The organism is Burkholderia diffusa, assembly GCF_001718315.1.
GTDB lineage: Bacteria > Pseudomonadota > Gammaproteobacteria > Burkholderiales > Burkholderiaceae > Burkholderia > Burkholderia diffusa_B.
Genome location: NZ_CP013363.1, coordinates 1541166 through 1598836 on the forward strand (window position 1 = coordinate 1541166; position 57671 = coordinate 1598836).

Genomic DNA, 57671 nt, shown 5'->3' on the forward strand with positions numbered 1-57671 from the left:
TCACGGTGATCGTCGCGCGCCGCTTCACCCTCGGAGAACCCGATGTCGTCATTCGCACACCGTCCTGACACCGTGAAGCCCGGCGGGCCGATCTCCGACGCCGAGCGCCGGTTGCGCGTCGATCTCGCCGCCGCCTATCGCCTCGTCGCGCTGAACGGCTGGGACGACCTGATCTACACGCATCTGTCCGCGACGGTGCCGGGCGAACCCGGGCATTTCCTGATCAACCCGTTCGGCCTCACGTTCGACGAGGTTCGCGCATCGAATCTCGTGAAGATCGATCTGGCCGGCAACCGGATCGGCGACGGCGAGCACGCGGTCAACGTGACCGGCTTCGCGCTCCACGCGGCCGTGCATGCGGCGCGACCGGACGCCGTCTGCGTGATGCATCTGCACAATACGGCCGGCATCGCCGTGTCGATCCAGCGCGACGGGCTGCTGCCCGCGTCGCAGCACGCGCTGCGGTTTCACGGCGATCTCGCGTATCACGACTACGAGGCGCTTGCGTTCTCGCCTGCCGAAGGCGCGCGGCTGACCGCCAGCCTCGGCGCAAAATCCGCAATGCTGTTGCGCAACCACGGCACGCTGACAGTCGGCCGGACCGTTGCCGAGGCGTATGTATTGATGGATACGCTGATCAAGGCCTGCGATATCCAGATACGCGCGCAAGCAGGCGGCGGGCCGCTCGTGCTGCCGGAACCGGCCGTCGCCGAGCGCACCGCGGAGCAGTTGCGCGATGGCGGCGCGATCGAGGGCGAACTGGAATGGCCGGCGCTGCTGCGCCGCCTCGACCGGGTCGATCCGTCGTATCGCGACTGACCGCCCGCCCTCGCCACACTCCCGACGAATCGTTCACCCCCAAATCATCGGAGTATCCAGTCATGCCGACTTTCAATATCCAGTTGTTCGAAGGCCGCACGGTCGAGCAGAAGCGCGCGTTCGTCGAAGCGATCACGCGCGTCACGTGCGAGACGCTCGGTTGCGACCCGGGCTCGGTCGACATCATTCTCGCCGACGTGAAGAAGGAAAACTGGGCGACGGCCGGCAAGCTGTGGAGCGACGAGCGCTGACACCGGCAAGTTCGGCGCCGATGGAATCTGCCGGGCCGCGGCCCCGTGCGTCCGAATTGCGGTGACATGCCGCTGCCCTGACCTCCGATGCAACGCCGGCAACCGGCGTTGCATGCGCCCTCCCTTCCCCGCTCCGCGTTGTGCGCCCGCACATCGCTCCGTCACGCAACCAGCACCTCAATCGGCGCATAATGCCGAACACACGCAGCAGCCATTGGCCACCCGGGAGACCGCCATGGAAGCGAAGAACGAGGAAGTCGTCGCACACCTGCTCTCCGATGTCGTCGAATTCGCGCGCGGGCGCCTGCCCGAAGCCACGTTCCGGATCGTCGAACCGTTCCTGCGTCATTACTACGATTTCGTCGACGCCGATGATCTGCAGAATCGCAGCATCGCCGACCTCTACGGCGCCGCGATGGCGCACTGGCAGACCGCCCAGAAATTCGTGCCCGGCAGCGAGCGGCTGCGCGTCTACAACCCGATTCTCGAACAGCACGGCTGGCACTCGGACCACACGGTCATCGAGATCGTCAACGACGACATGCCGTTCCTGGTCGACTCGGTGACGATGGCCGTCAATCGCCTCGGGCTCGCGCTGCACTCCGCGCTGCACCCGGTGTTCCGCATCTGGCGCGGCGGCAACGGCGGCATCGAGCGCGTCGACGCCGGTGGCGCGACGCCCGGCGACGGCCACTCGCAACTCGCGTCGTTCATTCATTTCGAAGTCGACCGCTGCGGCGACGCCGCGCTGCTCGACACGCTGCGCAACGACATCGCGCGCGTGCTCGGCGACGTGCGCGCATCGGTCGAGGACTGGCCGAAGATCGTCGACATCGCGCGCGCGACGATCAAGGACATGAAGGCCCGCGAATCCACCGCGGAAGACATCGAGGCGCGCGCGTTCCTCGAGTGGATGGTCGCCGATCACTTCACGTTCCTGGGTCAGCGCGACTACGCGCTCGTGTCGGACGACGCGGGCTTCGGCTTGCGAGGCGTCGAAGGCTCCGGCTTCGGCCTGCTGCGCGAATCGCTGCGCGCGCCCGGCGCGCCCGACGTGACGCCGCTGCCGCCCGCCGCCGCCGAGATCATCACCGGCCCCTGGCCGATCTTCCTGACCAAGGCGAACTCGCGCGCGACCGTGCACCGGCCCGGCTATCTCGACTATGTCGGCGTCAAGCTCGTCGGCGCCGACGGCAAGGTGACCGGCGAACGCCGCTTCATCGGGCTGTATACGTCGACGTCCTATTTCGGTTCGTACACCGACATTCCGATCGTGCGCCGCAAATGCGCGAACATCGTGAAGCGTGCGGGCTTCCTGCCGAAGGGGCATCTCGGCAAGTCGCTGGTGACGGTGCTCGAAACGTATCCGCGCGACGAATTGTTCCAGGCCGACGAAGACCAGCTCTACGACATCGCGCTCGGCATCCTGCGCCTGCAGGAACACCAGCGCACGCGCCTGTTCGTGCGGCGCGACCGCTTCGACCGCTTCGTGTCGTGCCTCGCGTTCGTGCCGCGCGACAAGTACAACACCGACCTGCGCCGCCGCATCGCGAAGCTGCTCGTCGACGCGTACAACGGCGTGAACGTCGAGTTCACGCCGCTGCTGTCGGAATCGGCGATCGCGCGGATTCATTTCGTCGTCCATGCCGAACCCGGCACGATGCCCGACGTCGACACGCGCGAGCTCGAAACGCGGCTCGTGCAGGTCACGCGCCGCTGGCAGGACGATCTCGCGGACGCGCTGCTCGACGCGTTCGGAGAAGAACAGGGCAACCGCCTGCTGCAGCGCTATGCGGAGTCGTTCCCCGCCGGCTATCGCGACGACTATCCGGCGCGCACGGCCGTGCGCGACATCGAGTTGATCGAACGCGTGAAGGAGTCGGGCCAGCTCGCGATGAACCTGTACCGCCCGATCGAGGCCGAGGCGCGCGCGTTCCGCTTCAAGGTGTATCGCGCGGGCGACCCGATCGCGCTGTCGCGCAGCCTGCCGATGCTCGAGCATCTCGGCGTGCGCGTCGACGAGGAGCGGCCATACCGGATCCAGACGCAGGATGGCGCACATGCGTGGGTGCACGACTTCGGCCTGGAACTCGCGGACGATACCGAATTCGACATCGAGCGCGTGAAGGGCCTGTTCGAGGACGCGTTCGACCGCATCTGGAGCGGCCGGATCGAGAACGACGACTTCAACCGCCTCGTGTTGCGCGCGCATCTGAGCGCGCGCGAGGTCACGATCCTGCGCGCGTATGCGAAATACCTGCGGCAGGTCGGCTCGACGTTCAGCGACGCATACATCGAGCGCGCGCTGACCGGCAACCCGGCGATTGCGAGGCAACTCGTCGAACTGTTCCTGCTGCGCTTCGATCCGGCCACCGGCGGCACGCGCGACGTGCGGGTCGAACACCTGTTGAAGGCGATCGAGACGGCGCTCGACCAGGTGCCGAACCTCGACGAGGACCGGATCCTGCGCCAGTTCCTCGGCGTGATCAACGCGACCGTGCGCACCAACTATTTCCTGCACGATACGAACGGCGAATCGAAGCCGTATCTGTCGTTCAAGTTCAATCCGGCGAAAGTACCGGGCCTGCCCGAACCGAAGCCGATGTTCGAGATCTGGGTGTACTCGCCGCGCGTCGAGGGCGTGCACCTGCGCGGCGGGCGCGTCGCGCGCGGCGGGCTGCGCTGGTCCGACCGTCGCGAGGACTTCCGCACCGAAGTGCTCGGGCTGATGAAGGCGCAGATGGTGAAGAACGTCGTGATCGTGCCGGTCGGCTCGAAAGGCGGCTTCGTCGTGAAGAATCCGCCGCCGCCGAGCGATCGCGAAGCGTGGATGCGCGAGGGCGTCGCATGCTACCAGACGTTCCTGCGCGGCCTGCTCGACCTGACCGACAATCTCGCCGGCAACGCAATCGTGCCGCCGCCCGACGTGGTGCGGCACGACCCCGACGATCCGTATCTCGTCGTCGCCGCCGACAAGGGCACGGCCACCTTCTCCGATTACGCGAACGCGATCTCGCACGAATACGGCTTCTGGCTCGACGACGCGTTCGCCTCCGGCGGCTCGGTCGGCTACGACCACAAGAAGATGGCGATCACCGCGCGCGGCGCATGGGAATCGGTGAAACGGCACTTCCGCGAAATGGGCATCGACACGCAGACGACCGACTTCACGGTGGTCGGTGTCGGCGACATGTCGGGCGACGTGTTCGGCAACGGAATGCTGCTGTCGCCCCATATACGGCTCGTCGCGGCGTTCGATCACCGGCACGTGTTCCTCGACCCGAACCCCGATCCGGCGAAGAGCTTCGCGGAGCGCCAGCGGATGTTCGCGCTCGAACGCTCGAGCTGGGCCGACTACGACACGTCCGTGATCTCGGCGGGCGGCGGCGTCTATCCGCGTACCGCGAAGACGATCCCGCTGTCGCCGGCCGTGCAGGCCGCGCTCGGCATCGACGCGCATGCACTGCCGCCGACGGAGCTGATCCGCGCGATCCTGCAGGCGCCGGTCGATCTGCTGTACAACGGCGGCATCGGCACCTACGTGAAGGCGACGCATGAAACCCACCAGCAGGTCGGCGATCGCGCGAACGACGCGGTACGCGTGAACGGCGCGGACCTGCGCTGCAAGGTGGTCGGCGAAGGCGGCAACCTCGGCTTCACGCAGTTCGGCCGCATCGAGTTCGCACAACGCGGCGGGCGCATCAACACCGATGCGATCGACAACTCCGCCGGCGTCGATTGTTCGGATCACGAAGTCAACATCAAGATCCTGCTCGGGCTCGTCGTCGGCGACGGCGAGATGACCGAAAAGCAGCGTAACGCGCTGCTTGCGGAAATGACCGACGAAGTCGGGCTGCTCGTGCTGCGCGACAACTACTACCAGACGCAGGCGCTGTCGATCGCGGGCCGCTACGGCGTCGAGCTGCTCGACGCCGAGGCGCGCCTGATGCGCTGGCTCGAACGCGCGGGCCGCTTGAACCGCGTGATCGAATTCCTGCCGACCGACGACGAGATCGCCGAGCGCCAGGCCGCGAAGCACGGCCTCACGTCGCCGGAGCGCGCGGTGCTCCTCGCGTACAGCAAGATGTGGCTGTACGACGCGCTGCTCGAGTCCGACGTGCCCGAGGATCCGCTCGTCGCCGCGATGCTCGTCGACTATTTCCCGAAGCCGCTGCAACAGCGCTTCAGCGAACCGATGCATCGCCACCCGCTGCGCCGCGAGATCCTCGCGACGCACCTGACCAACGCGCTCGTCAATCGGGTCGGCTGCGCATTCGTGCACCGGCTGATGGAGGAAACCGACGCGAAACCGGGCGACATCGTGCGCGCCTGCATCATGGCGCGCGACGTGTTCGATCTCGATGCGGTATGGCGCGACATCGACGCGCTCGACAACCGCGTCGCCGACGACGTGCAGGCGCGCATGTTCGTCGACGTCGCGCGGCTGCTGGAGCGCGCGGCGCTGTGGTTCCTGCGGCAGCTGCAGTCGGGCACGGCGGCCGACGGCGTCGCCGGCTTGATCGCGCGCTGCCGCGACGCGGTGCAGCGCATCGCGCCGCAGCTGCCGTCGCTGCTGCCGGCCGACGATCTGGCGGCGCTGTCCGAGCGGCAGCGCGTGCTGGTCGAGGCCGGTGTCGACAGCGCGCTCGCGGTGCGCGTCGCGAGCGGCGACATCTCCGCCGCGCTGCTCGACATCGCCGAAGTGGCCGCGACCTGCGACCGCAGCCTGGAACTGGTCGCGGGCGTCTACTTCTCGCTCGGCACGCTGCTGAACTACGGGTGGATCGGCGAACGCGCGGCCACGCTGCCGACTCCGACGCACTGGGACATGCTCGCACGCGCGGCCGCGCTCGCGGAAGTCGCGCGGCTCAAGCGCACGCTAGCCACCAGCGCGCTCGCGGAATCCGCCGACTCGACGGCGCCCGAGACGATCGTCCATGCGTGGCGCGAACGCCGCGAAGCCGCGCTGCAGCGCTACGAGCACCTGCTCGCCGACCTGCGCGCATCGGGCGGCGCGAGTCTCGCGGTGCTGCTCGTGGTCGTGCGCGAGATGGCCGTGCTCGAACGGGCGTGACGATTGCCGCCAGGTCGCGCCGGGATCACACCGTCGCGACGAGCAGCTCTTCGGCGTTGTCCGGCGGGCGCAGTCCGTCTGTGCGATCGGCGAAGTAGCGACGCGCAAGCTCCGCCGCCGACACGTGCCCGGCCCGCGCGAAGCCTGCCTGCGTCGCGAGCGCGCAAATCTCCGCCGGCGTGAAGAAGCTGATGAACGGCGTGCCGCTCTCGCGCGCGCCTTTCGCCGCCATTTCGAGCCCCGGACGCACGTCCGGACCCGCAAGCTCGAGCGGCAGCAGGAACGTCATCGCGAACGTCGAACCCGGCGCGAGCGACGCGACTTCGCGCAAGGCCGCCGCGTTCGCGTCGCGCGTCAGGTACATGCTGACGCCGGTGGACACGACGACCGCCGGCTTGCCCGGATCGAAGCCCGCGCGCACGAGCGCGTCGCGCCACGACTGCTTCGCCTCGAAATCGACCGGCACGAACCGCAGCCAGTCCGGCACGCCAAAACCCAGCTCGGTCAGCCGGCGGCGCTTCCACGCCTGCGGCGCGGGCTGATCGACTTCGAAAACGGTCAGGCGCGACGCCATCTCGGGCCGGCGCTGCACGAAGCTGTCGAGGCCCGCGCCAAGGATCACGTACTGGCTCACGCCGCGCGCGGCTTGCTCGACCACCAGATCCTCGATGAAGCGCGCCCGCGCGACGATCGATGCGCGAAACGGTCGCGTGAACCGCGGATCCATGTCGCCGCGCTGCTGCCAGCCCGATGCCGGCGCGAGCAGGCGCAGGCCGACTTCGTCGGCGAGCACATGCGGCGGTGCATCGAATTCGACGTGCAGCGCGCGCCACAGCGCGACGCGCGCGGCGGTGCTGTCGGGGCCGTCCTGGCGGAGATCGGTCATGATCGCGTCCTCACGCGTGCGGCTTGCCGGGTGCCTGCAGGCGCCACACGCGGCCGTCGGGATCGCGCACGGTCATGTCGCGCGTGCCCCAGTGCGTGTCCTCGAACGGCGTGACGACGTCGACGATCGGCTGCGGCCGGACCGCCTGCTCGTCGGGCACCTTCAGCACGACCTGCATGTCCGGCGTCTCGCTGGCCGGCACTTCGGCGATGAACAGGAACGGGCCGTCGCCATTTCTCAACTGGCCCGAGTTGTGATCGGTCTCGAACTCCAGCGTAAAACCCAGCGCCTGGAAGAACTTCGCGGACTTGCCCCAGTTGTGCGTCGTCAGGTACACGGCTTCGATTCGCTCGGATGACATGTCACTCCTCCTTGGTGGACGACCCGGCCCCCGGCTGCGGAGCGGCCAGATATGCGCGCAATGCATCAGCCACCAGCGCGGACAGCGATTGCTCCGTTTCGATGGCGCGATGCTTGACCTGCCGGATCAGGCTCAGCGGCAGGTACACGTTGAATTGCTTCACTTCTTCGTCGGTCATGGGGCTAGTATGCTAGCAATCTAGCAAATGTCAATCGGAACTCCGTAACCTGTGGCGCGGCGGACGTCGGCACCTGGCCACGCCGCCGCCCCCCCCACCGCTCACCGCCCGCTTATTTCGGGTTCACGCGCGCTGCCACTCGCGCGAACAGCGCGTCGATATCGAAGCCGGTCATATCGATGCCGATCGTGTCGCGCAGGCACGCGCCCCATGCGGCCGCGTCGTCGAAGGTGACGGTGCGCCCCGCGCCCGCCGCGTCGCGCAACGTCAGCACGGTGTTGAACAGCGCCGCGCGGCCGTCCGGCAGCACGCGGCAGGCAATCAGGTCGTTCACGAAGATCGAATCGGGATAGGTCGACGTGAACCAGTTCGCGGCGTCGTAATCGATCCACTCGGCCGGCTTCAGCGAGAAGCGGTAGGTCGTCTGCCAGCCGTCGGGGATCTCGAACTGCATGTCGAACTCGCCGTCGACCGGCGCACCCACGACGCGAAACGCGCCGTGCGGCGTCAGTTGCCGCTCGCCCGGCACGAAGCGCAGCGGCGCGGTCAGCGTCGCGCTGCCGAAGCCGATGTCCGCGAGCCAAGCCGCGCCGTCGAGATCGATGCGCAGCAGCATGTGCGTCTGCGCGGTGACGATCTCGGGCGGACGCATCCAGCGCACGCGTGCGATCAGCGGCGTCACGCGAAAACCGATCGTCGTGAGCGCCGTGTAGAAGAGCTTGTTGAGTTCGAAGCAGTAGCCGCCGCGACGGCGCCCGATCACCTTGTCGACGATCGCGGGCAGGTCGAGCGCGACGCGCGCGCCGGTCAGCGGATTGAGGTTTTCGAACGGAATCGCCTGCGGGTGCAGCAGATGCAGCCGGCGCAGCACGTCGAGCGTCGGCTCGGCGGGGCCGTCGTAGCCGATGCGGGCGAAGTAGCGCGAGAGGTCGAACGAGTCAGTCATGAACCGGCACCGGGAACGAAGGAACGTGCAACGATAGCATCGAGCGAAATCCCCATGGTGCGCGGGGCCATCCCGGATCGCCGCGCGCCGCCGGCGCCGCGGCGCGCGGAGGCGCCAACGTTACGGCAGCAGCTTCAGCGCGGACGACGCAACCGACGGCACCGAAATCCCCTGGCTCGTCGCGAACTGCACGGCCTGGCTGAGCGTCGACGCAAGCGACTGCAACTGGCCCGGCGCGCTTTGCGCGATATACGACGCAGCCTGCATGTTCTGCGGATTCAGGCCCGACTGCAGCAACGATGCGGCGCTGGTCGAACCGAGACTGCCGAGCCCCGACTGCAGCTGCGAATACTGCGTGAGGCCCTGGCCGAGCGACGCGAGGCCGTTGCTGAACGCCTGCTTGTCGATCGGGCCGTGGGTCGCGCCGCCGCTCGCGAACGCCTGGCCGAGCGCCTGCGACACCGACTGCTGCGCGCCGCCCATCTGCGACAGCGCGGCCGGCGTCAACGCGTTGCCGCCACCGAGCAGGCTGGCGGCCTGCTGCGCCTGCCCGGCCGCGCCGGTGAGCCCCATCGCCGACGCGAGCGAGGACTGGCCGGCCAGCACCTGCTGGTTCGCGCCGACGTACGCCTGCATCAGCTGCGCGACGCCGCCTTGCGCGGGTGCGGCCTGTTGCTGCCCGCCGCCGAGCAGCGCCGAGCCGATCGACTGCAGGTCGAGCTGCGCATGCGCGGAGCCGTTCGCGCCCAGCAGGATGCCGAATGCGATGCCTGCCGATGCCAGGTGCTTGCCCGTCGCGCGAATATGCTTCATCTGTTTGCCTCGTGCCCGAATGATTGAGGCCGATATTGTCGAAGCGCGTCGCGTGCCGCCGCAACGACTGAAACACATCGAAACGAAATCGCGCGCCGCGGCCGCTTGCAATTCCGTGGCCGTCCCGACTCGGCGCGCGCATTCGTCCGCGTATGCCTCGCGATGTCGGGCACGCGCACGGATTCGTTCCTGCTCCGCATCAATATCGCTTGTTCCGGGCATCCGGGATCGACGCCGCGGCACGCATCACGCAGCCATCCACGCCGGCAGACGCTGACCGACCCAGTCGGCCGCCTGCTCGTAGCCGCGCGCGAGCTGCAGCACCGCGAGATCCGCACGCGGCCGGCCGATCAACTGCATGCCCATCGGCAATCCGGCGTCGTTGAACCCGACCGGCACGCTGATCACCGGACAGCCGGCCAGCGTCCACGGCACGACCGTTTCCATCCAGCGGTGGTAGGTATCCATCGCGCGGCCCGCGATTTCCTTCGGCCAGCGCTGGTCGACGTCGAACGGGAACACCTGCGCGGTCGGTGCCGCGATGAAGTCGTAACGGTCGAAGAAGCTCAGCACGGCCTGGTGCCACGCGGTGCGCTCGATGCTCGCGTCGAACACGTCGGCGCCCTGCATCGCGAGCAGCCCTTCGACTTCGTAGATCGCCTCGGGCTTGAGCAGCGCGCGCCGTGCGGGGTCGCGATAGTGCGCGAGCAGCCCGCCGCCGGACAGCAGATGCCGATGCGCGAGCCACAGGCGCCAGATCCGCTCGGGCGCGAACGCCGGCAGCGCCGCATCGACGTCGCAGCCGATCTCGCGCAGCGTCGCGAGGCCTTTTTCGCACTGCGCGAGCACACCCGGCTCGGTCGCGAGGTAGCCGTTCCAGTCGCCGACCCACGCGATGCGCTCGCCGCGCAGGTCCTTGTCGAGCGGTTTCGCGAAGACAGCGGGATCCTCCGCGAGCGACAGCGGATCGTTCGGGTCATAGCCGGCCTGGATCGCAAGCAAGCGCGCGACGTCGCCGACGGTGCGGCCCATCGGCCCTTCGATGCCGAGCTGCTGCATGAACACGTCGACGCCCGGCCAGCGCGGCACGCGCCCCTGCGACGGACGGAACCCGTAGATGTTGCAGAACGCGGCCGGATTGCGCAGCGAGCCGCCGAAATCGCTGCCGTCCGCGACCGGCAGCATGCGCGACGCGAGCGCCGCGGCCGTGCCGCCGCTGCTGCCGCCCGCGCTCTTCGTCAGGTCGTATGGATTGCGCGTCGCGCCGTGGACTTCGTTGAACGTATGCGAGCCGAGGCCGAACTCCGGCGTGTTGGTCTTGCCGATGAAAATCGCGCCCGCCGCACGCATTCGGCCGACGCCGACCGAATCGGCCTGCGGCACGTTATCGCGGAAGATCGGCGAGCCGTAGGTCGTGCGCAGCCCTTTGGTCATCGCCAGATCCTTCGGCGCCTGCGGCATCCCGTGCAGCCAGCCGTGATACTCGCCGCGTGCCAGCGCGGCATCCTTTTCCGCGGCTTCGGCGAGCAGCGTCGCGCGATCGCGCAGCGATACCAGCGCGTTCACGGCGCCGTTCACGCGCTCGATGTGATCGAGATACGCCCGCATCGTTTCGACGCAGGAAACCTCCCTGCCGCGGATCGCCGACGCGAGTTCGCCGGCCGACAGGCCCACGATCGGATCGACGGTGATGGATGCGGGGGCGAGAAGCTGCGGGGCGCCGTGCGGCATGCGAGGTCTCCTGGAATCGGAATGGAATGGCGGGCCGCGTCGTGGCGGCGATCTGTCCCCGAACGGCCGGGGCGCGCCGGGAGGAGGCCACACGGCGGTCGACGCTCTACTCTACGCGACGCCGGATGGCCGACCTCCGATATTTTCCGCCGCGATTCATTGAGGATTCGACTAAATCGGCGTGGTACGCCGCTCGCCGGCCGACGTCGGGCTGCCGCCCGACCGATCGGTGTAAACGTTTATGCGCATAAACTTAAATTTCTTATATTTCTAATAGGCACAACACGACGCGACAGACGTTGACGACATTTTTACGCGACCGCCCGATATCTTTAGGTCGCGCGATCCGGCGGCGCACTACGCTGGGAACATCTCGACTACGGGGCATCTTCCATGCTCAAGCTGCTGGTTCCGGTCGGTCATTCGCCCCGCTCGCTGCAGGCGGTCCGCCACGCTACCTTCCTGTATCGCGAACGCTGCGCATCGGAGATCGTACTGATCAACGTCCAGCCGCCGCTCGAAGCGACGCGGCTCGAGGCGTTTCACCCGCTGTCGCGACTGCGCTCGATCGAGGACAAGTTCGCATGCGCCGATCTGGCGGCGGCCGAGCGGGTTCTGCGGGAAGCCGACGTTCGATACAGCGTCGTGAAGAAGGTCGGGCCGGTGGCCGACACGATCGCGGCCGTTGCGGCCGAGACGGGTTGCGACGAAATCGTCGTCGTCGCACGGCGGCACGATCCGTTTCATCAGATGCTGTCGATTTTCCGCGACAGCGTGATGGCACGGCTCGTGCGAATTTCCAATGTGCCGGTGACGGCAGTCAGATAGACGGCACGGCGCGAGCGCTTACTTGATGACCTTGCGCCAAAACACGAGATACGCCGCAGCGGACGATGCAACCAGCAAAATGGCCCACATCGGCGCCAGACTGATCAGCACGGAAGATACGTTCAGCATTTGGATTCCTCACTAATTCGATAGCGATGCCCGGCGTCGGACGGTTGCGTTCGAAACCATTGCGCTCGTTGCTTGCCGCGCATCGCGTTCCGTTGAAACATGCATTCATGCTATCGCTTTGACTGCCGGCCCGACCGTCTCGCCCTGCGCGTAACCTGATATTCGTCAAACTCACGTCGATCGTGCGCCGGGGGTGGCCGGCCAATGCCGCTTTTCCCATGCGCGCTGTAAAAAAGAACGCGATCGCCCCGCTCGTCGCCATTTCCGCAGACGTTTACCGGGGGAAGCCCCAAGTGCCTGGCGAAACCTGTCCGCGTTACGCTTCAGCGACGGAGGAGACGATCCATGAGACGAGTCGTACACATCGCATTTTTCGCGCTGCTGGCCTATCTGATCGGCGACCGCGCGTTGCTGCACGCGCAAGGCCGCGATGCCAGCCCGGCGGCCTGCTCGCAGGGCGCCCGGCAGGTGAAACATGACGCGCTCGGCAAGGGCTTCGGCAGCGCGGCCGCCGACAGCCAGAGTGAAGCGTTCATGTCTGCGTGCCTGGTGAGCGGGCGCGGCAATCAGGACGTGGCGATGGCAGCCCGTTGACGTCGAACAGGCGTCGCACCAACGAGCGGTAGCGGTTCCCCGTCGGGCATGCCGCAGCGATAGCGGCTGGCTTGCGTCGAGCGCCAGATCCGTCGATTTCCCCCGGCCCGATCCGGCCCACTCGCGCGCACTGCGCGCCCCTCTTCCCGTATCCTGCGTTCCCGCGCATCGGCCAATCCGGCTTTCCGTTGCATCATGTCGCGCCGGGCATCCGGGACGCGGCCAAGGCCGCCCCCTGCACCGGCCGGGTACGCTACTTGCGGGTCGATTGCCCCCTCCCCACGGGTCGCGATCATGAACGACAACGAGTCCCTCGATTCCGCGCAGCATCGTCCGCGCCCCGCAACGTGGCTGCGCCGCCTCGGGCCGGGACTCGTCACCGGCGCCGCCGACGACGATCCGTCCGGCATCGGCACGTACTCGCAGGCCGGTGCGCAATTCGGCTTCGAGCTGCTGTGGGCGCTCTTGCTGACCTATCCGCTGATGACGGCCATCCAGCTGGTCAGCGCGCGCATCGGCCGCGTGACGGGCAAGGGCCTCGCGTCGAACATGCGCACGCACTATCCGCGCTGGCTGCTCTATGTCACGGTCGTGCTGCTGATCGTCGCGAACGTGATCAACATCGCGGCCGACCTTTCGGCGATGGGTGCAGCGGTCAACCTGCTCCTGCACGGGCCGCAAGAGGGCTATGTCGTTTGCCTCGGCGCCGTGTCGGCCGTGCTGCAGATCTTCGTGCCGTACGACCGCTATGCGCGGCTGCTCAAATGGACCGCGCTGATCCTGCTCGCGTACGTCGCGGTGGCGCTCATCGTGCCCGTCCCGTGGGGCGAGGTCGGCCGTGCGATCGTGCGGCCGCGCATCCAGTGGTCCGCCGCTTACCTGACCACGGTCATCGCCGTGCTCGGCACCACGATCAGCCCGTATCTGTTCTTCTGGCAGGCGTCGCAGGAAGTCGAGGAACTGCGCGCGGTACCGAACCAGCGCTCGCTGCGGCGCGCGCCGCACCAGGCACCCGCGCAGCTGCAGCGGATCAGCTTCGATACCTGGGTCGGGATGGGCGTATCGAACATCATCGGGTTCTTCATCACGCTGACCGCAGCGGCCACGCTCCACCTCCACCACATCGACGTGAAGACGTCGGCGGATGCCGCGCGGGCGCTGGAGCCGATCGGCGGCCACTTCGCGTACGTGCTGTTCGCGCTCGGGATCATCGGCACCGGCCTGCTGGCGCTGCCGGTGCTTGCGGGGTCGGCTGCCTATGCGGCTGCGGGCACCTTCCGCTGGCGCAACAGTCTCGCGCTGAAGCTTGGCGTCGCGCCGGAATTCTATGCGGTCATCGCGCTGGCGATCATCGGCGGCGTCGCGATCACGTTCATGCATTTCGACCCGATCCGCGCGCTGTACTGGAGCGCGGTCATCAACGGCGTAACCGCCGTGCCGATCATGGTCGTGATGATGCTGATGGCCGGCAGCCGGCGCATCATGGGCAAGTTCGCGATCACCGGCCCGCTGGCATGGGGTGGATGGCTCGCGACGTTCGCGATGGCGATCGCGGCGATGGGCGTGTTCGTGCCGGGTTAAGGAACGTGCGTGGCTGGCGCGCCGCACCGCCGTACCGGCGCGGCGCGGCGCCGGATACGCCCGCGTCGCCCGGCCGGCGTGCGCATCGGGTGCGTGTCACGCAGGTCGCAAGGAGAATGAATCGTGGCAAGAAAGGCATCGAAATCCTCACGGCTGCCTTCCAGCGACCAACGTGCGCAAATCCTCGCGCGCCTGCGCAGCCGCAAGATGGCGCGCTCGATACACACCTATACGCGTGGCAGCGCAGACCGCTTCTACGCGTGGCTGGCGGACCATCGCTGCGGAACGCTACCCGACGGTCCCGCGGTATGGATCGGCGGCGACTGCCACCTCGGCAATCTGGGGCCGGTCGCGGCGAAGACCGGCGAAGTCGCCGTGCAGATTCGCGACCTCGACCAGAGCGTGATCGGCAATCCCGTTCACGACGTGCTGCGGCTCGGCTTCTCGCTCGCGACCGCGGCTCGCAGCTCGGATCTGCCCGGTGTCATCACGTGGCGGATGATCGAGGCGCTCATCGACGGATACGAGCGCGCGTTCGACTGCCGCCGCCGCGACACGACCGAGCGCATGCAGCGCCCGACCGCCGTGCAAATCGCGATGAAAGCGGCCCTGCATCGATCATGGCGCAAACTCGAGCGGCAGACGATCCGCAACATCACGCCGCACATTCCACTGGGAAAGCGCTTCTGGCCGCTGTCGGAACAGGAGCGAAACGCCATCCACACCCTGTTCGAATCCGCACCGGTTTCCCCGGTCAACGCGGCGCTCAGCCGCGAGACATACAGCGACGCCAGGATGAAGGTCCTCGATGCCGCCTACTGGGTGAAGGGCTGCAGCTCGCTCGGGCGGCGCCGCTTCGCGGTGATGCTCGACATCGACGGCGCGTGCGCCGACGGACATCCGCCGTATCTGATCGACATCAAGGAAGCCACGACCGCCAAGGCGCCCAAGCATCCCGGCGTGCGCATGCCGCGCGACCCCGCTCAACGGGTGCTCGAAGGCGCCCGTCACGTGTCGCCGATGCTCGGAAGCCGGATGTGCGCGGCGCGGCTCGACGGGCGCTCCGTCGTCATGCGCGAATTGATGCCGCAGGACCTGAAACTGGAAGCTGAACGACTGTCGGAAGCCGATGCGGTCGAAGTCGCGCGGTATCTTGCACGCGTGATCGGCCGCGCGCATGCAGCGCAGATGGACGACGCGACGCAACGTGCATGGCGTACCGAGCTGCATCGTCAACGCCCGAAAACCGTCGACGCACCTTCATGGCTGTGGCGCAGCATCATCGAACTGATGGCCGCGCATGAGCAGGCGTATCTCGAACATTGCCGCCGCCATGTGCTCGCCGAGACGGCCCATTGAGCCCTCCTGCCGTGCTCGGCCGTCGCGACGGGCTCACCGGCGATGCACGGCGAGCGCCGCTCACGATCTCCGTTGCGCCGGGCGGATCACCAGCTCGTTGAAACCGGTGTCCGCATCGGGTTCACGGGAGAACCGATGTGCGGGCAACAGCGCGAGCAGGATCTCGGCGGTCGTTCGCACCACGCAACCGCTCGCGACGTGTCCGCCCGACACGCGCCCGTGTGCGTCGGACACCGACATATGCAGATGCGCGCCGTCCGGCGAGACAGAACCGGCCAGCGTCAGGATCTCGAGGTCGCCGCGCAGTTCGGTCGGCGCATCGACGCCGGCAAAGCGCAACTGCGCGACGTTCAGGCTGCCGATGCCCTGGATCACGAATGCCGCGTGCGCGTCGAGCCGACGCAACGCCCGCTCGATCGACGCGCGCAGATCGTCGCCGGGGGAAAGACGCAAAGGATGGGCTTGCATGATCGATAACCTGCTGGTGGGGCCGGGGTATCGACAAAGAGTACTTTCGACCCGACCATCCGGCAAGCCGCCCGCCGGAAGGAACGCCGCGCGTGCGTCGCCGCCACGCGCGGCACATGCATCACACGGTGAATCGCTCGCTCGCGAATTGCGCATCCGGCACGCCGGCCGCAACGGCAACTTCCCGTGCGCCCTCGACGAGCGGTGGCGGCCCGCATACATATACATCGGGCAGCACTTCGGCCTGTGCAAGCGCCGCTCGCAACGCATCGACCGGCGTCCCGCGGAACCCGGCCCATTCGGCGTCCGGTCGCCATACGCACAATTCGACGAGCAGTTGCGGCAACTCGGCCCGCAACCGCTCCAGCTCCTCGAGCATGAACAGTTCGCGTTCCTCATTGACACCGAAGAACAGCCGCGCGTCGCCCATCTCCTGATACTCGGCCATGCGCCTCAGCATCGACAGGATCGGCGCGAGCCCGGTGCCGCCCGCGACGAACCAGCGCGGCCGAAGGCTGTCGGCGAACAGGCCGAACCCGCCCATCGGCACGCGCACGGTCAGCGGATCGCCGTGCCGCGCGCGCTCGCGCAGATACGTCGAGAACCAGCCGCCCGGCCGCAGCCGGATCAGGAATTCCAGCCGGCCGTCCCAGTTGCTCGTGTTCGAGAGCGAATATGGGCGGCGCAAACCGCTGCCCGGCACCTCCAGTTCCGCGAACTGGCCGGCTTCGAATTCCGCTGCCGCGCCGAATGCATCGTCGGGCTCGATCCGCAGCGCGACGCGCATCGTGTCGCGCGCGATCGTGTCGAGCGCCTCGATCCGCGCGGTACGCACGGGCACCGGCTGCAGCAGAACCTTGGAATGATCGTACGGCGCGGCGACACGCAGGTCGCCGCGCGGCGTCGTCCGGCACAGCAACACCGCGCCGCGCTGGCCGGCCGGCAGTGCGTCGGCGCTGTGCTCCAGCATGTCGTACGGGCCGTCGACGACGGTCGCCTGGCATGCACCACAGCTGCCGCGCCGGCATTGCGACGGCAGCGTGATGTCTGCCTGCGACGCCGCCGCGAGCAGATCCTGGCCGGGCTCGCAGTCGAAGCCGAACGGCGTGCCGTCGCGCGTCGTGATCTCGATCCGGTAGCTCATCGAACGATCCCGATCATGCGGCCTTGCGCGCGAGCGCTTCGGCCAGGTCCGTTCCCGCGTCTCCGATCGGACGGATCCCGAACTGATCGACCAGCACCGCGAGCACGCCCGGCGTGATGAACGCCGGCAGAGACGGCCCGAGACGGATATTGCGAATCCCGAGCGAGAGCAGCGTCAGCAGGACGGCAGCCGCCTTCTGCTCGAACCATGAGATCACGAGCGACAACGGCAGGTCGTTCACGCCGCATTCGAACGCATCGGCGAGCGCGGTCGCGATCCGGATCGCTGAATAGCTGTCGTTGCACTGCCCGATGTCGAGCAGGCGCGGAATGCCGCCGATGTCGCCGAACGCGTGCCGGTTGAACCGGTACTTGTTGCAGCCGAGCGTCATCACGACCGTATCGTCGGGCGCCTGTTCCGCGAACTCGGTGTAGTAGTTGCGGCCCGGCGCTGCACCGTCGCAGCCGCCGATCAGGAAGAAGTGACGGATCTGCCCTGCCTTCACCGCGTCGATCACCTTGTCCGCGACGCCCAGCACCGCATGCCGGCCAAACCCGACCGTGATCGTCTCCTCCGGCGCGGTGGCAACAAACCCGGGCAGTGCCTGCGCAGCCCGAATCAGCATCGAGAAATCGTGATGCTCGAGATGGCGCACGCCCGGCCAGCCGACCGGCCCGGTGGTGAAGATCCGCTGCCGGTATTGCGGCAACGGCTCGATGATGCAGTTGGACGTCATCAGGATCGGCCCGGGGAAATGCGCGAAGTCGCTCTGCTGGTCCTGCCACGCGCCGCCATAGTTGCCGGCCAGATGCGGGAATGCCTTCAGCGTCGGATACGCGTGAGCCGGCAGCATTTCGCCGTGCGTATAGACCTGGATGCCGGTGCCCGCCGTCTGTTCGAGCAGTGCGTGCAGATCGCCCAGATCGTGGCCCGATACGAGGATCGCCTTGCCGGCCACCGGCGACACGCGCACGGCGCCCGGCTGTTGCGCACCGAAGCGGCCGGTGTTCGCGCTGTCGAGCAATTCCATCACCGTCAGGTTCAGCCGGCCGAGATCGAGCGCCTGCGCGAGCAACGCGTTGACGTCGTCGGGATCGCCGGCGAGAAACGCGAGTGCCGCCTCGATGCCCTCGTAAACATCGTCGCGTTCGTAGCCGAGCACCTTCGCATGATGCGCATACGCGCACACGCCCTTCAGCCCGTACAGCACCAGCGCACGCAGCCCGACGATATCGGCGCCCACCGTGTCGAGGCCCGCCTCGATGCCGACGGTCTTCGCCTGCTTCAGCAAGCCGGCCAGATCGTCCGCCGGCTGCCATGCGGCAGGCCCCGTCAGCACCGGCACGGCCGTACCCGTGGCCCGTGCATGTGCTTCGCACGCAGCCTTCACGCGATCGCGCGTTTGCGCCGCTTCACGCAGCAGCGCGACGAAACGCGCCGAATGAAAGTTCACGTTGGTCAGCGTGGTGAACATCGCGTACAGCACGAACCGGTCGGCATCGCGATCAGGCTCGCCCATCTTGCGCGCGATCGCGCCGTACTGTGCGATGCCCTTCACCGCATGAATCAGCAGGTCCTGCAGGTCGGCCGTCGTCTCGTCCTTGCCGCAGTTGCCCTTCGCCGATGCACAGCCGGGCCGTGCGCCGGTCCGGTCGGTCTGTTCGCATTGATAGCAAAACACGGTGTTCTCCTTTCTCGATCATGGGGGCGCGGGTCGGCGCGAACGGCGGCGGGAAGCATGTTGCTGGCCGCCGGGCGTCTCGCCCGCTTCAAGATGCGTCTTTTATGCATCTTTTTTATGATGTTTCGGCACACCGTCGGCTACCGTGATGCAGATCAAGAAATCGCGCGCCCGCGGTGGGACAACTTGTCGCTACGATTGCCCGCCCGCCGGCGCGTCGGCTGCCTTGTCGTTTTCGTCGTCCGCGCAGTCGAAGCCCCAGTCGCCGTATCGATACCAGTCGTCGCCGAGCAGTTCGCACGGGTGCTGGGTCCGGCTGGAGCCGTTGCCGCACCGCATCGCATGCGTGTGGCAGTAGTTGTCGCATCCCCAACAGATCCGCTCGGGATGTGCGGGATGCAGCGGAAATTTCCTGGCCATCGTTCGTCGTCCTCCCGGTATCGTTGCGTCCGCTACCGTTCGACTCTAAGTCCACCGCGAAACGATGCCGATGCGACATTCGTTCGCACCGGACGCACCGCGCTACCCGCGACGATCGTTCGCGAGCGGCGAACACGATCGCCGAAAACAAAAAAGCCCGGACGATGTCCGGGCTTTCCACGTCAGCCATTGTTGCCAGCCGCGCTTACGCCTCCAGGGCCTCGAGCACCTTCCCCTTCGTCTCGATCCCGACCAGATGAACCGTCACGGCGGCGATCAGCGGCACGACGCCGATCAGGTAGAACGCCGGCGCGAGGTTGCCGCCGATGATCGCGTGCGGCACGATCATCGGCGCCGCGAACGACGCGATCTTCAGCCACGCGCTGCCGAGCCCGCAGCCCGACGCACGGATGCTCGTCGGATACTGCTCCGGCGTATAGACGTACGCGGTGATGAAGCCCGATGCCATCAGCCCCAGCGACAGCGAGCAGAAGGTCGCGACGACATACACCGACGCCGCATGATAGAAGCCCGCGAGTGCCAGCGACAGCGCGCAAAGCACGAACGACCACACGATCACGGGCTTGCGGCCGAGCTTGTCGACCAGCAGCGCGGACGCGAGCGAACCGAGCACACCCATCACCGAGCCGATCACCGCGAGATTCAGAGCGAGCTGCAGCGGCGCGTGATAGAAGTTCTTGTAGATCGTCGGCAGCCATGTCGACAGACCGTACTGGATGAACCCGCAGGTCGCCCACAGCGTCGCCACCGCGAGCGTGCGTTTGCGATACGCGGCGCTGAACAGGTCGCTCATCCGGCGCTTCGGGTGCTGACGGACCATCTCGTCGTACGCGGCCACCTGCGTGACCGGCGGCAGTTCGCCGCGCACCGACGATTCGAACACGCCGACCGCGCGCCCCGCTTCCGCGAGGCGTCCGCGCGATGCGAGCCAGCGCGGCGACTCGGGCACGAGATGCGTGAGCACCAGCGCGAGGATCAGCGGCAGCCCGCCGACGAAGTACATGATCTCCCAGCCGAACCGCGGCACGAGCCATGCGCCCAGCGCCATCGACACCAGCAAACCGATCGGAAACACGATTTCGTACAACAGCACGAAGCGGCCACGACCGTGCGCCCGCGTGATTTCGTTGATGTACGTGGCCGCGACCGGCAGTTCGCCGCCGAGACCGAGCCCCTGCAAGATCCGCAGCAGCACGAACACCTCGAACGTCGGCGCGAAGCCGCACGCGATGCTCGTGATGCCGATCACGGCAGAACTCCACGCGATCGCTTTCACACGACCATGCTTCTCCGCGAGCGCGGGAAACAGGAACGCGCCGATCAGCTGGCCGATCGCGCCGGACGCGATCAGCATGCCGATCTGCGTCGGCGACAACCCCCACTTGTGAATCAGCAGCGGCAGCGTCGCCGCGATCGTGATCACGTCGAAGCCGTCGAAGAACGTGGCGGTGCCGATCAGCACGCGCGCGCGGATCTGCATCGCGTTGGCCGGAAGCCGCTCGAGCCGCGCGATGATCGCGCCGGGCGTGGAGGCGGCAGCTTCCATCGTGGCTCTGCCGGCCACGACGTTGTCGAAAGTGCTCATGCGGGGTGTCTCCTGGATCGTTCGCCGGTCAGGCAAGCGCTTTGGTCGTGTCCGCCAGGGCTTCCGTATCCACTGCCCGGCCCTGGTTCATCCACTTGCGCGCGAGCTTGAGCTCGCGTGCGTTGTTGATGGCGACGACACCTCTCACATGTCCATCGCCTACGAAAAACAGCGTCGCGCGGCGCGCGGCGAGATCGCCGCGCACGACGAGCTGCGCATCGGCCGGCAGATCGCCGAGGATCTGCAGGTTCACGTCGTACTGATCGGACCAGAACCACGGAATCTCCGCGTACGGCGCGCGCACGCCGAGCACGGCTTTCGCGGCCGCGATCGCCTGGTTCTGCGCGTTCGCCCACGATTCGAGCCGCACGCGCCGTTTCAGCCAGCCGTTGTGATGGTTCGCGACGTCGCCACACGCGAAGATCGCCGGGTCGCTGGTCGCGCCGAATTCGTCGACCACGATGCCGTCGTCGATCGCCAGGCCCGCGTCGCTCGCCAACGTCGCATTCAGCGCGAGGCCGATGCCGGCCACCGCGAAATCCGCGTCGATCGTCGTACCGTCGGCGAGCGTCGCGCGCACCTTCGACGTATCGTCCGGCTGTGCGTCGAGCGACGCGAGCGCCGCGCCAAGGCGCACGTCGACACCGTTCGCGCGATGCAGGTCGAGCAGGAAGTCCGACACGACCTGCGGCACCGAACGCCCGCACAGACGCGGCGCGCCTTCGACGACGACTGCGTCAACGCCGAGCTTGCGCGCGGTCGCTGCGACTTCAAGACCGATCCAGCCGCCGCCGATCACGATCACGCGCCGGCTCGCACGCAGCTTCTCGCCGAGCGCGGCCGCTTCGTCGAGCGTGCGCAGGTAGTGCAGGTTCGATGTCCTGACGATTGTGTCTGGCAAGCGGCGCGAAGTGCCGCCGGTCGCGATCACGAGACGGTCGTATTCGATCTCGCGGCCGCTTTCGGTCTTCACCACGCGGCGCGCGCGGTCGATCGACGACGCGCGTTCCGGCTGCCATGCCTCGACGTTCAGCGCGTCGAATTCGTCGGGACGCACGACGCGCACCGTTTCGATGTCGGCGTCGCCGGCCAGCACGGCTTTCGACAGCGGCGGACGCTCGTACGGCAGATGCGGCTCGTCGGCAATCATCACGAGGCGGCCCGCGAACCCTTCCGCCCGCAGCGTCTTCAGCACCCAGCCGGCAGCCTGCCCGCCGCCGATCACGACAACGGTGCCCGGCGCGGCGGGCGCCTGCGTGTTCCCTTCGATCATGATTTACGCTCCGTCATGAACTTGCCTTCCGGCGCCTTCGCGTTCTTCTGCCGGCGCGTGTTGCCGTCGAGGCCGCCGTCGACGGCCCATTCGGCGAACACGGTCGGGCCCGGTTCGAATTCGCGCGGCTGCCATTCGGGCGTCAGCACATCCTCGTCCGCGTAGTACTCGATCAACGCACCGGCCGGATTCTGGAAGTACCAGAAGTACGCGGAGGACACCGGATGACGCCCCGGGCCGAGTTGCGTTTCCCAGCCGCAGCGGTCGATGTGCATGCCGCCGCCGAACACTTCATGGATGTCGCGCACGGTGAACGCGACGTGGTTCAGGCCGCGCTTTCCGTTCGGCAACGCGAGCAGGAACAGGTCGTGGTGTCCGCCATGCGGCGCGCAACGCATGAACGCGCCACGGCCCGGATACCGATCCGACGTCTCGAAGCCGAGCAACTCGTGGTAGAACGCTTCTTGCGCATCGAGGCAGTTCGTGAAGAACACCACGTGGCCCACTTCGACCGGCTCGGCGCGCGCATAGATCGGGCTCGGCTGGTCGATGCGCGCCGTGTGGCCCCACGCGTTCGACGGCGAGCCAGTGATGTCGAGCGCGCGCTTGCGCGTCACCTCGATGCGGATCGCCATCCCGTTCGGGTCGATGCAGCCGACCGCATCGTCCTGCGCGTAATAGCCGGGCTGGCCGGCCAGTTTCGTGCGCAGCGCATCGACTTCCTGCCGCGTCGCGACGCCCCACGTGACTTCGCGCAGCGTCGGGCCAGCCTCGAACGCGGGCGGCAACGACGGATCGTCGGCCTTGACGATCAGCACGGTGCAGCCGTTCAGCGTTTCGAAGCACGCGCGCGTGTCGTCGTGCGCGACTTCCTTCAGCCCCCAGTCGGCGAAAAAGCGCCGGCACGTCGCGAGGTCGTCGACACCGTACGTGATCTGCTCGATACCCAAGATACTCATTGCGTCATTCCCCTTCGCTCAGTTCGCCCACGGCAGCGGCGCGTCGTTCAAGCCCCAGTAGAGGCTCTTCTGCTGCATGTATTCGCGGATGCCGAGACGCCCCTTCTCGCGGCCCATCCCGCTCTCCTTCCAGCCCGAGAACGGCGTGGAGATCGAAAACAGCTTGTACGTGTTGATCCAGACGGTGCCCGTCTCGAGTGCGCGCGCGATGCGCCATGCGCGCTTGTAGTCGCGCGTCCAGATGCCGGCGGCAAGGCCGAACACGCTGTCGTTCGCCTGCGCGATCAGCGATGCTTCATCGTCGAACGGCATTGCGACCAGCACCGGCCCGAAGATCTCTTCCTGGCAGATGCGCGCGCTGTTCAGCAAGCCTTCGAGAATCGTCGGCTGGTAGAAGAAGCCATCGTCGCGCCCGTCGCCCGACGGCCGCTCGCCGCCGCACAGCAGGCGGCCGCCTTCCTCCAGCCCGAGCGCGACGTAGCGCTCCACCGATTCGCGATGCTTCGCGGTGATCAGCGGACCCATCTGCGTGTCGGGCCGCGTCGGATCGCCCACGCGCAGCTTGCGCGCGCCCGCCACCAGACGCTGCATGAATTCGTCGTACACCGAGCGCTGCACGAACAGGCGCGAACCTGCGATGCACGCCTCGCCCGACGAACTGAAGATGCCGTACAGCACGCCGTTGACCGCATGGTCGAGATCGGCGTCGTCGAACACGATCGTCGGCGACTTTCCGCCGAGTTCCAGCGACACGGGCATCAGCTTTTCCGCCGCGATGCGCGCGATGCCGCGGCCCACTTCCGTGCCGCCGGTAAACGACACCTTCTTCACGAGCGGGTGGCGCACGAGCACGTCGCCGATCACCGAGCCCTTGCCCGGCAGCACGCTCAGCACACCCTTCGGCACACCGGCCTCCTCGCAGATGCGCGCCAGCGCGAGCGACACGAGCGGCGTGACTTCGGCCGGCTTGAGCACCACCGCGTTACCGCCGGCGAGCGCCGGCGCGAGCTTCTGCGCATCGGATGCGATCGGCGAATTCCATGGCGTGATGGCCGCGATCACGCCGATCGGCTCGTACACGCTCATCGTCAGGTAGTCGCCGCGCGACGGCGTCAGTTCTTCGTCGAGTGTTTCCAGGCACGCCGCGAAATAGCGGAACGTGTTGGCGGCGCTCGCCACCAGCACGCGCGTCTCGCCGATCGGCTTTCCGTTGTCGCGGCGCTGCAGGTTCGCGAGCGCTTCGTGACGCTGCATGATCAAATCGGCGATCCGGTACAGCACGAGCGCGCGCTGGTGCGGCTTCAGGCCGGCCCAGTCGGCGCGGCGCCATGCGGCGTCGGCGGCCACGACGGCTTCCGCGGCGTCTTCCGCGTTCGCCGTCGATACTTCCATGTTCAGCGACTGGTCGGCCGGATAGATGCTCGCGTAAGGCGCGCCACGGCCGCGCCGCCACTCGCCGCCGATCAGGATGTCGCCGTTGGGTACGAGGCTCGTATCGAATGGAGTCATGTCACAAGTCCCACAAATCTGTCTCTGCGCAGCCGCCCGCGCCGTGGCGCCGGCGGCCGTTCAATGGCCCGAAAGGCTGCGTCGCCCGCTCAGATCACACAGCGGGCCGCGCGGTTGCGCAGCGCGCGAATCGCGCTGTACGCGGTCAACGCGGAGGTCTTCGGGTTGTCGGGCAACGGCTTGCCGCTCATCTCGAGCGACATCTCGCCGAACGCGCCGCGCGCGGTAATGCGATGCACGTTGCGCGCAACGGCCGGATCGGCAATCAGCCGCACGCGCGTCGCGTCGAGGCCGAGGCCCGCGAGCGCGACCGTCGCCGCGACGTTCGCGTTCTTCGGATACAACCGTGCGGCGTCGCGCGCCGTGCCTTCGAAGATCACCTTCTCTTCCGTCATCGAACGCAGGTCGCACAGTTCCTCGGCGGGCGTGCCGAGCCAGCCGAGCGGCGGCTTGCGGCCGACGTACAACACTTCGTCGAGGCCGCCCTGCTTCGCCGACGCCAACGCGTCGATTCCGCCGATCGCGCCGGACAGCAGCGTCAGCGTCGCATCGCCTTCGTCGGCTGCCTGTGACAGCGCGTCGAGCAGCGCGAGGTCGGACAGCGCGCCGATCGATGCGACCGCGCAATCGGTGCCGGCCTTCAAGAGCGGCACGACGTGATCGACGAGCGCGCTGTGACCCGCGCATTCGAGCGCGAACTCGGGGCGGCGGGCCAGCGCGTCGACCGACGACACGACCTCCACCGCGCCGCCGAGCTCGCGCTGCACCGCGTCGCGCTGGTGCTCGGGCACGATCACGTGCGCGACGCGCAACGACGCATCGTGCTCGACCGCGCGATACACGGCCGCACCGATCGCGCCGAAGCCGATCATCGCGATGTCGACGGGCGCATGCCCGTGAGCGTGGGCGTTACGCATACTGCCGCTCCGACGGCGTTTCTTCCTTCTTCACCGGCGGGCCCGCGAATGCCGATGCGAACGAGCCGACCGACAGCATGTCGACCTCGACCATCACCGGCCCTTCCTTCGCCATCCCTTCGCGCACGATCGCCTCTGCCTGGTCGAGCGACGAGATCCGGTAGTGCGTGAGGCCGAAACTCGCGCAGAACTGCGCGAAATCCGGCTGGTGCAGTTGCACGAAGCAGCGGCGGCCGCCGTAGTGCGCATCCTGGATGTTGCGGATCACGCCGTAGCACTGGTCGTTCATCAGCACGATCATCACGTTCGCGTTTTCCTGCACGGCCGTCACGAGCTCGCCGACGTTGACCATCAGGCCGCCGTCGCCGACCAGGCAGACCGTCTTCGCCGCCGCGCCGGCCAGGGCCGCGCCGATGCCCATCTGGATGCCCTGGCCGATACCGCCGCCGAGCGCATGCACGCCCGCGCGCGGCTCGAAGATCTTCAGCAGCCGGTTGCCCCACGTGCTGTTCGAGATCGTCACGTCGCGCACCCAGTTGTAGTCGCGGCCCACTGCACCCTGCAGCGTGTCGACCAGCTTCTTGTACGGCCCGAGGCCTTCCGACACGCTGGCGACGGCCTGCTCGCGCGCCGCCGCGAGATCGGTCGCGAACCGCGGATCGACGGACAGGCGGCCTTCGAGAAGATCGGCCAGCTCGGCGAGCACGCGCTTCGAATCGCCGTGCACGAACAACTCGTTGCGGTAGCCGCGGTTGTCGGCGAGCGCGTCGGCATCGATGCGGAACAGCGGCTGCGGCAACGCAAGCTTGTACTTCAGCGTCTCGTTGCCGCGCAGGCGCGAGCCAACCACGACGAGCGCGTCGCAGGTCCTGTAGAACGCTTCGACGGATGCATGCACGTTGAATGCGCCGAGGGTCGCCGGATGATCTTCCGGCAACACGCCGCGGCCCTGCACGCTCGTCACGACGCCGAAGCCGAGCTTCACCAGGCGTTCGACTTCCGCACGCGCGTGGCGCGCACCGCCGCCGATCCACAACAACGGACGGCGCTTGGCCGCCAGCGCGTCGGCGAGCTTCGCGACGCGCGCTTCGTCGTGCTCGCGCACCGCGACGTGCGCCGGTGCGAGATCTTCCGGCCATTCGATTTCGGCGGCCTGGATGTCGATCGGAATCTCGACCGACACGGGGCCGGTCGGTGCGGTCTGCGCGACGCGCACCGCTTCGCGGATCGTCGGCAGCACCGTCTCGACCGTGCGCACGCGGAATGCGGCCTTCGAGATCGCATTGAGCATCGTGAGCTGGTCCGGCGCTTCGTGGATGTAGGCAAGATCCTGATCGAGATACGGCGTCTCGATCTGCCCCGTGATGTGCAGCAGCGCCGTGCCGGCCGTCAGCGCCTCGACCATCGCGCCCGCCGCGTTGCCCGCCGCCGTGCCCGTGCTCGTGAACGCGACGCCGAGGCCGCCCGATACGCGGGCGAGGCCATCGGCCATGTTCACCGCGCCTGCTTCACCGCGCGCGCCGACATACCGGATGTTGCCGCGCGAGTTGATCGCGTCGAGGATCGGCATGTTGTGGATCGAGATGACACCGAATGCGGTTTTGACGTCGCACTGCTCGAGAAAGGCGGCAATCAGCTCGCCAACCGTGGTTTTTTTAGACATGGCGTGCAAAGCCTCCAGAAACGTCGATATGGCTGCCCGTCGTGTAGGACGACAGATGCGTTGCGAGATAAAAGAGCGCCCAGGCTGCCTCGTCAGGCTTGCCGAAGCGGTTCAGCGGAATGTTCTTCTTGCGGGCGAGCGCGCCCGTCCAGTCTTCCCAGCTTTCGCCGGCCTGCGCCTGCGCTTCGTAGCGGCGGCGCCACTGACCCGACTCGACGATGCCGATCAGGATCGAGTTCACACGGATGCGCTGCGGCGCGAGTTCGGTCGCGAGCGACTTCACGAGGCTCAGCACGCCAGCGCGCGCCGACGACGTCGCGACCATGTGCGGCTCCGGCTGCAGCGCGAGCAGCGAGTTCACGCAGGTGATCGTCGGCGCCTGCGCGTCGCGCAGCAGCGGCAGGAACGCGCGCGTCGGGCGGATGATGCTGAAATACTTCAGTTCGAGCTCTTCGCGCCATGCGTCGTCGGTCGTGTCGGCAAAGGTCGACACGCGGCCCTGGCCCGCGTTGTTGACCAGCATGTCGGCGCGGCCGAAGCGGTCGGACACGGCCTGCGCGAACGCGGCCACATCGGCTTCGTCGAGCACGTTGCAGCGCACGGCGAGCAATTGCGCACCCGGGTATTGCTCGCCGAGCAGCGCTTGCGCGCGTGCGAGGCGTTCACCGTCGCGGCCGCAAATCGCGACCGACGCACCGGCCTGCAGGAATTTTTCGGCAGTCGCGAGGCCGATGCCGGACGAACCGCCCGTCACCACCGCCACCTGCCCGGTCAGATCGATGTTGATCATGTCGTCGCCTCTTGCAAGGCCGCCCCAAGAGGATTGACCGCCCCCTTGGAGGGCAGCGTGCGAAGCATGCGTGCGGGTCTCATTTCAATCCCAAAGCCTTCATAAACGTGTGCTCGTCATCCGAGCGGTAATTGAGCCGCCGCGACAGCTCCGCCGCCGCGCGCTGCACCTTGTCGATCAGGCCGTCGGCGATCAGCGCCGCGTCGATCTCCGGCCGAGGCACAGTCACCGTGATGCACGCGACGATCTTCTGCGTGTCGTTGCGCACCGGCGCCGTGACCACTGAAATGCCGCGTTCGAACGACGAATTGCTGACGCCGTAGCCGCGCAATGCGTCCTCGCGGATCACTTCGTACAACGCATCGACCGTCTCCGGCGTCGCGCTCGTCATCCGGTTCAGCGTGCTTTCCGGATACAGCTCGCGCAATTCCTTCAGCGACAGGTCGCCCATCAGCACGTGGCCGTGCGTCGTTGCATGCGCGGGCAGCCGCGTGCCGACGTTCACGCGAATCGAGCTGAACACCGGCGACTGGCTCTGCGCCTTCGCGACGAACACAACGTCCCGGCCGTCGCGGATCACGATGTGCGTCGTGAAGCCGGTCGCGTCGCGCAGGCTCTCGATCACCGGCAGGCCGAGATCGGTCAGCTCGAGCGAGCTCAGGTATTCGAAGCCGAGCCGCAGCACGGCGATGCCGAGCTTGTAGTTGCGATCCTTGTCCGCGCGCTCGAGAAAGCCGAGCGATTCGAGCGTCTGCAGCAGACGGAACACCGTCGTGCGCGGAATGCCGAGCCGCTTGGACAACTCCGGCGCGCCCAGTACCGGCTCGCGCGGCGAGAATTCGGCGAGGATCCGCAAACCGCGTTCGAGGCCCGGCACCACGTAGTTGGCGTCGGACTTCGCGGCTTCCGCGTCCTGCTGCTGTTGCAACGGTTCGCTCATTCCAGCCCCCGCTGACGATCGCATTGACGACAGAACGCGTCGATCAGCGCGGAATACACCGCCGGTGCTTCCACGTAACCTGCATGACCGGCCTGCGGAATCACCTGCAGCCGGACGTGCGCGGCCGCGGCGATCCGCTCGCACGCCGCGGGCGGCGTGATCGCGTCGTTCGCGCCGACCGCGACCGCCGTGCGACCGCGAAAGCCGGCGAGATCGGACGCGAGATCGGCATTCGCGAGCAGGTGCGTGGCCTGCGCATAGCCGGCCGGCACGATGCGTGCCATGTTCCAGCGCACCCACGCACGCGCATCCTCGCTCGCGAAACCCGACAGCATGTTGCCGCTGCGCTGCTCTGCAAGCCCGGCCGGGCCGAGTTCCTCGAGCATGGCGAGGCGTGCATCGCGGCGCGTGTCGCGCGTTTCCGCAGGCGCACTGCCGTAACCGCCCGCGGGCGAGATCAGCAGCAGGCCGGCGATCCGCGCGGGCATCACGCGGGCCAACCCGCCCGCGACGATCGCACCGAGCGAATGCCCGACCAGTACGCAGCGTTCGATGCCGAGTGCCTCGAGCCACGCGTTCAGCGACGCCGCGTAATCGGCGGCCGTCGGCGACGCGCCGTGCACGGGGGTCGACGCGCCATAGCCGGGCGCGTCCCACGCCAGCACGCGTCGCGACGCACCGAGCGTGTCGAGCTGGCGCACCCACGATGCGGCGCCCGAGCCGATCCCGTGCAGCAGCACGACGGGCAGCGCGCGGCCCGCATGCTGCGCGCCGGCCTCGCGATAGCCGATCGTGCCCGCCGCGCCGGCCGCGCAGCGCTGTTCGGGAAACTGCCCGAGCAGCGCGGCGAACGCCGCGGTGCGATCGCGTTCACGTTTGTCGATGACACTCATTGCTTGCTCCGCCCCGTCTCAGCGCTTGATCTTCGCGAGCGGCGAATCCGGCGGATACGTCGGCGTGATGGGCTTCGGCGAACCGAGCATCACGCACATCAGCGCGTCTTCCTCGCCGATATTGATTTCCGTGCGGTACACGCCGGGCGGCACCGAGATCAGGTCGCGCTCGCCGAGGATCGCTTCCCAGGTCTCGCCGTCGCGCTCGCAGATCACCTTCATCTTGCCGCGCAACACGAAGAAGATTTCCTCGACGTCGATGTGGATGTGGCTCGGGCCGATGTTGCCGGCCGGGATGACCATCGTCGAAAACGTGAAGTTGCCGGCCGGCACCGTGTTGACGTCCTTCGCGACGCCCGTGCCGCCCGTGCCGACGTAACGCATTTGCGCACGGCGATACTTCGGGTCGTAGTCGGCCTGGAACTTCAGCGCGTCCCAGTCGTAGCGGCGCGTCGCGTAGCGCGCGACACGCCCTTCCATCCAGTCGCCGAAGCTTGCGCCTTCCGGCTGGTCCCACGACTTGCGTTCGAGATCTGCGTCCGCCATCGTCCTCTCCTTCATTCAGAGTGAAAACTTCAATTCAATTCATTACGAAGCCGCCGTTGACCGGCAGCAGTTGACCCGTCACGAAGCGCGCGCCGTCCGACAGCAGGAACAGCACGGGGCCCGTCACGTCGTCGGGCACCTGCGCGCGCGTCAGCGCGCGGCCCTGCATGTAGAACGCGTGCCGTTCCGCCGGCACGTAGGCCGTCGCCTCGACTTCGGTGAGACCCGGCGCGATCGCATTGACCGTCACGCCGTGCGCGCCGAACTCGCGCGCCTGCGCATGCGTCATCGCGATCACGGCGCCCTTGCTGGCGACGTATGCGAGCAGCTTCGGCGCGCCCCAGAGCGCGGTGTCCGATGCGAGGTTGACGATCGCGCCGCGGCCCGATTGCGCGAGATGCGGCAGTGCCGCGTTGCTGACGAGCCACACGCCGCGCACGTTCACGTTCATCACGGCATCCCAGGTCGACACGTCGAGTTCCGTCGACAACTTGCCGCCCGAGTTCGTGATGGCCGCGTTGTTGATCAGCGCGTCGATGCCGCCGAGCGCCGCCGCGCCTTGCGCGACGAATGCGTCGATGCTCGCCGGATCGGCCAGGTCGAGCGCGAAGAAGTGCGCGGTGTGGCCGGCTTGCGCGAGTTGCGCGGCCAGCGCTCGGCCCTCCTCGACGAGCACGTCGCCGAACGCGACCTGCGCCCCGGCGGCGACCAGCGCCTTCACGAACGCCTCGCCGAGACCGCGCGCGCCGCCCGTCACGAGCACACGGCGCCCCGTCAGCGACACCACCGGCGCGAACTCAGCCATTCGTGGACTCCGCCGCGGCTTGCGCCGCACGGTGAGCGTCGAGCGCGGACAGATGTTCCTGCGCGCGCTGGCGCAGCATCCGGCGCACGCGCGTGATGCCGACGTCGTGCTGGTACAGGTATTCGTGATCGCGCGCGTGCGGCGCGAGGCTTTCGAGGACGTAGCGGTCCTGCTCGAGCACGTCCCAGTGCAGGCCTTCGAGGCGGTTGCGGTACATGAAGCGCCACACGTCGCGCTGCCAGCCGCTGACCTTGCGGGTGCGCCAGAAATAGACCTGGCAGTTGTCGCCGTCGACCGGCGTCGCGAAGCCGATGATCCCGAAGTTGCCGCCCGGACCGAACTTCTGCTTGTACGGAATCGCGAGACGCATCCACAGGCAGCCCGTTTCGCCGAGCTCGACCCAGTCGAAGTTCACGTCGCGCTGGCCGATCTTCTCGAACATCAGGCCGGTTTCCGTCTTGCGCACGCGCATCTCGGCCTGCTTGTCGCCTTCGGCCATCGAGTGCGACGTCGCGTGCAGGTACGCGCCGTGCATCGGGTCCATCACGTTGTCGATCGCGTACTGGTAATTGCACTTCCAGTTCGATACGCACAGGAAGTGGCCGTATTCGTCGGCGACCAGTTCTTCCGGCAGGTTCAGCGGCGCCGGTTCGCCATGCGCTTCATCGCCGAACCACAGGAAGATCGCGCCGGCCTTCTCTTCGACCGGATACGACTTCACGCACTTCATGCCTTCGAGCGGACAGTTCGAGACGGCCGGCACGCGGGCGACGGTGCCGCCGCCGTCGACCTCGATGCCGTGATACCAGCAGGCGATGTTGCCGCCGAGGTTCCAGCCGAGCGACAGGCGCGCGCCGCGGTGCGGACAACGATCCTCCAGCGCGTGGACCTTCCCCTCGTGATCGCGCCACAGCACGATCTGCTCGGACAGGCGCGTCAGGCCGACGGGCGCGTTGGACACCTGCCAGCTCGGGGCTACGGGATACCAGTAGTTCTTGATGCCGCGATCGAGGTACTCGCGGACCGGGTCGTGTTGGGCTTCGTGTTGTGCGGGGGACGTCATCAGTGTGCTCCGGATGCGGTTGTCGTCGGGTCGGCGGTCACGCGGCGCGCGCGCTCATTCCGCCAGCGAGGCCATTTCGGCGCGGAAGCGCTCGGCCGTCCACGCGGTGCCGTCCGGCGCGCGGAAGCCGATGCGGTTCAGACCCGCGACGACATCGTCCAGCTCGGTCGCGCCGCTCTCGAACACGCGTTCGAGCGCATCGCCAAGGTCGTTTTCATATTGGGTCGGCTCGGCCTTGCGGTTCTGCCAGATCCGGTTCTCGACCTGGCCCGGGATCTCGATCTGCCCCTTGCCGGCGACGTTGTTCGGCTGCGGCGCCACCCACGGCTTCAGGAAGGGATTGAAGTTGACGGTCGCTTCTTTCATGTCATTCCACCTTGATCTGGATTTCCTCGCCGGCCAGCCGCACCGCGTACTGCTTCAGCGCGCGCCCGCCCGGGCCCTTCAGGCATTCGCCCGTCTTGATGTCGAACACGGCCTCGTGCAGCGGGCATTCGACGGTGCCTTCGTCGACGAACCCCTGCGTCAGCAGCGCGTACGCATGCGGACACACGTTCTCGAGCGCATACACCTCGTCGCCGACGCGGTAGATCCCGATTTCGACGCCGTCGGTCCGCTTGAACTCGATCGGCGTGTCTTCCGACAGCGCGCCGGCGTGCCCGGCGCAAACCCATTGTTCAGACATCTCACACCCTTCCTTCTGATCGACTCTCGGTTCGCTCCGGATTTGTTCCATATCCGGAACAGCAGTTTATGGATGGTGATTATAGGAGCGACTTTCCATGAGTAAAACAAAAAGCTGCATGTCATAGGGAAAACACCGACCGCCAGGTCGACGGCCGGCGCCGCACCCCGTGTCGAATGTGATTTCTTGTTTCACGGCGGGGATTTAAGTCTGTTTTTCAGAACGCTCGAAGCCGTGTTGCGGATCGTCCTCAAGCTCATCCGGCCCGATAAATTTATTTTTGATACTTTGCGCGCCCCCTCTATACTCCATTCCATCAGAGGCACATTGTTCCTTATATGGAACACAAAAGATGCCCGCCCGGTGGTGAAGAAAGCGCGCGACGGCCGGCCGTCCTCGTGCCCGCCGCCACGGCACGTTTCTCATCAGGTTTGGAGAGTCAGGAGATCAAATGGTCAAGCACGCGGTAGCAGCAGCAATCATCGGAATGGGCGCGGCGTCGGGCGCCTGGGCGCAGAGCAGCGTGACGCTGTACGGCAGCATGGATGCCGGCGTCGCCTATGTGAACAACGTCGGCGGTCATGCGAAATGGGCGATGATCCAGGGCAACACGCAGCCCGACCGGTGGGGCCTGAAAGGCAAGGAAGACCTCGGCGGCGGCCTGTCGGCGATCTTCCAGCTCGAAAACGGCTTCTATACGAACAACGGGCAATTCGCGACCGCGAACACGATCTGGAATCGCGCGGCGTTCGTCGGCCTCAGTTCCGACCGCTACGGCACGCTGACGCTCGGCCGGCAAACGCCGCTGACGTTCGACTATCTCGATCCGCTCAGCACCGCGTATCTCGCGATGAGCTGGTATGCGTTCCATCCGGGCAACATCGACGGGCTCGCCGCGACCGGCAACGTGCCGTACAACAACGCGGTCAAGTACCGTTCGCCGAGCTTCGCCGGCTTCTCGGCCGCGGCGACGATGGCGCTCGGCAACACGACGAACTTCTCGACCGGCAAGTCCGTCGGTGTCGCGCTGAACTATGCGAACGGGCCGTTCAAGGCATCGGCCGTCTACTCGAACGAGCACGACCGCGCGATCCTGATCGGCCAGACGGGCATCACGTCGTTCCAGGGGCAAAACACCGCCAACGGCTACCTCGCGAACAAGGTCGAGAACATCGGCGCGGGCGCGTCGTACCAGTTCGGCGACTTCCTCGTGCACGGCCTCTACACGCGCGTGAAGATGCAGTCGAACGGGTTTTCCGACACGTTCCAGAGCTACGACGCGGGTGTGAACTACCGCAGCAGCGCGTTCAACACGATCGCGGGCGGCGCGGCGACCACGACGCTGGCCGGCCGCCGCTGGACGCAGGTCGAGCTCGGCGACATCTATTCGCTGTCCAAGCGCACGCAGCTGTACGCGAACGTGCTGTACGAGCATGGTTCGGGCGGCGCGAAGGCCGCGTTCTTCACGGCCGGTGTGTCGAGCACCGCGAACCAGGTGGTCGTGCTGGCCGGCATCCACCATTCGTTCTGAGCGGCGACGGGCGCATGCGCCCGGGGCCGGAAACGACAAGAGCAGCCCGCGGGCTGCTCTTTTTCATTGGCGCTGGATGAATGAAGCCGCACGATGCGGCTTGTGCGACGAATCAGAACATCGCGACCCGATGACGCGCGTGCGCGAACGTCGGATCGCTTTCGAGCGGCCGGTAATTCAGGCGTTGCGACAGATCGACCGCCGCACCGCACACTGCTTCGACGAGCCGCTCCTTTTCGCCGGCCTCGCCGATCTCGGAGCGCGGCACCGTCGCGGTGACCGCCGCGACGATCGCGCCCGAATGATCCCGCACGGGCGCGGTCACGGCCGAGATGCCGCTCTCGAACGCGGCCTCGCTGACCGCGTAGCCGAGCCGCGCGTAGTGACGCACGCGCTCGTACAGCTCGTCGACGGTGCCCGGCGTGCGTTCGGTGAACTGTTCGAGCCGTTTTTCCGGATAAAGCTGACGCAACGCGTCGCGCGTGAGGTCACCCATCAGCACGTGCCCGTGCACGGTCGCGTGCGCGGGCAGCCGCGTGCCGACATGCACCTTCACCGAGCCGAACATCGACGTGTTGCTCTGCGCCTTCGCGACGAACACGACATCGCGCTGGTCGCGGATCAACAGGTGTGTCGACAGGCCCGTCGCGTCGCGCAGCCGTTCGAGCACGGGCGTGCCGAGATCGGTCAGTTCGAGCGAATTCAGGTATTCGAAGCCAAGCCGCAGCACGCCGACGCCGAGCCGGAAATAACGGTCGCCGTTCACGCGCTCGAGAAAGCCGAGCGCCTCGAGCGTCTGCAGCAGGCGGAAGGTGGTCGTGCGCGGGATGCCGATGCGCTTCGACAGCTCGGGCGCGCCGAGCACCGGCTCGCGCGCGGAGAATTCGGCGAGAATCCGCAGCCCGCGTTCGAGGCCCGGGACCAGATACGACGACGCGCCGCCGGACGATTCGTCGTCGCCCGCGCCGTGCTTCGACGCGTCGTGGCCGGCGTCGTCGCCCGCTGTCGCGCGCGGCACGCTTGCCGGCTTCGCCGGTGGTTTCGATGCGCCGCTCATCGTTGTCTTGGCCATGTGCGCATGGACGGAAAGGAATCGTTCACGAGGTACCAGCGATGACTGATTATCGAATTTCGACCGGGCAGGATCAACAGGATCCGGCGGATGTGGCCGGCACAATGCACCGACTGAATAGCCTGGCGCGATTGGAAGGATAGCAGCGATAGACAGGGCTGCCCACCGGAACATGCCCGGTCGCGACATCTGCGGCGCGGCCCCCATCATGCCGCGCCGCCGCGCATCGGGCATCGGACGCCGTGTATCAGTCCGAGAGGGTCACTTCGACTCGGCGGTTCCTGGCGCGGCCGTCTGGCGTACCGTTATCCGCCAGCGGATCGGTGTCGCCCTTTCCGACCACACCGATATGCTGCGCAGGCACCCCGGCTGCGACGAGGATTTGCGCAACTTGCCGGGCTCGCGCTTCGGAAAGCGCCTGATTGAAACCGGAACGCGCCTGGCTGGCCTTCACACTATCCGTGTATCCGGTCACGAGTATGTTCGAGCCCTCGCCCGACGCCACGATTTCCCTGCCGACGGCTGCCACGATGGACGCGGCCCACGGCGCCACCGCCGCATCGCCGGGCCCGAACATGCCGCCGAGCCGAAGCGTCAACGCGCGTCGCCCGGTACCGGCGATCAACTCGACGTTGCCGGCGGCGATTTCATCGCGAAGGCGCGCGGACAGACTGCCGGCCCGCAGATCGAGCGACGACACCGGCGGACGTGCACGCTTCGCGCGGACCCAATGATCCACCGCGGCATAGCCGCCGGCCCCCGCCAGCAACGCGGCGACGAGTCCTCCGACGATTCGCAGTCGCGACCGACGCACACGTACCGGCCGCACCCACGGATCGACCGCCCGCGCCCGCGTGCGAACCGTGTCGGCGACTGGATCGAAGCATAAGCCGCCCGTCACCACCGCGTCATGCACGCACTCGCGAATGTGCTGCAAGCGCTGCCGGCCGCCGCTTTCATGGCGGTATCGGCCGCAGAAACCGAGATCGAGGATATTCTGGAACACCTCGATCAGATCGAGATGCTCGCGCGGGCTGCGCATCGCTTCGTCAATCAGCCGGAAGACACGGTCGCCGCCCTGCCGATCGTGTCCGAATGCCGCTGCCAAGCCATTCGTCTGCCACTCGACGCCGGCTGCATCGCCTCGCCCCCATTTCGTCTGCATCGCAGCTTCGTCGAGCGCGGAGCACAGGCTGTACCCCGCATGCTTGACGTGGTCGGCCCGCAGTCGAAGCTCGCTGCAGACGCGCATGAACAGCCGGAGCTCCTGCTCCAGCCACTGACGCCGCCGAGCGACGGCCGCCGCGTCAAGCGTGTCGGGCGTTTCGGCCAGCGCGCTCAACAGGACACGCGCGGCCTCGAGCAATGGATTGACCGCCTGCTCCGCCGCCTTGACGCGCGCGGCGAACGGCGGCGACACCGGCGCGCCGATGCGGTTTTGTGAATGCATGGTCGAATTCGTCACGTCGATCCGTCCTCCCGTCTCAACGAGCAGTGTTGCGCGGCATATCCGGCAGCATGCCGCGCGGCAATCCCGGTGGCGGGCCGCTATCGGCCAGGTTGAAGACCGGCATCGACGACGGGCAGCGGAACGTTCTCATCAAGTCGCTCGTCAGCGGGTTCGCCACGCTTCCCGCTCTTGCAATGTCGAGCACGGCCTTGCGGCCGTCGAACTCGAACGCCACGCGGGTGCGTCCCGGTGTGGCCGTTTCCGCTACGCGCCCCTTCGAAAGCAGGCGCATCAGCGCCCACGGCCCGTCGGTCGCAACCGTCGACGTATCGGGCCGGATTCGCGGGCTCGCCGTGATCTCGGCGTGAACGCCGCCGCGCGGCCCGGGCCACGTCACCGTGAAAGGCGCCACCGGGCCGTGCCGATAGAGCGACGTCTGCCCGTCGATGTCCAGCGACAGGCCCGTGATCGTCGGATCGAGTTCCGGAATCCTGATCTCGGCTTTCCAGTTCATCTGCTTGTGGCCCGGATCGTCGAAGAAGATGTCACGAATTGCCTTCGCCCGTTCGAACGGCTCGAGATCCGGCCCCTGCACGGGTTCGGTCGCGCCCGGCAGCGTCCTGTAGCGCCACGGCTTCGCAGATGTGTCGACGAACGGCGCCAGCGTCTTCACAAAGAAGTCGTCGATCGTGCCACCCTGCGCGAACACACGCGTGAAGTCGTCGATGCCGACGTCGCGGGTGCTGTCGGGTGCGAACGGATAATTGCCTTCGATTGCGAGCCGGCACGTATCACCGACCACCGCCTGCATCTGACGCGACAGCAACTGACCGATGCCCTGGTTGACTTCGCGCGAACCGTCCGCGGCAAGTTGCAACAGCACGGCTCGAAACGGCGCCGGCATCGTGTCGGCCGCCATCTTCACCTTTGCCGCCGTGTCGCTCGCCGGCGGCATGCTGTTGTTCGACAGCGCGTTGTCGGAAACCGTGAGCGCCGTGTAGTAATCGTTGAGCAGATTGGCGATGCCATCGAGTCCCGTCTTGCCCACCTGGCCGGCCGTCGCCCGCGTGCTGCCCTGCGCATCGGCGCTCCCGGTCACGACCTCGCGCAGCGCCGCGAAGCGGCTGTCGACCAGTTCGCGCTCGACGCGCTCCGACGCCCGGATGCCGAGCGCCTTGTCAGCCTTCTGGTTGATCTGGTCGGCCGCCTTCTGAAGGAACGAGCCGTCCGCACCGGCGAGCGGCTGCGTCAACGTCGTCTCGCGAATCGCCGCACGCGTCAGGCGCGCGAGCGGCGAGTCCGGCGCCGCGAAACTGCGCAGCACCTGGAGCGTGAACGCGAGGCTCGTGCCGCTCACCGTGCGGATATCGCCGAGAAACGCCTCCCACTGCTGCGCGTATTCCATCAGGTACTCCCGGCGCACGGCATCGGTCAGTGCATCGTCTGCCCCGACTACGGTCGTCACGATTTCAGCCGTTTTTTTTTGAGCCTCGCCTAGATACGAGCGCCCCATCACCCACGCATCGTCGTCACGCGCGATCTGCACGAACTCCGGCAGACGCTTGTCGAACAAGTCGCGGTAACCGTCGAACGTGAAGAGACCCGGCACGCCGCGCGACAACGGGGCACCACTCGCCCGCGTGAACACCGTGCCGGCCTGCGGACCGACCGCGCGCAGCAGCGTGAACTCGTCTGGCGCCGCCTTCAGCATCGCGACTTTCGCGCGCTGATAGAGCCGATCGGTTGCGTTGCTCCCGTCGAGAAACTCACGCGCCTGCTGGATCAGCGCATCGTTGCGAATCAGCGTCGATTGCACGACACGCTCCCCGGAGAACAGTTGCTCCACGTGACCGATCATCGACGCGCGGCCGCCGAAGATGGCCGCACTGTCGGTCTTCGCCCAGTCGTCCAGCACCCATGATTTCACGTCGGACGCATCGAATTTCGCCTTGTCGTACAGCATCAGGTAGACGCGCAGCGCGTCGTAAGCCGCTTTCGAATCCTTCTGCGCAATCGCGCCTGACATGACCTCCTCCATCCGGTGCACGATCTGCGGCAGGAGCAGGTTGTCTTCCAGTACATCGTAGGCCCGGCGACTCTCCGCCGCGATAGCCGGCGCCGCGTACAGACCATAGCGCCAGGCACCGTCGGGGCGAGACAGATCCAGGTTCGGGAAAGTCGGCAGGTCGCGTGCCTCCGTCAGCGCATCGGGCACGGCTTCCGGCTTCGGCGCCTTGTACAGCGCGGCGATGCGGGTCGTGAGCGCCTGCACCTTGCCGCCGATCGCTTCCAGGTAGTCGCTGTTGTGGCCGAAGCTCAAGCGCAAGCCCAGTGCGAGCCACGCGAACAGCAGCAACGCAAGCGCATGACCGATCAGGCGCAGCAGGCGATAGCGGTATTCCCAGCGCAGGTTGGGGCTGACGAGATGCGCTTCCGGGAATATGACGCGCGTCAGGACGTCGTGCAGGAAGAAACTCTGGTTGCTCTCCGGGCGTTCGGACGCAACAGATGTGCGTGCCTGCGCCGATGCCAGACGTTGCACAATCGTGCTGCGCTCGGCCACGATCTCGCTGCCGCGTTGCTGTGCGCTCGTGAAGTAGATGCCTCGCAACGTCGAGTGCAATTGCGTGTCGTCGAAGCGCGAATCGAGAAAGACGCGGTCGATCAGGTCGACAAGCGGTGCGATCAAAGCGGCGAACTCGTCGGGCAATGCGGCAAGCTGCTGTCGCTTGCGGATATCGTATTCGTCCTGCAGGCGCGTATCGATCGATCCGGCGAGCCGTTGCGCAAGCCGCGAAAGCTCGCCATGGCAACGTGCGCGCAGTCCTTCCTTCGCGACCGTCTCCTTGCCGAACGGAAGCGTGAAGCCCCACGCCTGTGAACGCCCCTCCGCCGTCAGCGCACCGAAATACTCGGTAAATCCCGTCAGACGATCCAGCTTCGTGACGAGCACGTAGACGGGGAATCGGATACCCAGTTCTTTCCGCAATTCGGCAAGGCGCGCCCTCAGCGCGGCCGCTTCCGCAAGGCGAACCTGTTCGTCGGCGCTCGCCAGCGTGGCGAGATCGACCGCCAGGAGCGCACCGTTGATCGGCGCACGCGGACGATGCCGGCGCAGCATGCCGAGAAAGCCGAGCCATTCGGCCTGGTCGACGGTTTTCCGGAGCAAGGCCATCGTCGCCGCCGCATTTGAGGACGACGTCGGCGCGGATTCTGCGGCAACGGCTTTCGCCTCGTCGGCTGGCGCGTCGCCCTTCGGTCCATCGCTTGCGGCATCCTTGGTCGCTTCACTGGTTGGGGTCTTCTCCATTTGCGCCACGGCCGGAATTTCGATATCCGCGGTCGTGGACGATCCATGCAGCGTGTAATACCCAGCCGTATCGATCAGCACCGCATCGTTGGTCAGCCACCAGTCCACCGGCGCCGCGTCGGTCGCCCGGGCTCCGGCTGCACGCTGCATCTGCTCCGCGACCGGGAATGACAGGCCGCCGTTGAGCAATGCACTTGTCTTCCCTGCTCCGGTAGAACCGAGCGTGATGTACCACGGTAACTCGTACAGATGGCGCTTGCCCTGGAACAGTCTGCCCGGCCCGCGCGCGCCGGTGCGCATCGATTTCAGGCGCGTCAGCGCACTCGTCACGATCCCTTCGACGATCCGCAGACGGGGAGCCGCAGGCGATGCCTCCTTCTTGCTGCCGAAGTGCAGCATCTTTTTCAGGAAGTCGTCGTCGTCGCGCATTTTCCGCAACAGCCGGAACAACCCGTAGCCGACGAACACAGTCAACACCAGCGCAATCGCGATCCATCTGGGCGCCTCGGGCTCGAAGGGCGTCGCATGTCCGAAAGTCAACAGCGGCGTGGCGTACCAGATCAGCAGGCAAAGCAGCGCGACGAACACGACGCTCGTCGGTTTCGCAGCAAGCCAGAGCAACACGCCAGCGAGCAGCAGCGCAATCAGAAGAACGCGCATGCCGGCTCCGGCCAGTGGCCTGAGCCCGCCGAACGCGACGAACGGCCCGACGAACCAGATCACCAGCGCGACGACGATCAGCGCAACGAATGCGAGGAACTGGCGCGAGGCCAGAAACGACAGGAACTTCTTCATTTGTTATCCCGGAAACGGATCTGGCTTAACGCGCGACGACGATCTCGACGCGGCGGTTCTGCGCGCGCCCCTGCGCGGTGCGGTTGTCGCCAACCGGGTCGGCATCGCCCTTACCGGTCGCTTCGAGACGATTCGCCGGCACGCCTGCTGTCTGGAGCGATTGCATGACCTGGGTGGCCCGCTCTTCTGAAAGCGCCTGATTCGATGCAAAGTGGCGGCTTCGGATCGGCACGCTGTCGGTGTAGCCGAGGACGGTAACCTTGCCCGGCACCTTGGCGATTTCAGCGGCGATCTTCTCGATCAACGGATTCATCGAATCTTGAACCGCTGCGCCGCCGGGCTTGAACATCGCGTCGCCGCGGAACGTTACGGTGCTGTGTTTTGCGTCTTCGCTTACGCTCACCGTGCCTGCGGCGATCTCGTTTTTGAGCAGTTGTTTCAGATGGAGTTGCGGCGCGGGCGGTGGGGGCGGCGGGGTCAGGTTTCCGATCGCTGCGATCTGCTTCTGAAGCGCCGCGCCACGGGTCGACAGTTCGTATTTGAACCAGCCGAACAGACCGAGCAGGATCGTCGACAAAACGGCTACCGTGATCCACACGGGGAAATCGTAGAAGGACAGGCGCTTGCCCTTCGCATTCGATTGCCAATGCGGCGAGAGCGTCAGTGGCACCGGATCGCGTTGCGACGTGATCTCGTTGTAGAGCCGCTGGCGAATCGCATCGTGTTTGCGCTTTCCGTCGCTTCCGCCCCGGTAGCGCCCTTCGAAGCCCAGACTGAGAATCCGGTAAATGACTTCCAGCAGATTCAGATGATCCCGAGCATCCTCCAGCAACCGGCCGATCAGCAAATAGATCTTGTCGCCGCCGTGACGATCCTCATGGAAAGTGCTCGCAAGACCGCCTTTGATCCATTCGATGCCTGAGGCTTCGCTCATACCCCATTCCGTCTGCATCGCAGCCTCATCGAGTGCGGTACAGAGGCAGTAGCGAGCGCCGATCATGTGATCGCGGCGAATGTTGGCCTGCTCGCACAGTTTCTGGAAAATCCGCATCTCCTGTTCGAGGAGCGAGCGCAGCATGGCGATAGCGTCTTTCGACGCGAGCTCTTTCGGCATATCAGCCTGTGCGCGCAACAACACGCGAGCCGCTTCGAGCAATGGGTTTCGCGCCGCGTTCACGGCAGCCAGCCGCTGTGCGAACGGTTCTGACGGCGGTATCTCCCGCCGCGGCTCCGAGCCACCTGCCGCAGTCTCGACCGCCGCCCTGATCGTGTTTGATGTCGTCGATTCCGTTGCCTTGTCGACAGCCGGATCCGACACATCGAACGTCAGGCTTTCGCCTGCTTTTGCCATGCCTTAATCTCCAATACTTGCCGTACCGCTACCGATCAGCGTGCAGCCGCATTCGGTGCGATGCCCATGCAGCGCGACGCGCTGGCCTCCGATCGTGAAAGTCGGGTGGGCTTCGATGATTCTGTTGATGCCATGCGGACGTCCGTCGGGATACGTTTGCGGACAATCGACCAGATCGAACAAACGCGCGATTCCCTTGTCGCCAATCATGTGGATTTCGGAACCCGTGATGACTCGGCCGCCGTGCGAAGTGCCGTCACCGACGACAATGATTTGCAATGCCATATCGTTTTTCTCTCAGTAACGGGCACCATCGGAAGGCCCGGGCGAAGCACCACGCTTACGGTCTAGCTCGGTCCAGACGTGGAGAGGCACCGCGTCAAGCGCCGAACGGAGCCCCCCCCCGATCTCCTGCGCGCTTGCAGTGCATCCGCAATCGCGGGGTGGCTGTCGAAGCCGATGCCATGCATAAAGGTCTGCTGGCAGAATCCCAATCGATCGGCAGGCTCGCTCAATCCCCAATGCAAGGCACGCTCGTAACGCGGCATGAAATCGGCCAGCCTGTCCAGATACGGGCGTGCGCCATCGATCAACCCTGCGTCAACCAGCACGGCCAGCAATTCGTCGGGTTCGGTGTGCGCGGTCAAAGCGTCAACATCCTTCTGCTCGAGTTCGATCAGAATCGATCGACACACCTTGGCGCCTTGCAATGCATCGTTTTCCACACGTTGCCAATTCGAATGACGGCCGCGGTACATCCATCGATCGATCGGGCCCATGAAAATGTCGAGAATCCGATCGCCCCATACACGAAACACCGCACCGGTATTGCGGGGATCGAAGAACCGCACCATTGCCAGCACGCCGTCGCCGATATCCGCGAACAGGAAAGCGCGAAGATGCATGGCCAGCTGATCTATCGCGACACGCCCCCACACAAGCGACAAACAAGGCGTGTGACGATCGATGCGATCGAGTTCCGCTACCCACGCGGCATCCGGGTCCGGCACGGGCGCCAGAAACAGTGAAGCCAGACCGGACTCGGCTTCGGGCAGCCCTTCATAGACGTTTTTGAATTCAATGCCGGCTTGCTCTCGCAGCGCTCGCAGCCGCTCGGGGGCTGCCGCACCGTCGATCAGCGCGAACAAGCGGGTATGCCCTTGGTTGAAATTTGATTCCATGTCTCTTGCCAGGATCGTTGCATCGGATAACCGTGTTCGACAAAGCGGACATGCCCGCATCAAGCCACGGCAGTCTCAACCGAATCGAACATGTGGAATGCGACGGCAAGCGGATCTTGCCCGAGCCATGGCAGGCGCTTCATGCCGACGAACACCACGCGCGGCCAGCCATATCCGCCCGGCGCGTACTCGTGGAAATACGGCACGCGAAACCAGCAACGGCTGTCGTGCACGTAGTTGTCGTACAGGTTCGTTGCCGCTTCGGGCAGCGTGTTGAATGCGTGTTCGGACGAGTGCTGCCGCAGAAACGAACCGATCTCGTCGACCGGCTTCGGTAACACGTCGTCGTCGTAGTTGTACGTCTGCGCGAGCGACGTACGCGTTGCGTGAAATTTGATCGCGCCGACGTCTACCAGTGACATACAAGGTGAATCGGAGCCGCGTTGCGCATGCGGCACCGACAGCGTCTTCGCACGATTGATCGCTGCGAGATGCTCCGGCGGCTGCACCGCCGCATCTCGCTCATCGACAGACAATTTCACGCGCTGATCGGGATGAAGGTGCGCCATCAACAGACGCATTTCCTCCGCCCCCTGACGCAAATCGGTCTGGTCGTTGGTCGTGATGTCGCCCGCTCCTTCCCCCGGACGGCTGGACTCGGGCCGCTCCGCCGGTACGGCGTCGGGGAAAGCGACTTCCGCGCATAGCTCTTCGGTTCGAACCCGAATCGCCTCATCCACGGCATCGAGTTCTGCCTGTGCCGCATTGACCGCTGGTACATTTTCCGGATACGGCTTGCCGCTTCTGGCCCACGATAGGGCGCCGAGCGCTTTGTCGCGCCGGGCATTCAGTTCACGCAAGCGCGAATCATCCGATTTCGCTTTCTCGAGCGCCTGCGTGACCTTGCGAGGTGTCAGCCCGTCCTCCCTCGCCCATTTGAAGAAGTTCTGGTTCGTGACATAACTACGGTCCGACACCTGTGCGCGCAATGCGCGCCAGCTCAACAACTGGGCCATGCCGAAATGCATTGCATCTTCCAGGCGGGTGACAGGGCTTGTTGTCTCGAGCCAGGCATTGAAGGCGGTGATGGTGTCGGGGTGTAGTTTGAAATCCCGCGCCAAATATTCGTCCCCTAGAATTATCTCCGCTTTCAACAGCGGTACACCGCACCGAAGTGCGGCGATGTACATATCGTGCAGGGCAATCTGGCTGAGCTTGCGTTCATCCATTCCCTTCCCGCTGGCATCGCAGCCCTTGCCCTGCTCGCCAGGCCCGTACCCGCCCCCCACGTCCGAATGCACACCCGGATAGGCAATCTCGCGCCGCACTTCTCCGCCGGCGTAACTGTCTCCCTGGCGAATAGAGTCGAGCGGAAAGCTCATGCGTTGTTCGTGGATCGAGAAGGCGTGTACGCAGTGGCGAACGGAGTCGGGAATCGCGAGTCCGCCGTTGCTCGCGAAATGCGCGTGCCCGTCGAGGACGTCCAGGTTCAGCGCGGTACGAAACGAGTCCGGCAAGCCCACGGATGCCACCGTGTCGAACAGTCCCATGAAATTGACCTGATACTGCAACGCGCGCGGGCCAGCCTCTTCGCTCAGCCTGCCGTTCGGTGCCCATTCATTCACGAGCTTGTGCACGAATGCGCGCGCCGATGCTGCACCTCGAGAAAATCCGATCACATTGATCCAGATTTTTTTGATCGAATTTTCGGTTGTGGCTTGGGTATGCGCGACCTGCAGCCGATTCACATATGGTGCGAAACATCGCTTGAAGGTTGGTTCGTCACAGAACGCGCCATCATTACTAAGCCGCTTTGCGTCGTCGTCTTCGATCAACTCCCATTGATTATCTTTCCGAATCGCGTCGTATACCGCATTAATCACACGCGTGTACGCCCACACACATCGTTGATTGAATCCTTTCGCTAAAGCTTTTCCATCCTGCGAGTACGTCTTCTCACCAATTTTTTTGAAAGGAGTACCGACACCCGGGATGTAGTATTTATATAAACCGTTTTCGTAGTCATCCAACGCCGCGTTGTGCAAGCGTGCAACGTTCGTATGGTGTTTTGTCTTAGAATCCCGCCACGTTGGATTATCATCGTCATCGTTGTTGTTGGTGCCATCGAAAAACAACGAGATATGTACCGTCCGCTGACACGTCACCCTTGGCTCAACCACGCCGCAATAACCTGCCGCCCATGCGTCGTAAGCTTCTCGCGACAACAAACGCCCGCTTTCCGACATCCGTTCCGGCCATTTCACATTCATTATTCCACTCCACGCTTCACACCTTTCGGGTATTTGTAGTTCCACTCGTCGTCGGGGCCGCCTTGCACGACATACGGGTCGTCAGCGGCGGGAGGCCCAGCGCCACGAGCAAGGTCACGCGCGTTGGGGTTTCCAACGACGATCTTTACTCGATCGCCAGGCAGAAAAATCGCCCAAACACCAGCGGTCCGCGTGGTATACGGCTCGATCCGGACGTTCTCGGCCTTGTACCAACCCGACGTCTTACTATTCTTCTTATTAATCAACCACCGCACCGTCACCCTCAAGTCCGGTTGCCATTCGCGCGGGTAGCTCGTGCAACATGTTTCCGCCCCTCCGCCGGAAGGGCGTCCGTCATCGCGCGCCGGCATGACATTCGGCCCGCCTCCACCAATCCCGGATCCCTTCGGTCCAGAAATGGAAAACGTATGGATGTACCACGGCGTGTAATTCAGCGTCTTTGTGCCGCCGCTACTTAATTCCACACGCTTGGGCATCTCGACTGCGGACGGCACATCCGTGCGCAATCCAGCGCATCCAGAAAGCAGCCCCGACAATACTGCGACGATTCCAACCCATCGATTCATGCTCATTTTTCACCTGTTCCGCTGTTGCTCACGCCATCGACGAACATCGAGATATGCAAGGTCTGCTGGCACAACGCTCTCGGCTCAACCACGCTGCTATAACCTACCGCCCATGCGTCATCAGCTTCTCGCGACAACAGACGCCCGCCTTCCGGCATCCCATCCGGCCATTTCACGTTCGTCATTCCAGACCTCGGATTACACCGTTCGGGTACTTGTAATTCCATTCCTCATCCGGCTTACCTTGGGCAACATCCGGATCTTCATTCGTTGGACGTGCAGCCACGGAGTTGTGACCATTCGCGTTGCCATCGGCCACCATGATCTTGACCCGGTCCCCTGGTAGAAAGATCGCCCATACACCAAAAGTCTGATTGCTGTCGTACTGGGGAATTCGAACATTCTCGGCCTTGTACCAACCAGACGTCTCGCTATTCTTCTTATTAATCAACCACCGCACCGTCACCCTCAAGTCCGGTTGCCATTCGCGCGGGTAGCTCGTGCAGCAGCTTTCCTTCCCGCCTCCAGCAGGACGCCCGTTTTCACGCATCGGCATGACGTTCGGTCCGCCTCCACCAATCCCGGATCCCTTCGGTCCAGAGATAGAAAACGTATGGATGTACCACGGCGTGTAATTCAGCGTCTTGGTGCCGCCGCTACTTAATTCCACACGCTTGGGTATCTCGACTGGGCACGGCACATCCGTGCGCAATCCAGCGCATCCAGAAAGCACCAACGACAATGCTGCGACGAGCCCAACCCATCTATTCATGCTCATTCGCCACCTGTCTCGTTGTTGTTCATGCCATCGACTAACGTTGCGATATGCAAGGTCTGCTGGCACAACGCTCTCGACTCAACCACACTGCAAGAACCTGTCGCCCACGCGTCGTCAGCTTCTCGCGACAACAGACGCCCGCCTTCTGGCATCCTTTCCGGCCATTTCAAGTTCGTCATCTCAACCCTCTTACCTTGCCGTCCGGATATTTATAATTCCATTCTTCGTCGGTCGCGCCTTGTACCACATACGGATCGTTAGCAGCGGGAGGTCCCGCGCCATAGCTCAGCTCACGCGCGTTGGGGTTTCCAACCACGATCTTTACCCGATCGCCAGGCAAGAAGATCGCCCATACTCCCGCGGTGGGCCTCGTATAGGGCTCGATCCGGACGTTCTCGGCCTTGTACCAGCTTCCACGGGTCTTTCCGTCTTGCTTCTTGTCTACCAGCCACCGCACCGTCACCCTCAGGTCCGACTGCCATTCACTTGGATAGCTCATGCAGCATCTCCCCCCAGACCGACCAGGACGACCATCTTCAGCTATTGGCAACATGTTCCCCCCACCACCTCCAATTCTTGAACCCTTTGGCCCAGAAATGGAAAACGTGTGGATGTACCACAACGTGTAATTCAGCGAGCTAGCATCACCGCTGTTCAATTCCACACGCTTGGGTATCTCAACCGGAGACGGCACATCCGTGCGCAATCCGGCGCATCCAGAAAGCAGTCCCAACAATACTGCGACGAGTCCAACCCATCGATTCATGCTCATTTCTCACCTGTTCCGCTGTTGCTCGCGCCATCGACGAACATCGAGATATGCAAGGTCTGCTGGCACAACGCTCTCGGTTCAACCACCCTGCAATAACTTGTCGCCCGACGGGAAACGATATTCATCGCCCCACTCCCAGCATTAGCGCGGCACGAGCGCAGCGCCGCCTCGCGCTGCTTTCATCAAACATTCGATACAGATCTTCTTCGGCGCAAGATTGACGGATTGATCGAGCGGGCCGGGCAACTGATGCAACGACGCATGAGCCAGAAACTTTCCTGTCGTACCGTGCACGATCCCGGAAGAATTCATATTCGTGAAACTGCCATTGACTTCGAAACGAATTTTCTGTTTGCCGCGCAGCACGATTTCGTCGGCTTCGAGCAAAATCCGTTTCTGTGCACGAGCAACGATGGACTGCGTCAACGCATGCAGCACGATGTCTCCTGCCGCCGAAACGAACTTCATCATCCCCTTCTGCGCGACCATGCGAATCGTGTCGCGCACGCTCGCAAAGAGGCTACGTCCGCTCGCGACACCGACATGACCTTCGCTCGTTAGCGCGATCTGGCGCGCTGCGATATGAGCCGTTTTCGGCGTGACCATCTCAACGCCAGCATGACCTGCGATCACGAGATGCGGCTCGGTCAATTCCGGGAATGGGTTGCCCTCGCCGGATCTACCCTGAATCTGTTCGTTCTGCGCTGCGATCGTTTCTGCGAGATCGGACTGATGCCCGTCGACGTCTTGCGCACCGGCCTCCTGCGCCACACCACTCAATGCGTCGTGCAATCGTTGTGCGCTGTCGAGTTGATCGAGCGTTTCCGACATGTTCTTGGCATGTCCCTGAGATCCCGATAGCGACTGCGTCGTAATCAACATCCCCAACGCGGAACGGATCACCCCCCATAACCCGGTTGCGAGTTCGAAGCCCCGCCCCCGCTCATCCTGCCGCCCCGCATTCCCCGCGATCCGCGTGATGTACCCGAGATTCAGCTGCGAACTGCCCTCGTCGCTCGACAGATGCGCCTGGATCTTCCCGTTCGTATCGTCGAAGGCCAGCGTGTTCGCGCGCCGCCCGTCAAGCTCTCGACTGCGAAAGCCCGCGAGCGCCTGATTGCTCGGCAAAGCGAACGGCGGCATATTGAACGCATTCGCCGCACTGCCCACGACGATCGGCAAATCCGGATCGCCGTTGACGAATGCGACCTCGACCTCCTGCCCACGCCTCGGCAGAAAGACCGAGCCGAACTGATCGCCGCGCCACGCGCCGGCCACGCGCACCCAGCAGCTTGAGCGTTCGTCGTTCCTGCCCAGCCGGTCCCAGATGAACTGCAGCTTCACCCGGCCATACGCATCGGTCCAGATTTCCTGGTTCTCCGGGCAGGTGACGACCGCATACTCGACACCATGAATCCGCGGCTTCTCGATCGAGCGCAGCAACCGAAATGGCTCATTAGTCGGCTGCAGCGTGAAATCCGCTTCGCATCGATACTGCTGGCCGGCACCCGACGCTTCACCGACTTCCTCGATCGTCAGCGAGCATGCGATGACCGCGTGCTCCCGGTTGGCCGCATCCTGCGGATAGTGCGACAGCACGAATGTCTGGCCCGCGACGAGGCCGCGCACATTCCCGCTTCCGGAAGCACGCAGCCCCTGGCAGCGGTACGCCTGCATCTGCACGAGCGTCAGATATTCCGCCTCGGTCTGCGGATCGTTGTGATCGCCGGAGAGACCGCCCGCGCCGGCCTGCGGCTGCGCGTAATCGCCCCATGCGTAGTGTTCCTGATTGGCGAGTGCCGTATCGCGCGGATCCTCTCGCTTGACCGTCATATCCGCGCGCGGCCACGTATAGTCGTAGTCGACACGCGTTACCGCGCCGGTCGTCAACGCATGCGAGACGGACAGGTCGTGGATATGCTCCTCGTCGATGCGCCGCCCGTTCGGCGCGGCATAGCGAATCGTCGCGTACGCGTCGCCGAGCGGCTTGAGCGCGCCCATCGAATCGACCAGCACCAGCCGATGCTTGCCGTCGCTGTGCTCGAAGAAGTAGAAGATGCCCCACTCTTCCCACAGGCGCTGCAGGAACGCCCAGTCGCTTTCGGCATGCTGGCGCTGGATGTCCCGCTTGGGCCACGCCCGGTTCGGGCGCGGTGTCGTCAGCCGTTTATCGACCGGGAACGGATAGGCCGACAGCACCGCATCGGTGATCTCGATCACCGACATATCCTGGTAGATGCGGCTATCGCAGTTCTTCGTTGCAAGCCACAGCCACGGGCGCAAGGTCAGCACATATCCGATCGAACGACCGTCTTCGCGCAAGATCGTCGCGCCAACGACGACGCCCGTGATCTCCCGCACGCCAGCGCCGATATTGGCCATGCCGGCATCGCCGGCCAATCCGGGGATGAAACGCCCTTTGCCTTCCAGCTGGATCGCCACGGTCACTTCCGTGCCGATCAACTTGTCGAGCTCGACGTTCGCGGCAATGCTTGGCGAAAACGCGAGCGCGTCGGGTGTCTTCAGCTCCAGCGTGTACTCGAACAGTTCCCCGATCGCTTCCCGTCCGCTCAGCTTGACCGGCGTGAGGAACGGCTCGCCGCCGAAGGTCGGCAGAGCCGCGCCGGTAATCGACAAGGTTCGTGGCACATCAAACAAGGCCATTTGCATCTCCCAACGTGATCGACGGATGCTCGCTTATGTGCGAACACCCCACAGCTCCAGCTTCAGCGACGGAAAATCCCCTGCCACATGCAATGCAAGCCCGCCATGCCGCACGACCTCCTCCCAAAGTGGCCCGCCCTGAGTCAGCTCGTAATAGATGTAGCCGGCATTGAACGGAATCTGCCGCGGCGGCACCGGCAGCGCCTGCAAGCCGATCCCCGGCAAATGGCTGCGCACGAGGCTCGGCAGCTTGTCCGACGGCCCCACCTTTGCCTGTGCGAGGAACTGCTGCTGCAGCACATCGCCGGGCATCGCTGCATGCACGGCCAGCACCACGGCTGCGAACCCGCGCATCTCGGCGGGGTCGATCGCCGCATTGCGCATCCCGTGGCCGCGATCCTCGAGCTTGATGTGCTGCGCGCTGCGCACGAGAACCGCGTTGAGCAGCTTGTGCGTATCGTCGACGATGGGCTTCAGGCAGAGATGCGGCGTCGTATGCCGATAAGGCGGATGCGTATCGAGCGGTCGGCGCGTATCGGTACGTAAATGGGTCGACAGTTCGCCCGCCATCCCGATCAGCAGCGCGTAGACGTCGGCCGGCGACGTGGCCGGCACGCTCAACAGGTGCTGCAGCAGCGGCTCGTACCGGTTCAGGATCTGCAGTAACAGATAGTCGGTGACGGTCGCGGCGCTCGCCGTCGCGTCGTCGCCGCCGGCAAGCCGCCGCGCCAGCGCGTTGGCGCGCAGCCTTGTCAGGTCATGAATCTTCGTCACCCAACTCGAGAGCAGATCGCTCGCGCCGTATCCCGACACGGGCGGCACCAGCGTATCGTCCAGCTCGATGCTGCCGTCCGCGCGGATCGTCTTCACACGCGTGAGCGCCAGCCCGATCCATGCATCGCCAAGCTCCTTCTCCGGCAACAGGCGCAACCTCAGATTGGACAACTGCACCGACTCCGGTGCGAGGCCGATCGAATTCGTGTCGCGCAGCTCGGTATCGAACACCAGATAGCGCGCAAGCGAATCCGCGGAATTTTCGAACGTCGTCTCCTCGCAGTTCGGCAGCCTCACCGGAACGGCCAGGTAAATTACCTGGTCGAGATGCTCCTGGCGGATCGTCAGCGGCGGCGGTAGCGGCGTATTGCCCGGTGCATCGAACGGCGTGCCGTCGGCAAACAAGCCAGCAGCCGACTTGACGACGACCTTGCCGAGCGCGAGCGCCTCGATGTCGAGCGCGACATCCGAGAACCCGAAAAAGAACGGCGACAATGGGGCCGCGCGTAAATGCGCGTACTTCTCGAAATAGCGCTCCTGCTGCTGGAACAATTGCGGACGGAAAAACAGTCCTTCCTGCCAGGCGACCTTGGCGTACCAGCTCATGTATCTCTTCCGTTTTGTTGCGCGACGAAGTTCACTTTTTTGCTTCGTTGATCTTGACGGCATTCGCGTCGAGATCGATGTTCAATGTCAGCTTCGGCGAAAAGATGCGGTACCACGCTGCATCCGGCGCACTCGGCAGCGCATGGATCTCGCGCCAAACCGAATTCGGCAAGTCGCGATATGCGGCCAGTACGCCAATCGTCGTGGTCGCGGGATCGGCGCGCCGGGATATCTTCTTGCGTTCGCCGGGGCGCAACAGGAATTCGTCGCGCCTGACGATATCGTCGGCCAGCATCGTCTTGTCCTGCGTCTGGAGCGAGAAGAAGTCGGCTGCGACGAAAGCGCCGTCGTCCTTCAGTTCATAAACGCGCACGACGATCGGCGCCGCCTGCCCACGGCCATCCGGATTGACACCGGGCAATGCGTTAACGGTCAAGGTAAGCCGAATCGGCTCCTTCGGTTTTGGCGCACTGCTCGCACAGGCGGCGAGCAGAATGGCGCAGGCAAGCGAAACGGCAATCGGGATCGGGCGCATGCGGAACACGTCAGGATTGGGAAAAGGCCCGGCAAAGGCATGGCCTTCGCCGGGCGAACGAGCAACGCGCTTACGCTTCCTTGTTGCCCTTGATGTCGAAGCTCGCGGTCACCGCGCCGCCGCTGCCGCCCTGGGCGTTCTGCACGACGTACTCCTGCTTGACCTTCGCGAACGACAGCGACACCGATTCGCGGCTCTTCTCGGCGTCGTTCTTGCTGCCCGACGGCTTCACGCGCGTGACGATCACGTCGCTCATCGTGAGCTTCAGGTATTCGAGCGGATTGCCGCCAGCCTTGCGCATCACCAGCACGGCCTGGTCGATGTGCTTGCCCGTCAGCGCATACTTCATCAGGTTCGGGCTCGCGCGGTCGATGTTGTGCTCGAAGCTGAGATCCTTGACGGTGGCCTTCCCCGCGCCGCCGCCGCTGCCGGCGTGCATGGTCGACTCCTGCTGGATTTCCCAGTCCCAGTTCAGGACCTCGATTTCGTCCTTGTGCTTGTCGTCCAGCGACTCGCCGGTGATGCCGTCGATTTTCAGGAAGATGTCCTGCGCCATGTGGTGACTCCTTGTGGTTGATGAAAAGAAAGCCGGTACCGTCAGCGCAACGCGAACGGTTGCCGGCAAAACAAAAAACGCGCACACCGTGAATCAGGCGGCTTCCTTGATCGACGGCAGTTTCGTCACGAGCCGCAGCGAGACGGTCAGTCCTTCGAGCTGGAAGTGCGGGCGCAGGAAGAATTTCGACGTGTAGTAGCCCGGGTTGCCCTCGACCTCTTCCACGACAACTTCGGCGGCGGCCAACGGGCGGCGCGCCTTCGTCTCCTGCGACGAGTTGACCGGATCGGCGTCGACGTAGTGCATGATCCATTCGTTGAGCCAGCGCTGCATGTCCTCGCGCTCCTTGAACGCGCCGATCTTGTCGCGCACGATGCACTTCAGGTAGTGCGCGAAGCGCGAGCACGCGAACAGGTACGGCAGGCGCGCTGACAGATTCGCATTGGCGGTCGCGTCCGGGTCGTGATACTCGGCCGGCTTCTGCAACGACTGCGCGCCGATGAACGTGGCGTGATCGGTGTTCTTGCGGTGCACGAGGGGAATGAAGCCGTTCTTCGACAGCTCGGCCTCGCGCCGATCCGAGATCGCGATCTCGGTCGGGCATTTAATGTCGACGCCACCGTCGTCGGTCGGGAACGTGTGGCACGGCAGGTTCTCGACCGTCCCGCCCGATTCGACGCCGCGGATCAGCGAGCACCAGCCGTATTGCTTGAACGAGCGATTGATGTTGACGCCCATCGCGTATGCGGCATTTGCCCAGCCGTAGCGGCTATGGTCCGACCCGTTCGTGTCTTCCTCGAAATCGAATTCGTCGACCGGATTGGTTTTCGCGCCATACGGCAAGCGCGCGAGAAAACGCGGCATCGCGAGACCGACGTAACGCGCATCCTCGGTGTGGCGCATCGAGTTCCATGCGGTGTATTCGAGGTTCTGCGTGAAGATCTTCGTGAGGTCGCGCGGATTGGCGAGCTCCTGCCACGATTCCATCTGCAGCACCGACGGCGCGGCGCCGGCAATGAACGGCGTATGCGCGGCCGCGGCAACCTTCGCGATCGACCCCAGCAAGTCGACGTCCGGGGGCGTATGGTCGAAGTAGTAATCGGCCACCAGGCAGCCATACGGCTCTCCGCCGAGCTGGCCATAACCTTCCTCGTAGATCTGCTTGAACAACGGACTCTGGTCCCACGCGAGCCCCTTGTAGCGGCGCATCGTCCGATGCAATTCGCTCTTCGAGACATCGATCACGCGGATCTTCAGATGCTCGTCGGTCTCCGTGTTCGACACGAGATGATGCAGGCCGCGCCACGCGGATTCGAGCGCCTGGTAATCGTCGTGATGCAGAATCAGATTGATCTGCTCCGACAGCTTGTGATCGATTTGCGCGATGATCGCCGCAATGCTCTTGTACGCGTCGTCGCTGATCGTGGCGGTTTGCGCCAGCGCCTGCTCCGCAAGCGTTCGAACCGCGATCTCGACCGATTCGCGGGCCTGTTCGGACTTGGTCCGGAATTCCCGTTCGAGCAGTTGCGCGAATTCGGACTGGCTGGTCTCCTGCACGGCGACGGCTTGGGCTTCCTTTCTTGCCATGGTGGTCATCCTCTATCTGTTCGTGGGTCAGTTCGAGCCGGCTTCGTCGGCGGCAGGCTCGTGGCGCCCCGGCTTCGGCTCGGCGGCCAGCGACTTGAGCAGCGCGGAATCCTGCAGCAGCTGCGTCACCAGCGCTTCGGCGCCCGACTTGCCGTCCATGTAGGTCTGCAGGTTCGCCAGTTGCGTGCGGGCCTCGAGCAGCCGGCGCAACGGTTCGACCTGGCGCGCGATCGCCGCGGGCGAAAAATCCTCCATGCGCTCGAAGGTCATGTCGACCATCATCTGGCCTTCACCCGTCAATGTGTTCGGCACGGCGAACGCGACGCGCGGCTTGATCGCCTTCATGCGCTCGTCGAAGTTGTCGACGTCGATGTCGAGGAAGCTGCGCTCCGACACCGCCGGCAGCGGCTCGGCTGGGTGCTTGCCCGACAGGTCGGCCAGCACGCCCATCACGAATGGCAGTTCGACCTTTTTCTCCGAACCGTAGACTTCGACGTCGTACTCGATTTGTACGCGCGGCGCACGATTGCGCGCGATAAATTTCTGCGAACTGTTGGAAGCGGACATGCACGGGCTCCTGGACGGTGTTGGATGAAATGCGAGCTCAGCGAACCGGCTCTTCGGAAAGGAAAGGAGTCGCCTCGAAGACGAGCGCGTCGGCCGGCGCGGCGTCCGGATCCGCGATGCCGATCGCTATACGGGCAAGCGTTCGCTTCGACGCGAACGCATCGAGCCACAGGGCGGATAAGCGCGGCAATACGTACTGTTCGATGAAGCCGATGAGCACGCGCGCGCCGGTCTCCTGGACGAGGCACCGCGCGACGACGTACTCGACGACTTCGTCGCCATAGGTGAGCGCGATATCGTGGCTGTTCGCCATGCGCGCCACGACGCGGCGCAGATGCAGGTGCACGATACTGGCGAGCGCATGCTCCGCGAGCGGCCGGTACGGCACCACGGTCACGCGCCCGAGGAATGCCGCCGGGAAAACTTTCAGCAATTCAGGTGCCAGCGCATCCCGCAACGCGTCGTTGCCAGGTGCAAGCGCCGGATCGACGCATAGGCTCGCGGTCAACTCAGCGCCGACGTTGCTGGTGAGCAGGACGGTCGTGTTGCGGAAATCGATGTAGCGCCCGTCGCCGTCTTCCATGTAGCCCTTGTCGAACACCTGGAAGAACATCTCGTGCACATCGCGGTGTGCCTTTTCGATCTCGTCGAGCAGCACGACCGAGTATGGGCGTCGGCGCACGGCCTCCGTCAGCACGCCGCCCTCGCCGTAACCGACGTAGCCGGGCGGCGCCCCCTTCAGCCCCGAAACGGTGTGCGGTTCCTGATACTCACTCATGTTGATCGTGATCAGGTTCTGTTCGCCGCCGTACAACGCTTCGGCGAGGGCAAGCGCGGTTTCAGTCTTGCCGACGCCCGATGGACCGGCAAGCAGGAACACGCCCAGCGGCTTCTTCGGATCGGCCAGACCTGCGCGAGCCGTCTGCACGCGCTCGCCGATCTGACGCAGTGCGTCGAACTGGCCGATGACGCGCGCCTCGAGCGTATCGGGCAACGTGCGCACGGCCGCGACTTCATCCGTCAACATGCGGCCCGCCGGGATTCCGGTCCAGTCGGAAACGATCTGCGCGACGATCGATGCGTCGACTTCCGGAAACACCAGCGGCCCGTCGCCTTGCAGGGTGGACAGCGTTCGCTCCAGTTCATGCAAGGTCGCGACCGATGCAGCGGGGTCTTCGGACACGCCATCGGCATCCGGAACGGCAGCCTCGCGTGCCGCAAGCAGCGCTTGGGCCGCCGCAATCTGCTCCCGCCATCGGCGGTCGACCGCCACCGCTTCCGCCGCCAGCCCTTCGATGCGGGCACGCACATCGGTCAGCGCCTTGTCCGCGTCCAGACCGATGCAAGCTTCCTGCACCAGCAACGCCTCTTCCGCGTGCGCGGCCGCGAGCCGCTGCCGCGCGTCGTCGAGCTCGCGCGGCGCCGCATGCTGCGATAGCGCAACCCGCGCACATGCCGTGTCGAGCAGGCTGATCGCCTTGTCCGGCAACTGGCGCGAAGGGATATAACGGTGCGACAACGCGACCGCCGCGCGAATCGCTTCATCGCGCACCACGACGCCGTGATGTGTCGAAAACGTCTGTGCCAGACCGCGCACCATGTCGATCGCGGCAGGTTCCTCCGGCTCGGCCACCTGCAGAACCTGAAAGCGGCGGGTCAGCGCCGGGTCTTTCTCGATGTGCCGCTTGTACTCGGCCCAGGTCGTCGCCCCGATCATGCGAATCGTGCCGCGCGCCAGCGCCGGTTTCAGCAGATTGGCGGCGTCGCCTGTACCGGCTTGACCACCCGCGCCGATCAATGTGTGGATTTCGTCGACGAACAGGATCACGGGCGTCGGCGATTTCGCAGCCACTTCGAGCACGCCCTTCAGACGCGCCTCGAATTCGCCCTTCATGCTCGCTCCGGCAAGCAGTGCGCCAACATCGAGGAACAGCAGCCGCACGTCGGCCAGTTTAGGCGGCACATTGCCTGACGCAATCGCCCGTGCAAGCCCTTCAACGACCGCCGTCTTGCCGACGCCCGCTTCGCCCGTCACAAGCGGATTGTTCTGCCGGCGACGCAGCAGGACGTCGATCATCGTGCGGATCTCGAGCTCGCGGCCGATCACCGGATCAATGTCGCCGGCGCGAGCCTGCGCGGTCAGATCCGCGCAGTATTGATCGAGCGGCGCACCTTTCGTTGCGACCGACATCGCGCCGGATGCTTCGCCCGGCGTCGCGGGGGCAAAGTCGCTTTGGTCGTAAGGGGCATCGCTCGCTTCCGGTGAGCCCTCGATCCACGCGGGAAGCGCGTCGTCGAGGCCATCGACTGGAAGCTTGCCGAATGCAGGAGAGATCGAGAGCAACACGCGACGCAATTCAGGGGTGGACGCGA

The 57671-nt window shown here is 65.3% G+C and carries 51 protein-coding genes (2 of these 51 cut by a window edge); 9 read left to right on the top strand and 42 right to left on the bottom strand.

Going from position 1 to position 57671, the window contains the following annotated elements; translation table 11 throughout:
- The 4 genes from WI26_RS22155 to WI26_RS22170 form a co-directional block, all read left to right on the top strand.
- On the top strand, positions 1 to 68 hold the 3' portion of the coding sequence (locus tag WI26_RS22155) for an urea transporter (protein ID WP_069227203.1). Its footprint begins 826 nt before the window's first position; 68 of the gene's 894 nt are visible here — the last part of the coding sequence; the start codon falls outside the window, past its left edge; its stop codon occupies positions 66 to 68.
- Positions 43 to 819: a class II aldolase/adducin family protein gene (locus WI26_RS22160; RefSeq protein ID WP_059539772.1), complete on the top strand. Its 777-nt coding sequence runs from the start codon at positions 43 to 45 to the stop codon at positions 817 to 819. The genes WI26_RS22155 and WI26_RS22160 overlap by 26 nt, the downstream gene beginning before the upstream one ends.
- 62 nt (positions 820 to 881) lie before the next feature.
- Positions 882 to 1070 carry a 4-oxalocrotonate tautomerase gene (locus WI26_RS22165; protein WP_014898956.1) on the top strand — a complete coding sequence of 63 codons (189 nt, stop codon included), beginning with the start codon at positions 882 to 884 and terminating at the stop codon, positions 1068 to 1070.
- 235 nt (positions 1071 to 1305) lie between these two features.
- A complete protein-coding gene (locus tag WI26_RS22170; RefSeq protein ID WP_069227204.1) occupies positions 1306 to 6144 on the top strand; it encodes an NAD-glutamate dehydrogenase in 4839 nt (1612 codons plus the stop codon).
- Positions 6145 to 6169: 25 nt separating this feature from the next.
- Here the strand turns inward: WI26_RS22170 and WI26_RS22175 are convergent, their stop codons facing one another.
- From WI26_RS22175 to WI26_RS22200, 6 genes are all read right to left on the bottom strand, one after another.
- Positions 6170 to 7030 carry a class I SAM-dependent methyltransferase gene (locus WI26_RS22175; RefSeq protein WP_059914880.1) on the bottom strand — a complete coding sequence of 287 codons (861 nt, stop codon included), beginning with the start codon at positions 7028 to 7030 and terminating at the stop codon, positions 6170 to 6172.
- Between the two features lie 10 nt (positions 7031 to 7040).
- Positions 7041 to 7391, bottom strand: a complete 351-nt coding sequence (locus tag WI26_RS22180; RefSeq protein ID WP_059539775.1) for a VOC family protein — start codon at positions 7389 to 7391, stop codon at positions 7041 to 7043.
- A gap of 1 nt (position 7392) precedes the next feature.
- Positions 7393 to 7569 (bottom strand): ribbon-helix-helix domain-containing protein, encoded by a 177-nt coding sequence (locus tag WI26_RS22185; protein WP_069227205.1) that lies wholly within the window; start codon positions 7567 to 7569, stop codon positions 7393 to 7395.
- Between the two features lie 112 nt (positions 7570 to 7681).
- Positions 7682 to 8515, bottom strand: coding sequence for an arylamine N-acetyltransferase family protein (locus tag WI26_RS22190; protein ID WP_060187957.1), 834 nt, complete (start codon positions 8513 to 8515; stop codon positions 7682 to 7684).
- Positions 8516 to 8635: 120 nt separating this feature from the next.
- Positions 8636 to 9328, bottom strand: a complete 693-nt coding sequence (locus WI26_RS22195) for a hypothetical protein (protein ID WP_069227206.1) — start codon at positions 9326 to 9328, stop codon at positions 8636 to 8638.
- A gap of 246 nt (positions 9329 to 9574) precedes the next feature.
- Complete coding sequence (locus tag WI26_RS22200) at positions 9575 to 11059, bottom strand: amidase (protein ID WP_060187959.1); 1485 nt, start codon at positions 11057 to 11059, stop codon at positions 9575 to 9577.
- 393 nt (positions 11060 to 11452) lie between these two features.
- Between WI26_RS22200 and WI26_RS22205 the strand changes: the two genes are divergently transcribed.
- The 4 genes from WI26_RS22205 (at position 11453) to WI26_RS22220 (ending at position 15550) form a co-directional block, all read left to right on the top strand.
- A complete protein-coding gene (locus tag WI26_RS22205; protein WP_069227207.1) occupies positions 11453 to 11887 on the top strand; it encodes a universal stress protein in 435 nt (144 codons plus the stop codon).
- 474 nt (positions 11888 to 12361) lie between these two features.
- Entirely contained in the window at positions 12362 to 12610 is a 249-nt protein-coding gene (locus tag WI26_RS22210; RefSeq protein WP_059464620.1) for a hypothetical protein, read from the top strand.
- A 294-nt stretch (positions 12611 to 12904) separates the two neighbouring features.
- Positions 12905 to 14191 carry an Nramp family divalent metal transporter gene (locus WI26_RS22215; RefSeq protein WP_059539779.1) on the top strand — a complete coding sequence of 429 codons (1287 nt, stop codon included), beginning with the start codon at positions 12905 to 12907 and terminating at the stop codon, positions 14189 to 14191.
- Positions 14192 to 14314: 123 nt separating this feature from the next.
- Positions 14315 to 15550 carry a DUF2252 family protein gene (locus WI26_RS22220; RefSeq protein WP_069227208.1) on the top strand — a complete coding sequence of 412 codons (1236 nt, stop codon included), beginning with the start codon at positions 14315 to 14317 and terminating at the stop codon, positions 15548 to 15550.
- A 60-nt stretch (positions 15551 to 15610) separates the two neighbouring features.
- Here the strand turns inward: WI26_RS22220 and WI26_RS22225 are convergent, their stop codons facing one another.
- The 18 genes from WI26_RS22225 to WI26_RS22310 form a co-directional block, all read right to left on the bottom strand.
- Positions 15611 to 16018, bottom strand: a complete 408-nt coding sequence (locus WI26_RS22225) for a PPC domain-containing DNA-binding protein (RefSeq protein WP_069227209.1) — start codon at positions 16016 to 16018, stop codon at positions 15611 to 15613.
- Positions 16019 to 16139: 121 nt separating this feature from the next.
- Entirely contained in the window at positions 16140 to 17162 is a 1023-nt protein-coding gene (locus WI26_RS22230) for a 2Fe-2S iron-sulfur cluster-binding protein (RefSeq protein ID WP_069227210.1), read from the bottom strand.
- Between the two features lie 13 nt (positions 17163 to 17175).
- Positions 17176 to 18843, bottom strand: coding sequence for a hydroxylamine reductase (gene hcp, locus WI26_RS22235; protein WP_059464616.1), 1668 nt, complete (start codon positions 18841 to 18843; stop codon positions 17176 to 17178).
- A gap of 192 nt (positions 18844 to 19035) precedes the next feature.
- A complete protein-coding gene (locus tag WI26_RS22240; protein ID WP_059464615.1) occupies positions 19036 to 19263 on the bottom strand; it encodes a DUF3079 domain-containing protein in 228 nt (75 codons plus the stop codon).
- A gap of 205 nt (positions 19264 to 19468) precedes the next feature.
- Positions 19469 to 20869, bottom strand: a complete 1401-nt coding sequence (locus WI26_RS22245) for an MFS transporter (protein WP_059914875.1) — start codon at positions 20867 to 20869, stop codon at positions 19469 to 19471.
- A 28-nt stretch (positions 20870 to 20897) separates the two neighbouring features.
- On the bottom strand, positions 20898 to 22142 hold the full coding sequence (locus WI26_RS22250; RefSeq protein WP_069227211.1) for an NAD(P)/FAD-dependent oxidoreductase: 1245 nt from the start codon (positions 22140 to 22142) through the stop codon (positions 20898 to 20900).
- A complete protein-coding gene (locus tag WI26_RS22255) occupies positions 22139 to 23101 on the bottom strand; it encodes a VOC family protein (protein ID WP_069227212.1) in 963 nt (320 codons plus the stop codon). Before WI26_RS22255 ends, WI26_RS22250 begins: the two co-directional genes overlap by 4 nt.
- Positions 23102 to 23119: 18 nt before the next feature.
- Complete coding sequence (locus WI26_RS22260; RefSeq protein WP_069227213.1) at positions 23120 to 24610, bottom strand: aldehyde dehydrogenase; 1491 nt, start codon at positions 24608 to 24610, stop codon at positions 23120 to 23122.
- 89 nt (positions 24611 to 24699) lie between these two features.
- Entirely contained in the window at positions 24700 to 25527 is an 828-nt protein-coding gene (locus WI26_RS22265) for an aspartate dehydrogenase (RefSeq protein WP_059464610.1), read from the bottom strand.
- Positions 25520 to 27190: a thiamine pyrophosphate-binding protein gene (locus WI26_RS22270; RefSeq protein WP_069227214.1), complete on the bottom strand. Its 1671-nt coding sequence runs from the start codon at positions 27188 to 27190 to the stop codon at positions 25520 to 25522. Before WI26_RS22270 ends, WI26_RS22265 begins: the two co-directional genes overlap by 8 nt.
- The gene (locus WI26_RS22275) at positions 27183 to 27980 is read right to left on the bottom strand and encodes an SDR family oxidoreductase (protein ID WP_059539786.1); all 798 of its coding nucleotides are present in this window, start codon (positions 27978 to 27980) and stop codon (positions 27183 to 27185) included. The genes WI26_RS22270 and WI26_RS22275 overlap by 8 nt, the downstream gene beginning before the upstream one ends.
- Positions 27981 to 28059: 79 nt before the next feature.
- Positions 28060 to 28920, bottom strand: a complete 861-nt coding sequence (locus WI26_RS22280) for an IclR family transcriptional regulator (RefSeq protein ID WP_059509032.1) — start codon at positions 28918 to 28920, stop codon at positions 28060 to 28062.
- Positions 28917 to 29813 carry an alpha/beta fold hydrolase gene (locus WI26_RS22285; RefSeq protein ID WP_069227215.1) on the bottom strand — a complete coding sequence of 299 codons (897 nt, stop codon included), beginning with the start codon at positions 29811 to 29813 and terminating at the stop codon, positions 28917 to 28919. Before WI26_RS22285 ends, WI26_RS22280 begins: the two co-directional genes overlap by 4 nt.
- An 18-nt stretch (positions 29814 to 29831) precedes the next feature.
- Entirely contained in the window at positions 29832 to 30359 is a 528-nt protein-coding gene (locus WI26_RS22290) for a cupin domain-containing protein (RefSeq protein ID WP_009692519.1), read from the bottom strand.
- Positions 30360 to 30393: 34 nt separating this feature from the next.
- Positions 30394 to 31164, bottom strand: coding sequence for an SDR family oxidoreductase (locus WI26_RS22295; protein ID WP_069227216.1), 771 nt, complete (start codon positions 31162 to 31164; stop codon positions 30394 to 30396).
- Positions 31157 to 32227, bottom strand: coding sequence for an aromatic ring-hydroxylating oxygenase subunit alpha (locus tag WI26_RS22300; RefSeq protein WP_069227217.1), 1071 nt, complete (start codon positions 32225 to 32227; stop codon positions 31157 to 31159). The genes WI26_RS22295 and WI26_RS22300 overlap by 8 nt, the downstream gene beginning before the upstream one ends.
- 54 nt (positions 32228 to 32281) lie before the next feature.
- Entirely contained in the window at positions 32282 to 32593 is a 312-nt protein-coding gene (locus tag WI26_RS22305; RefSeq protein WP_039321045.1) for a recombinase-like helix-turn-helix domain-containing protein, read from the bottom strand.
- A gap of 1 nt (position 32594) precedes the next feature.
- Positions 32595 to 32912, bottom strand: coding sequence for a non-heme iron oxygenase ferredoxin subunit (locus tag WI26_RS22310; RefSeq protein WP_006758060.1), 318 nt, complete (start codon positions 32910 to 32912; stop codon positions 32595 to 32597).
- A gap of 451 nt (positions 32913 to 33363) precedes the next feature.
- Here WI26_RS22310 and WI26_RS22315 point away from each other — a divergent pair, with 451 nt between their 5' ends.
- Complete coding sequence (locus WI26_RS22315; protein WP_059464602.1) at positions 33364 to 34443, top strand: porin; 1080 nt, start codon at positions 33364 to 33366, stop codon at positions 34441 to 34443.
- A gap of 112 nt (positions 34444 to 34555) precedes the next feature.
- Here WI26_RS22315 and WI26_RS22320 read toward each other — a convergent pair whose 3' ends face one another.
- The 18 genes from WI26_RS22320 to tssH form a co-directional block, all read right to left on the bottom strand.
- Positions 34556 to 35515: an IclR family transcriptional regulator gene (locus tag WI26_RS22320; protein ID WP_069227218.1), complete on the bottom strand. Its 960-nt coding sequence runs from the start codon at positions 35513 to 35515 to the stop codon at positions 34556 to 34558.
- Between the two features lie 247 nt (positions 35516 to 35762).
- Positions 35763 to 36980: a type IVB secretion system protein IcmH/DotU gene (icmH, locus tag WI26_RS22325; RefSeq protein WP_420480786.1), complete on the bottom strand. Its 1218-nt coding sequence runs from the start codon at positions 36978 to 36980 to the stop codon at positions 35763 to 35765.
- A gap of 19 nt (positions 36981 to 36999) precedes the next feature.
- A complete protein-coding gene (tssM, locus tag WI26_RS22330) occupies positions 37000 to 41070 on the bottom strand; it encodes a type VI secretion system membrane subunit TssM (RefSeq protein WP_069227220.1) in 4071 nt (1356 codons plus the stop codon).
- A gap of 25 nt (positions 41071 to 41095) precedes the next feature.
- Complete coding sequence (tssL, locus tag WI26_RS22335) at positions 41096 to 42421, bottom strand: type VI secretion system protein TssL, long form (RefSeq protein WP_081334315.1); 1326 nt, start codon at positions 42419 to 42421, stop codon at positions 41096 to 41098.
- Positions 42422 to 42424: 3 nt separating this feature from the next.
- Entirely contained in the window at positions 42425 to 42706 is a 282-nt protein-coding gene (locus WI26_RS22340) for a PAAR domain-containing protein (RefSeq protein ID WP_069227221.1), read from the bottom strand.
- Between the two features lie 62 nt (positions 42707 to 42768).
- Complete coding sequence (locus WI26_RS22345; protein WP_236849314.1) at positions 42769 to 43602, bottom strand: DUF4123 domain-containing protein; 834 nt, start codon at positions 43600 to 43602, stop codon at positions 42769 to 42771.
- A 59-nt stretch (positions 43603 to 43661) separates the two neighbouring features.
- Complete coding sequence (locus tag WI26_RS22350; protein WP_069227222.1) at positions 43662 to 45872, bottom strand: T6SS phospholipase effector Tle1-like catalytic domain-containing protein; 2211 nt, start codon at positions 45870 to 45872, stop codon at positions 43662 to 43664.
- Positions 45872 to 46465: a DUF3304 domain-containing protein gene (locus tag WI26_RS31585; RefSeq protein ID WP_081054983.1), complete on the bottom strand. Its 594-nt coding sequence runs from the start codon at positions 46463 to 46465 to the stop codon at positions 45872 to 45874. Before WI26_RS31585 ends, WI26_RS22350 begins: the two co-directional genes overlap by 1 nt.
- Positions 46462 to 46644 carry a hypothetical protein gene (locus WI26_RS32355; RefSeq protein ID WP_155768802.1) on the bottom strand — a complete coding sequence of 61 codons (183 nt, stop codon included), beginning with the start codon at positions 46642 to 46644 and terminating at the stop codon, positions 46462 to 46464. The genes WI26_RS31585 and WI26_RS32355 overlap by 4 nt, the downstream gene beginning before the upstream one ends.
- Positions 46641 to 47231 (bottom strand): DUF3304 domain-containing protein, encoded by a 591-nt coding sequence (locus WI26_RS31590; RefSeq protein WP_236849315.1) that lies wholly within the window; start codon positions 47229 to 47231, stop codon positions 46641 to 46643. Before WI26_RS31590 ends, WI26_RS32355 begins: the two co-directional genes overlap by 4 nt.
- Before the next feature lie 181 nt (positions 47232 to 47412).
- Positions 47413 to 48009 carry a DUF3304 domain-containing protein gene (locus WI26_RS31595; protein ID WP_081334317.1) on the bottom strand — a complete coding sequence of 199 codons (597 nt, stop codon included), beginning with the start codon at positions 48007 to 48009 and terminating at the stop codon, positions 47413 to 47415.
- 141 nt (positions 48010 to 48150) lie between these two features.
- A complete protein-coding gene (locus WI26_RS22355) occupies positions 48151 to 50673 on the bottom strand; it encodes a type VI secretion system Vgr family protein (protein WP_069227223.1) in 2523 nt (840 codons plus the stop codon).
- 33 nt (positions 50674 to 50706) lie between these two features.
- Positions 50707 to 52053, bottom strand: coding sequence for a type VI secretion system baseplate subunit TssK (gene tssK / locus WI26_RS22360; RefSeq protein ID WP_069227224.1), 1347 nt, complete (start codon positions 52051 to 52053; stop codon positions 50707 to 50709).
- Positions 52054 to 52084: 31 nt separating this feature from the next.
- Positions 52085 to 52588, bottom strand: a complete 504-nt coding sequence (gene tssJ / locus WI26_RS22365) for a type VI secretion system lipoprotein TssJ (protein WP_069227225.1) — start codon at positions 52586 to 52588, stop codon at positions 52085 to 52087.
- 70 nt (positions 52589 to 52658) lie between these two features.
- Positions 52659 to 53144, bottom strand: coding sequence for an Hcp family type VI secretion system effector (locus WI26_RS22370; protein ID WP_059509043.1), 486 nt, complete (start codon positions 53142 to 53144; stop codon positions 52659 to 52661).
- A 93-nt stretch (positions 53145 to 53237) separates the two neighbouring features.
- On the bottom strand, positions 53238 to 54731 hold the full coding sequence (gene tssC, locus WI26_RS22375) for a type VI secretion system contractile sheath large subunit (RefSeq protein WP_069227827.1): 1494 nt from the start codon (positions 54729 to 54731) through the stop codon (positions 53238 to 53240).
- Positions 54732 to 54758: 27 nt separating this feature from the next.
- Positions 54759 to 55298: a type VI secretion system contractile sheath small subunit gene (gene tssB, locus WI26_RS22380; protein WP_069227226.1), complete on the bottom strand. Its 540-nt coding sequence runs from the start codon at positions 55296 to 55298 to the stop codon at positions 54759 to 54761.
- Positions 55299 to 55335: 37 nt separating this feature from the next.
- Positions 55336 to 57671 carry the 3' portion of a type VI secretion system ATPase TssH gene (tssH, locus tag WI26_RS22385; RefSeq protein WP_069227227.1) on the bottom strand. It continues 358 nt past the right edge of the window, so only the last 2336 of its 2694 coding nucleotides appear in the window; its start codon lies beyond the right edge, outside the window; it ends in the stop codon at positions 55336 to 55338.

Excerpts from the sequence above, each read along its gene's own strand:
- WI26_RS22160 (WP_059539772.1), top strand. The coding sequence starts at position 43 with ATGTCGTCATTCGCACACCGTCCTGACACCGTGAAGCCCGGCGGGCCG.
- WI26_RS22165 (WP_014898956.1), top strand. The coding sequence starts at position 882 with ATGCCGACTTTCAATATCCAGTTGTTCGAAGGCCGCACGGTCGAGCAG.
- WI26_RS22170 (WP_069227204.1), top strand. The coding sequence starts at position 1,306 with ATGGAAGCGAAGAACGAGGAAGTCGTCGCACACCTGCTCTCCGATGTC.
- WI26_RS22175 (WP_059914880.1), bottom strand. The coding sequence starts at position 7,030 with ATGACCGATCTCCGCCAGGACGGCCCCGACAGCACCGCCGCGCGCGTC.
- WI26_RS22180 (WP_059539775.1), bottom strand. The coding sequence starts at position 7,391 with ATGTCATCCGAGCGAATCGAAGCCGTGTACCTGACGACGCACAACTGG.
- WI26_RS22185 (WP_069227205.1), bottom strand. The coding sequence starts at position 7,569 with ATGACCGACGAAGAAGTGAAGCAATTCAACGTGTACCTGCCGCTGAGC.
- WI26_RS22190 (WP_060187957.1), bottom strand. The coding sequence starts at position 8,515 with ATGACTGACTCGTTCGACCTCTCGCGCTACTTCGCCCGCATCGGCTAC.
- WI26_RS22195 (WP_069227206.1), bottom strand. The coding sequence starts at position 9,328 with ATGAAGCATATTCGCGCGACGGGCAAGCACCTGGCATCGGCAGGCATC.
- WI26_RS22200 (WP_060187959.1), bottom strand. The coding sequence starts at position 11,059 with ATGCCGCACGGCGCCCCGCAGCTTCTCGCCCCCGCATCCATCACCGTC.
- WI26_RS22205 (WP_069227207.1), top strand. The coding sequence starts at position 11,453 with ATGCTCAAGCTGCTGGTTCCGGTCGGTCATTCGCCCCGCTCGCTGCAG.
- WI26_RS22210 (WP_059464620.1), top strand. The coding sequence starts at position 12,362 with ATGAGACGAGTCGTACACATCGCATTTTTCGCGCTGCTGGCCTATCTG.
- WI26_RS22215 (WP_059539779.1), top strand. The coding sequence starts at position 12,905 with ATGAACGACAACGAGTCCCTCGATTCCGCGCAGCATCGTCCGCGCCCC.
- WI26_RS22225 (WP_069227209.1), bottom strand. The coding sequence starts at position 16,018 with ATGCAAGCCCATCCTTTGCGTCTTTCCCCCGGCGACGATCTGCGCGCG.
- WI26_RS22230 (WP_069227210.1), bottom strand. The coding sequence starts at position 17,162 with ATGAGCTACCGGATCGAGATCACGACGCGCGACGGCACGCCGTTCGGC.
- WI26_RS22240 (WP_059464615.1), bottom strand. The coding sequence starts at position 19,263 with ATGGCCAGGAAATTTCCGCTGCATCCCGCACATCCCGAGCGGATCTGT.
- WI26_RS22245 (WP_059914875.1), bottom strand. The coding sequence starts at position 20,869 with ATGAGCACTTTCGACAACGTCGTGGCCGGCAGAGCCACGATGGAAGCT.
- WI26_RS22250 (WP_069227211.1), bottom strand. The coding sequence starts at position 22,142 with ATGATCGAAGGGAACACGCAGGCGCCCGCCGCGCCGGGCACCGTTGTC.
- WI26_RS22255 (WP_069227212.1), bottom strand. The coding sequence starts at position 23,101 with ATGAGTATCTTGGGTATCGAGCAGATCACGTACGGTGTCGACGACCTC.
- WI26_RS22260 (WP_069227213.1), bottom strand. The coding sequence starts at position 24,610 with ATGACTCCATTCGATACGAGCCTCGTACCCAACGGCGACATCCTGATC.
- WI26_RS22265 (WP_059464610.1), bottom strand. The coding sequence starts at position 25,527 with ATGCGTAACGCCCACGCTCACGGGCATGCGCCCGTCGACATCGCGATG.
- WI26_RS22270 (WP_069227214.1), bottom strand. The coding sequence starts at position 27,190 with ATGTCTAAAAAAACCACGGTTGGCGAGCTGATTGCCGCCTTTCTCGAG.
- WI26_RS22275 (WP_059539786.1), bottom strand. The coding sequence starts at position 27,980 with ATGATCAACATCGATCTGACCGGGCAGGTGGCGGTGGTGACGGGCGGT.
- WI26_RS22280 (WP_059509032.1), bottom strand. The coding sequence starts at position 28,920 with ATGAGCGAACCGTTGCAACAGCAGCAGGACGCGGAAGCCGCGAAGTCC.
- WI26_RS22285 (WP_069227215.1), bottom strand. The coding sequence starts at position 29,813 with ATGAGTGTCATCGACAAACGTGAACGCGATCGCACCGCGGCGTTCGCC.
- WI26_RS22290 (WP_009692519.1), bottom strand. The coding sequence starts at position 30,359 with ATGGCGGACGCAGATCTCGAACGCAAGTCGTGGGACCAGCCGGAAGGC.
- WI26_RS22295 (WP_069227216.1), bottom strand. The coding sequence starts at position 31,164 with ATGGCTGAGTTCGCGCCGGTGGTGTCGCTGACGGGGCGCCGTGTGCTC.
- WI26_RS22300 (WP_069227217.1), bottom strand. The coding sequence starts at position 32,227 with ATGACGTCCCCCGCACAACACGAAGCCCAACACGACCCGGTCCGCGAG.
- WI26_RS22305 (WP_039321045.1), bottom strand. The coding sequence starts at position 32,593 with ATGAAAGAAGCGACCGTCAACTTCAATCCCTTCCTGAAGCCGTGGGTG.
- WI26_RS22310 (WP_006758060.1), bottom strand. The coding sequence starts at position 32,912 with ATGTCTGAACAATGGGTTTGCGCCGGGCACGCCGGCGCGCTGTCGGAA.
- WI26_RS22315 (WP_059464602.1), top strand. The coding sequence starts at position 33,364 with ATGGTCAAGCACGCGGTAGCAGCAGCAATCATCGGAATGGGCGCGGCG.
- WI26_RS22320 (WP_069227218.1), bottom strand. The coding sequence starts at position 35,515 with ATGGCCAAGACAACGATGAGCGGCGCATCGAAACCACCGGCGAAGCCG.
- tssM (WP_069227220.1), bottom strand. The coding sequence starts at position 41,070 with ATGAAGAAGTTCCTGTCGTTTCTGGCCTCGCGCCAGTTCCTCGCATTC.
- tssL (WP_081334315.1), bottom strand. The coding sequence starts at position 42,421 with ATGGCAAAAGCAGGCGAAAGCCTGACGTTCGATGTGTCGGATCCGGCT.
- WI26_RS22340 (WP_069227221.1), bottom strand. The coding sequence starts at position 42,706 with ATGGCATTGCAAATCATTGTCGTCGGTGACGGCACTTCGCACGGCGGC.
- WI26_RS22345 (WP_236849314.1), bottom strand. The coding sequence starts at position 43,602 with ATGGAATCAAATTTCAACCAAGGGCATACCCGCTTGTTCGCGCTGATC.
- WI26_RS22350 (WP_069227222.1), bottom strand. The coding sequence starts at position 45,872 with ATGAATGTGAAATGGCCGGAACGGATGTCGGAAAGCGGGCGTTTGTTG.
- WI26_RS31585 (WP_081054983.1), bottom strand. The coding sequence starts at position 46,465 with ATGAGCATGAATCGATGGGTTGGAATCGTCGCAGTATTGTCGGGGCTG.
- WI26_RS32355 (WP_155768802.1), bottom strand. The coding sequence starts at position 46,644 with ATGACGAACGTGAAATGGCCGGATGGGATGCCGGAAGGCGGGCGTCTG.
- WI26_RS31590 (WP_236849315.1), bottom strand. The coding sequence starts at position 47,231 with ATGAATAGATGGGTTGGGCTCGTCGCAGCATTGTCGTTGGTGCTTTCT.
- WI26_RS31595 (WP_081334317.1), bottom strand. The coding sequence starts at position 48,009 with ATGAGCATGAATCGATGGGTTGGACTCGTCGCAGTATTGTTGGGACTG.
- WI26_RS22355 (WP_069227223.1), bottom strand. The coding sequence starts at position 50,673 with ATGGCCTTGTTTGATGTGCCACGAACCTTGTCGATTACCGGCGCGGCT.
- tssK (WP_069227224.1), bottom strand. The coding sequence starts at position 52,053 with ATGAGCTGGTACGCCAAGGTCGCCTGGCAGGAAGGACTGTTTTTCCGT.
- tssJ (WP_069227225.1), bottom strand. The coding sequence starts at position 52,588 with ATGCGCCCGATCCCGATTGCCGTTTCGCTTGCCTGCGCCATTCTGCTC.
- WI26_RS22370 (WP_059509043.1), bottom strand. The coding sequence starts at position 53,144 with ATGGCGCAGGACATCTTCCTGAAAATCGACGGCATCACCGGCGAGTCG.
- tssC (WP_069227827.1), bottom strand. The coding sequence starts at position 54,731 with ATGGCAAGAAAGGAAGCCCAAGCCGTCGCCGTGCAGGAGACCAGCCAG.
- tssB (WP_069227226.1), bottom strand. The coding sequence starts at position 55,298 with ATGTCCGCTTCCAACAGTTCGCAGAAATTTATCGCGCGCAATCGTGCG.